The organism is Streptomyces sp. TLI_053 (assembly GCF_900105395.1).
GTDB lineage: Bacteria > Actinomycetota > Actinomycetes > Streptomycetales > Streptomycetaceae > Kitasatospora.
This window is the reverse complement of the sequence record NZ_LT629775.1, coordinates 6,319,573-6,375,989: the sequence shown is the minus strand read 5'-3', so window position 1 is coordinate 6,375,989 and position 56,417 is coordinate 6,319,573. Positions and strand designations below refer to the sequence as shown.

The 56,417-nt window shown below is 73.9% G+C and carries 50 protein-coding genes, 3 tRNA genes and 1 pseudogene (2 of these 54 only partly in view); 21 read left to right on the top strand and 33 right to left on the bottom strand.

Features of this window, described 5'->3' with window-relative positions:
* On the bottom strand, positions 1–985 hold the 5' portion of the coding sequence (locus tag BLU95_RS26395) for a helix-turn-helix transcriptional regulator (RefSeq protein ID WP_093862161.1). It extends 8 nt beyond the left edge of the window; the window shows 985 of its 993 coding nt (coding positions 1–985); its start codon is at positions 983–985; the stop codon falls past the left edge of the window.
* Positions 986–1,086: 101 nt separating this feature from the next.
* Here BLU95_RS26395 and BLU95_RS26390 point away from each other — a divergent pair, with 101 nt between their 5' ends.
* Entirely contained in the window at positions 1,087–1,677 is a 591-nt protein-coding gene (locus tag BLU95_RS26390) for a TIGR03086 family metal-binding protein (protein ID WP_093862160.1), read from the top strand.
* 31 nt (positions 1,678–1,708) lie between these two features.
* On the opposite strand, the gene BLU95_RS26385 is transcribed toward BLU95_RS26390, so the two are convergent.
* The gene (locus tag BLU95_RS26385) at positions 1,709–2,158 is read right to left on the bottom strand and encodes a MerR family transcriptional regulator (protein ID WP_093862159.1); all 450 of its coding nucleotides are present in this window, start codon (positions 2,156–2,158) and stop codon (positions 1,709–1,711) included.
* A 112-nt stretch (positions 2,159–2,270) separates the two neighbouring features.
* On the opposite strand from BLU95_RS26385, the gene BLU95_RS26380 reads away from it, so the two are divergent.
* Positions 2,271–3,104, top strand: coding sequence for a serine hydrolase domain-containing protein (locus BLU95_RS26380; RefSeq protein ID WP_093862158.1), 834 nt, complete (start codon positions 2,271–2,273; stop codon positions 3,102–3,104).
* A gap of 43 nt (positions 3,105–3,147) precedes the next feature.
* Here BLU95_RS26380 and BLU95_RS26375 read toward each other — a convergent pair whose 3' ends face one another.
* Entirely contained in the window at positions 3,148–3,924 is a 777-nt protein-coding gene (locus tag BLU95_RS26375; protein WP_093862157.1) for a pirin family protein, read from the bottom strand.
* A gap of 326 nt (positions 3,925–4,250) precedes the next feature.
* Here BLU95_RS26375 and BLU95_RS26370 point away from each other — a divergent pair.
* The 5 genes and pseudogenes from BLU95_RS26370 to fabF all read left to right on the top strand — a co-directional run bounded on the left by BLU95_RS26370 (position 4,251) and on the right by fabF (position 9,135).
* Positions 4,251–5,335, top strand: a pseudogene (locus BLU95_RS26370) (PucR family transcriptional regulator).
* Positions 5,336–5,425: 90 nt separating this feature from the next.
* On the top strand, positions 5,426–6,373 hold the full coding sequence (locus BLU95_RS26365) for an ACP S-malonyltransferase (RefSeq protein ID WP_093862156.1): 948 nt from the start codon (positions 5,426–5,428) through the stop codon (positions 6,371–6,373).
* Positions 6,370–7,404 (top strand): beta-ketoacyl-ACP synthase III, encoded by a 1,035-nt coding sequence (locus BLU95_RS26360; RefSeq protein WP_093862155.1) that lies wholly within the window; start codon positions 6,370–6,372, stop codon positions 7,402–7,404. The genes BLU95_RS26365 and BLU95_RS26360 overlap by 4 nt, the downstream gene beginning before the upstream one ends.
* Positions 7,405–7,483: 79 nt before the next feature.
* Positions 7,484–7,726: an acyl carrier protein gene (locus tag BLU95_RS26355; protein ID WP_030310143.1), complete on the top strand. Its 243-nt coding sequence runs from the start codon at positions 7,484–7,486 to the stop codon at positions 7,724–7,726.
* A 143-nt stretch (positions 7,727–7,869) separates the two neighbouring features.
* On the top strand, positions 7,870–9,135 hold the full coding sequence (gene fabF, locus BLU95_RS26350) for a beta-ketoacyl-ACP synthase II (protein ID WP_045938512.1): 1,266 nt from the start codon (positions 7,870–7,872) through the stop codon (positions 9,133–9,135).
* A 151-nt stretch (positions 9,136–9,286) separates the two neighbouring features.
* Here fabF and BLU95_RS26345 read toward each other — a convergent pair whose 3' ends face one another.
* A complete protein-coding gene (locus BLU95_RS26345) occupies positions 9,287–9,781 on the bottom strand; it encodes a DUF3145 domain-containing protein (protein ID WP_093862154.1) in 495 nt (164 codons plus the stop codon).
* A gap of 374 nt (positions 9,782–10,155) precedes the next feature.
* Positions 10,156–11,199 carry an NADP-dependent oxidoreductase gene (locus tag BLU95_RS26340; protein WP_093862153.1) on the bottom strand — a complete coding sequence of 348 codons (1,044 nt, stop codon included), beginning with the start codon at positions 11,197–11,199 and terminating at the stop codon, positions 10,156–10,158.
* Between the two features lie 81 nt (positions 11,200–11,280).
* Here BLU95_RS26340 and BLU95_RS26335 point away from each other — a divergent pair, with 81 nt between their 5' ends.
* Together BLU95_RS26335 and BLU95_RS26330 are read left to right on the top strand one after the other, a co-directional pair.
* Positions 11,281–11,754 (top strand): MarR family winged helix-turn-helix transcriptional regulator, encoded by a 474-nt coding sequence (locus tag BLU95_RS26335; protein WP_093862152.1) that lies wholly within the window; start codon positions 11,281–11,283, stop codon positions 11,752–11,754.
* A gap of 149 nt (positions 11,755–11,903) precedes the next feature.
* Positions 11,904–13,502, top strand: coding sequence for an LCP family protein (locus tag BLU95_RS26330; protein ID WP_093862151.1), 1,599 nt, complete (start codon positions 11,904–11,906; stop codon positions 13,500–13,502).
* A gap of 102 nt (positions 13,503–13,604) precedes the next feature.
* Here the strand turns inward: BLU95_RS26330 and BLU95_RS26325 are convergent, their stop codons facing one another.
* The 6 genes from BLU95_RS26325 to BLU95_RS26300 form a co-directional block, all read right to left on the bottom strand.
* A complete protein-coding gene (locus tag BLU95_RS26325; RefSeq protein WP_093862150.1) occupies positions 13,605–14,507 on the bottom strand; it encodes a 1-aminocyclopropane-1-carboxylate deaminase/D-cysteine desulfhydrase in 903 nt (300 codons plus the stop codon).
* Positions 14,508–14,516: 9 nt separating this feature from the next.
* Positions 14,517–15,179 (bottom strand): response regulator, encoded by a 663-nt coding sequence (locus BLU95_RS26320; RefSeq protein WP_286158584.1) that lies wholly within the window; start codon positions 15,177–15,179, stop codon positions 14,517–14,519.
* Between the two features lie 4 nt (positions 15,180–15,183).
* A complete protein-coding gene (locus tag BLU95_RS26315; protein ID WP_093862149.1) occupies positions 15,184–16,467 on the bottom strand; it encodes a sensor histidine kinase in 1,284 nt (427 codons plus the stop codon).
* Positions 16,464–17,213 carry an ABC transporter permease gene (locus tag BLU95_RS26310; RefSeq protein WP_197698620.1) on the bottom strand — a complete coding sequence of 250 codons (750 nt, stop codon included), beginning with the start codon at positions 17,211–17,213 and terminating at the stop codon, positions 16,464–16,466. Before BLU95_RS26310 ends, BLU95_RS26315 begins: the two co-directional genes overlap by 4 nt.
* 116 nt (positions 17,214–17,329) lie before the next feature.
* Positions 17,330–18,232: an ABC transporter ATP-binding protein gene (locus BLU95_RS26305; protein ID WP_093862148.1), complete on the bottom strand. Its 903-nt coding sequence runs from the start codon at positions 18,230–18,232 to the stop codon at positions 17,330–17,332.
* 303 nt (positions 18,233–18,535) lie between these two features.
* Positions 18,536–18,609: transfer RNA gene (locus BLU95_RS26300), tRNA-Ile, on the bottom strand.
* A 286-nt stretch (positions 18,610–18,895) separates the two neighbouring features.
* On the opposite strand from BLU95_RS26300, the gene BLU95_RS26295 reads away from it, so the two are divergent.
* Entirely contained in the window at positions 18,896–19,642 is a 747-nt protein-coding gene (locus tag BLU95_RS26295; RefSeq protein ID WP_231977787.1) for a trypsin-like serine peptidase, read from the top strand.
* Between the two features lie 176 nt (positions 19,643–19,818).
* Here BLU95_RS26295 and BLU95_RS26290 read toward each other — a convergent pair.
* Positions 19,819–19,891, bottom strand: a tRNA-Asn gene (locus BLU95_RS26290).
* A 60-nt stretch (positions 19,892–19,951) separates the two neighbouring features.
* A tRNA-Asn gene (locus tag BLU95_RS26285) sits at positions 19,952–20,024 on the bottom strand.
* Positions 20,025–20,268: 244 nt separating this feature from the next.
* Between BLU95_RS26285 and BLU95_RS26280 the strand changes: the two genes are divergently transcribed.
* From BLU95_RS26280 to BLU95_RS26265, 4 genes are all read left to right on the top strand, one after another.
* Positions 20,269–20,562, top strand: a complete 294-nt coding sequence (locus BLU95_RS26280) for a hypothetical protein (RefSeq protein ID WP_037781098.1) — start codon at positions 20,269–20,271, stop codon at positions 20,560–20,562.
* A 179-nt stretch (positions 20,563–20,741) separates the two neighbouring features.
* Positions 20,742–22,175, top strand: a complete 1,434-nt coding sequence (locus BLU95_RS26275) for an FGGY family carbohydrate kinase (RefSeq protein ID WP_093862146.1) — start codon at positions 20,742–20,744, stop codon at positions 22,173–22,175.
* A 149-nt stretch (positions 22,176–22,324) separates the two neighbouring features.
* Positions 22,325–23,731: a glutamate decarboxylase gene (gene gad / locus BLU95_RS26270; RefSeq protein ID WP_093862145.1), complete on the top strand. Its 1,407-nt coding sequence runs from the start codon at positions 22,325–22,327 to the stop codon at positions 23,729–23,731.
* A gap of 546 nt (positions 23,732–24,277) precedes the next feature.
* The gene (locus BLU95_RS26265) at positions 24,278–25,507 is read left to right on the top strand and encodes a helix-turn-helix domain-containing protein (RefSeq protein ID WP_093862144.1); all 1,230 of its coding nucleotides are present in this window, start codon (positions 24,278–24,280) and stop codon (positions 25,505–25,507) included.
* Between the two features lie 69 nt (positions 25,508–25,576).
* On the opposite strand, the gene BLU95_RS26260 is transcribed toward BLU95_RS26265, so the two are convergent.
* From BLU95_RS26260 to BLU95_RS26240, 5 genes are all read right to left on the bottom strand, one after another.
* A complete protein-coding gene (locus BLU95_RS26260) occupies positions 25,577–26,884 on the bottom strand; it encodes an RNA polymerase sigma factor (protein WP_093862143.1) in 1,308 nt (435 codons plus the stop codon).
* Between the two features lie 206 nt (positions 26,885–27,090).
* Positions 27,091–28,995: a DNA primase gene (dnaG, locus tag BLU95_RS26255; protein ID WP_093862142.1), complete on the bottom strand. Its 1,905-nt coding sequence runs from the start codon at positions 28,993–28,995 to the stop codon at positions 27,091–27,093.
* Between the two features lie 56 nt (positions 28,996–29,051).
* Positions 29,052–30,368, bottom strand: coding sequence for a deoxyguanosinetriphosphate triphosphohydrolase (locus tag BLU95_RS26250; RefSeq protein WP_093862141.1), 1,317 nt, complete (start codon positions 30,366–30,368; stop codon positions 29,052–29,054).
* Between the two features lie 200 nt (positions 30,369–30,568).
* A complete protein-coding gene (locus tag BLU95_RS26245) occupies positions 30,569–31,597 on the bottom strand; it encodes an SGNH/GDSL hydrolase family protein (protein ID WP_107452602.1) in 1,029 nt (342 codons plus the stop codon).
* A gap of 212 nt (positions 31,598–31,809) precedes the next feature.
* A complete protein-coding gene (locus BLU95_RS26240; protein ID WP_093862140.1) occupies positions 31,810–32,754 on the bottom strand; it encodes a PAC2 family protein in 945 nt (314 codons plus the stop codon).
* Positions 32,755–33,456: 702 nt separating this feature from the next.
* Between BLU95_RS26240 and BLU95_RS26235 the strand changes: the two genes are divergently transcribed.
* Entirely contained in the window at positions 33,457–34,185 is a 729-nt protein-coding gene (locus BLU95_RS26235; protein ID WP_093862139.1) for a GNAT family N-acetyltransferase, read from the top strand.
* Positions 34,186–34,188: 3 nt separating this feature from the next.
* Here BLU95_RS26235 and BLU95_RS45615 read toward each other — a convergent pair whose 3' ends face one another.
* Positions 34,189–35,574 carry an ADP-ribosylglycohydrolase family protein gene (locus BLU95_RS45615; RefSeq protein ID WP_093865136.1) on the bottom strand — a complete coding sequence of 462 codons (1,386 nt, stop codon included), beginning with the start codon at positions 35,572–35,574 and terminating at the stop codon, positions 34,189–34,191.
* A 113-nt stretch (positions 35,575–35,687) separates the two neighbouring features.
* On the opposite strand from BLU95_RS45615, the gene BLU95_RS26225 reads away from it, so the two are divergent.
* Positions 35,688–36,782: a hypothetical protein gene (locus tag BLU95_RS26225; RefSeq protein WP_093862138.1), complete on the top strand. Its 1,095-nt coding sequence runs from the start codon at positions 35,688–35,690 to the stop codon at positions 36,780–36,782.
* Positions 36,783–36,841: 59 nt separating this feature from the next.
* On the opposite strand, the gene BLU95_RS26220 is transcribed toward BLU95_RS26225, so the two are convergent.
* The 8 genes from BLU95_RS26220 to BLU95_RS26185 form a co-directional block, all read right to left on the bottom strand.
* Positions 36,842–37,162 (bottom strand): transcriptional regulator, encoded by a 321-nt coding sequence (locus BLU95_RS26220; protein ID WP_093862137.1) that lies wholly within the window; start codon positions 37,160–37,162, stop codon positions 36,842–36,844.
* Positions 37,162–37,632, bottom strand: a complete 471-nt coding sequence (locus BLU95_RS26215; RefSeq protein ID WP_093862136.1) for a hypothetical protein — start codon at positions 37,630–37,632, stop codon at positions 37,162–37,164. Before BLU95_RS26215 ends, BLU95_RS26220 begins: the two co-directional genes overlap by 1 nt.
* A 108-nt stretch (positions 37,633–37,740) precedes the next feature.
* The gene (locus tag BLU95_RS44365; protein ID WP_107452601.1) at positions 37,741–38,343 is read right to left on the bottom strand and encodes a ribonuclease domain-containing protein; all 603 of its coding nucleotides are present in this window, start codon (positions 38,341–38,343) and stop codon (positions 37,741–37,743) included.
* A gap of 296 nt (positions 38,344–38,639) precedes the next feature.
* Entirely contained in the window at positions 38,640–41,348 is a 2,709-nt protein-coding gene (gene ppdK / locus BLU95_RS26205) for a pyruvate, phosphate dikinase (protein ID WP_093862135.1), read from the bottom strand.
* A 563-nt stretch (positions 41,349–41,911) separates the two neighbouring features.
* A complete protein-coding gene (gene dusB, locus BLU95_RS26200; protein ID WP_231978850.1) occupies positions 41,912–43,018 on the bottom strand; it encodes a tRNA dihydrouridine synthase DusB in 1,107 nt (368 codons plus the stop codon).
* A gap of 424 nt (positions 43,019–43,442) precedes the next feature.
* Positions 43,443–44,327, bottom strand: a complete 885-nt coding sequence (locus tag BLU95_RS26195; RefSeq protein WP_159425000.1) for a DUF4097 family beta strand repeat-containing protein — start codon at positions 44,325–44,327, stop codon at positions 43,443–43,445.
* 2 nt (positions 44,328–44,329) lie between these two features.
* Entirely contained in the window at positions 44,330–44,974 is a 645-nt protein-coding gene (locus BLU95_RS26190; protein WP_093862133.1) for a response regulator, read from the bottom strand.
* Positions 44,962–46,191: a sensor histidine kinase gene (locus BLU95_RS26185; RefSeq protein WP_093862132.1), complete on the bottom strand. Its 1,230-nt coding sequence runs from the start codon at positions 46,189–46,191 to the stop codon at positions 44,962–44,964. The genes BLU95_RS26190 and BLU95_RS26185 overlap by 13 nt, the downstream gene beginning before the upstream one ends.
* A gap of 134 nt (positions 46,192–46,325) precedes the next feature.
* On the opposite strand from BLU95_RS26185, the gene BLU95_RS26180 reads away from it, so the two are divergent.
* On the top strand, positions 46,326–46,910 hold the full coding sequence (locus BLU95_RS26180) for a hypothetical protein (RefSeq protein ID WP_093862131.1): 585 nt from the start codon (positions 46,326–46,328) through the stop codon (positions 46,908–46,910).
* Positions 46,911–47,314: 404 nt separating this feature from the next.
* Here BLU95_RS26180 and BLU95_RS26175 read toward each other — a convergent pair whose 3' ends face one another.
* Positions 47,315–48,214: a helix-turn-helix transcriptional regulator gene (locus tag BLU95_RS26175; RefSeq protein WP_093862130.1), complete on the bottom strand. Its 900-nt coding sequence runs from the start codon at positions 48,212–48,214 to the stop codon at positions 47,315–47,317.
* A gap of 94 nt (positions 48,215–48,308) precedes the next feature.
* On the opposite strand from BLU95_RS26175, the gene BLU95_RS26170 reads away from it, so the two are divergent.
* Positions 48,309–49,793 (top strand): MFS transporter, encoded by a 1,485-nt coding sequence (locus BLU95_RS26170; RefSeq protein WP_093862129.1) that lies wholly within the window; start codon positions 48,309–48,311, stop codon positions 49,791–49,793.
* 59 nt (positions 49,794–49,852) lie between these two features.
* On the opposite strand, the gene BLU95_RS26165 is transcribed toward BLU95_RS26170, so the two are convergent.
* The 3 genes from BLU95_RS26165 to BLU95_RS26155 form a co-directional block, all read right to left on the bottom strand.
* Entirely contained in the window at positions 49,853–50,122 is a 270-nt protein-coding gene (locus BLU95_RS26165) for a hypothetical protein (RefSeq protein ID WP_173862127.1), read from the bottom strand.
* Positions 50,119–50,598 carry an RNA polymerase sigma factor gene (locus BLU95_RS26160; protein WP_231977785.1) on the bottom strand — a complete coding sequence of 160 codons (480 nt, stop codon included), beginning with the start codon at positions 50,596–50,598 and terminating at the stop codon, positions 50,119–50,121. The genes BLU95_RS26165 and BLU95_RS26160 overlap by 4 nt, the downstream gene beginning before the upstream one ends.
* Positions 50,599–50,833: 235 nt before the next feature.
* The gene (locus BLU95_RS26155) at positions 50,834–51,280 is read right to left on the bottom strand and encodes a VOC family protein (protein ID WP_093862126.1); all 447 of its coding nucleotides are present in this window, start codon (positions 51,278–51,280) and stop codon (positions 50,834–50,836) included.
* A 256-nt stretch (positions 51,281–51,536) separates the two neighbouring features.
* Between BLU95_RS26155 and ybiA the strand changes: the two genes are divergently transcribed.
* Positions 51,537–52,127, top strand: coding sequence for a riboflavin biosynthesis intermediates N-glycosidase (gene ybiA / locus BLU95_RS26150; protein ID WP_093862125.1), 591 nt, complete (start codon positions 51,537–51,539; stop codon positions 52,125–52,127).
* A gap of 190 nt (positions 52,128–52,317) precedes the next feature.
* On the top strand, positions 52,318–53,598 hold the full coding sequence (locus BLU95_RS45235) for a hypothetical protein (protein WP_159424999.1): 1,281 nt from the start codon (positions 52,318–52,320) through the stop codon (positions 53,596–53,598).
* A 102-nt stretch (positions 53,599–53,700) separates the two neighbouring features.
* Here BLU95_RS45235 and BLU95_RS26140 read toward each other — a convergent pair whose 3' ends face one another.
* Positions 53,701–54,156 carry a hypothetical protein gene (locus tag BLU95_RS26140; protein WP_159424998.1) on the bottom strand — a complete coding sequence of 152 codons (456 nt, stop codon included), beginning with the start codon at positions 54,154–54,156 and terminating at the stop codon, positions 53,701–53,703.
* Positions 54,157–54,527: 371 nt separating this feature from the next.
* Positions 54,528–55,910, bottom strand: a complete 1,383-nt coding sequence (locus tag BLU95_RS26135; RefSeq protein ID WP_093862122.1) for a glycine--tRNA ligase — start codon at positions 55,908–55,910, stop codon at positions 54,528–54,530.
* Positions 55,911–56,101: 191 nt separating this feature from the next.
* Between BLU95_RS26135 and BLU95_RS26130 the strand changes: the two genes are divergently transcribed.
* Positions 56,102–56,417, top strand: partial view of a metal ABC transporter substrate-binding protein gene (locus BLU95_RS26130; protein ID WP_093862121.1) — the start only. The gene runs 743 nt beyond the window's last position; only the first 316 of its 1,059 coding nucleotides appear in the window; it begins with the start codon at positions 56,102–56,104; its stop codon lies beyond the right edge, outside the window.

Below are 56,417 nucleotides of genomic sequence, written 5' to 3'. Positions count from 1 at the left end.
GGTCGGGCCGGCGCGGCTCCTGGTAGAGCCGGACGGCGTCGGCCGCGGTGCGGGCCATCTCCCGGCGGGCGGCGGGCGGGTGGAGCACCTCGGCGTCCGCGCCGAACGCCAGCAGGGCCCGCACGGCCGGCAGCGACTGGAAGCCGAGCGCCAGCTCGACCCACTCCTCGGGCGCGCCGCCCCCGCTCTCCGGCGGCGGCGCGGTGAGCCGGGAGCCGTGGATCCGGACGAACATGTCCAGCCGCCCGCGCCGGACCCGCACCTTCACCGTCAGCTCCTTGGGCAGTCGCTCGACCTGCTCGCGCAGCACCGTCCAGACGTCACCGAGCCCCACCCCCGGCCGTCGCCGCACCGACTCCTCGGCGGTCTCGGCGTACAGCACCCGGTCGGCCCGGAACAGCCTCGGCTCGCCGCGCAGATCGGCCACCAGGTACCAGACGGCGGCCTTGCTGACCAGGCCGTAGGGGTCCACCGTGTACTCCGCCGGGGCGGGCGAGCCGCTGTGCCGGTAGCGCAGCCGCAGCCGCCGGTCGGCGAACACCGCGTACTGCAGTTCGCCGAGGTCGGGCCCGGGCGCGGCGCCGGCCTGGAGCCAGCGCGCCGGGTCGACCAGGATCCGCTCGCTGATCCGCTCGGCGCCGGGCCGGTGCGGGGCGGGCAGCGCGGCCATCACCTTGCGCAGCGCCGAGCCCAGCGCGCCGTCCAGCCCGAGGTCGCTGTGCGCGCCCTGGGCGGACAGCACGAACAGGGCGCGCGCCTCGTCGGCGGTCAGGCCGCTGACATCGGTGCGGTAGCCGGGCAGCAGGCTGATCCCGCCGTGCCGGCCGCGTTCGGTGTAGACGGGCACACCGGCGGTGGAGAGCGCCTCGACATCGCGGTAGATGGTGCGGACCGACACCTCCAGCCGTTCGGCCAGTTCGGTGGCGGGCACCCGGCCGCGGGTCTGGAGCAGCAGCAGGATCGAGAGCAGGCGGTCGGCCTTCATGTCCCGAGGATCCCAGAAAACATGACGGCGCTTGTCAGGTTTTACCGGGAGATTGCCTCCGTACCGCAAAACCTTCCGCACCAGTGGAGTTGAACATCCCCATGGACACCACCCAGGACCCGCGCCCGCTGTACCTGCTCGCCCTCGACCAGCTCGAGAAGCTGATCGCCGAGGCCGCCCCGGAGACCCTGGACCGGCCCACCCCGTGCACCGCGTACGACCTGCGGACCCTGCTCAGCCATGTGGTCGGCGGCATCCACCGGCTCGCCTACATGGGCGAGGGCGGCCGCTGCGAGGACGTCGTGGCCGCGACCGGCGAACTCCCCGACGACGGCTGGCCGGCCGCCCTCGGCCGGGCCCGCGCCCGGGTGACCGCCGCCTGGGCCGAGGACGCCAAGCTCGACCGTCCGGCCTTCGCGCCCTGGGGCGAGGTGCCCGGCCGGGCCGCGGTCGGCGGCTACGTCCTGGAGACCGTCACCCACGCCTGGGACATCGCCCGCGCGCTCGACACCGACCCCCCGCTGGACGAGCGGCTGGACGCACGGCTGGCCGAGGCCGCGCTGGGGATCGCCCTGGCCGTGCTGCCGGCCGAACCGCGCGGCGGCGCCGTGCCGTTCGGCCCGGTCCGGCCCGCCCCGGCCGGCGCCGACGCGTACACCCGGCTCGCCGCGTACCTCGGCCGGGAGGTCTGACGGCGGCGACCGACCCCCGCGCACCGCACGGCTACAGGCACGCGACCCGGCCGTCGTACAGCTCGATCTTGTGGTCGAGCACGGCCAGCGTCGCGTGCAGGTCCGCGATCCGCTGCCGCACCTCCTCCCGGTGGGCGAGCAGCAGATCGCGCCGGTCGGCGGAGGTCCGGTCGCCCTCGCGGGCCAGTTCCACGTACCGCAGCATGTCCGCCACCGGCATCCCGGTCAGCCGCAGCCGCCCCAGGAAGGCCAGCCGGTGCAGGTCGGCGTCGCTGTAGCGGCGCTGCCCCGAGGCCGAGCGGTCGACCGGGTCCAGCAGGCCGATCCGCTCGTACCAGCGCAGGGTGTGCGCGGTCAGCCCGCTGGCCGCCGACACCTCGCCGATGGTGTGCCGCGGCGTCCGGTCCGGCGCCCCGACCGGATCACGGAACACCTCGCCGCAGGTGCGCTGTCCGGCCTCGATCGCCGCCAGTACGGTCATGTCGGTCCCCCCGGTGCTGAACGTGCCGACGCCACCGGCGCCGTGCAGTGCGGTCGGACCAAGCCTGCCATCCCGGCGGGGCGGGCGGCCCGGTCCCGTTAGAGTCGGGCCCATGGAGAGCTTGCGGAAGATCGAGACCTGGCCGGTGCCGCACGCGGCGGCGGCCGTCGTACGGGGCGCGGACGGCGCGCTGCTGGGTGCGCACGGGCCCCAGGAGCACCTGTTCCCGCTGGCGTCGGTGACCAAGCTGCTCACCTCGTACGCCGTGCTGGTCGCGGTCGAGGAGGGCGTCTTCGAGCTGGACGACCCGGCCGGGCCCGAGGGTTCGACCGTCCGGCACCTGCTGGCCCACACCTCCGGGCTGGCCTTCGACGAGCACCGGGTGATGGCCGAGCCCGGCAACCGCCGGCTCTACTCCAACGCCGGCTTCGACGTGCTGGCGCGGACCCTGGAGGAGGCGGCGGGCATCGAGTTCGGCCGCTACGCCGCCGAGGCCGTGTTCCAGCCGCTCGGCATGCACGCCACCCTGATCAACACCGCGCACCGCACCCCGGCCGGGGCCGGCGGCCTGTCCACCGTCGCCGACCTCGCCCGTTTCGCCGCCGAACTGCAGTCGCCCAAGCTGCTCGACCCCGGCACCCTGCGCACGGCGACCCGCGAGGTGGCCTTCCCGGGCACCGGCGGCGTGCTGCCCGGCTTCGGCCACCGCCGGCCGAACGACTGGGGCCTCGGCTTCGAGATCCGCGACGGCAAGACCCCGCACTGGACCGGCACCACCAACTCCCCGGCGACCTTCGGCCACTTCGGCCAGTCCGGCACCTTCCTGTGGGTGGACCCGGAGGCCGGGGTGGCCTGCGTCGCGCTCACCGACCTCGACTTCGGCCCGTGGGCGGCCGAGGTCTGGCCGGTGCTCTCCGACGCCGTCCTCGCCGAACTCCGGGGCTGACGGCTCCGCTCACGGCCGCACCGGCCGTACCGCGGCGGCGCCGTCAGCCGTACGAGACCGGCGAGTGCATCTCCCACAGGAGCAGCTCCGCGCCGGCCTGGCCGGCCGTCGGCGCCGCGAAGGCGTCCCCGGTGATCCGCACGCTGTCGCCGGGCACCATCGACCGGCCGCCGCCCTGCGGCCCGGGGACCGTCCGGTAGCCGAGCGAGCCCGCCGTCAGGTGGGCGTAACGGTAGGCGGCGGCCGGCAGCGCCGGCAGCGGCTGCCACGGCCCGGCGGTCACCAGCCACAGCGCGGCGTCCCCGCGACGCAGCCGCAGCGCCCGCGTGCCGGCGTCCCGCGCCATCCCGGAGGCGAGCAGCGTCAACCCGTCGACCGCCCGCTCCACCCCGCGGAGCCCGTAGACCGGCGGCGCGTCGAAGACGTCCGGCTGGAGCCACATCTGGACGAAGCGGACCGGGCCGTCGGCGCCGCCGGCATTGCGCTCGGTGTGGCTGACGCCGGAGCCCGCGCCCAGGTGCTGGACCATGCCGGGCCGCACCACCCCGCTGTGCCCGTGCGAGTCCCGGTGGGCCAGCGCGCCCTCCAGCACCCAGGTGAGGATCTCGGTGTCCCGGTGCTTGTGCTCGTCGTACCCGGCGCCGGGGGCGAGCTGTTCCTCGTTGCACGCGAGCAGGGCCCCGAAGTGCGTGTTCTTCGGGTCGTAGTGCCCGGAGAAGGAGAACGCGTGCCGGGTCTCGACGCCCTCGGCGGGGGTCGAGAGGTAGCGCTCGGCGGTACGGCGGAGATCGGCCCTGGGACGGGCTGGGGCATCGGTCACGGCCCCACCGTAGTGCCGGGTCCGGCGGGTGTGACCGTCACCACCCCGCCCGTCCGCCGGGGCCTGTGCACGAGCAGTCGCTCCGGTGAGGCAGTCTTGTCCCTGTGCCAGCCGCCTCCGCGAACTCCAAGAGCGATCCGACCGCCCCCGACAGGAACGGGAAGAGCCCGACGTCCGGTGCCGGAAGAGACCGGCCCGGGCGGGCGGCACCGCGCCTGACCGCGCAGGAGCGCCGGCTCGCCGCCGACCGCGCCGAGCGCCGGGCCGCGACCCTCAAGCGGCTGGAGAAGTCCTCCGGCAAGCTCGCCTCCGCCGCGATCGCCAGGATGGACGACCAGCTCGGCTGGTACCGGCGGATGCCGCCGGAGCACCGGTCCTGGATCGGCCTGGTCGCCCAGGCCGGTATCGCCGCCTTCACCGAGTGGTACCGCAAGCCGGACGCCCCGCAGGCGATCTCCACCGATGTCTTCGGCACCGCGCCGCGCGAGCTGACCCGGGCGATCACCCTGCGCCAGACCGTCGAGCTGATCCGCACCACCATCGAGGTGATGGAGGAGGCGATCGAGGAGGTCGCCGCCCCCGGCGACGAGGCCGACATGCGCGAGTCGGTGCTGGTCTACGCCCGGGAGATCGCCTTCGCCACCGCCCAGGTCTACGCCCAGGCGGCCGAGGCCCGGGGGCCTGGGACGCCCGGCTGGAGGCGCTGGTGGTCAACTCGCTGCTCTCCGGCGACGCCGACGAGGGCGTGCTGTCCCGGGCCGCCGCACTCGGCTGGGGCCAGCCCAGCCAGGTCCGGGTGGTGATGGGCTCCGCCCCGGACGGTGACAGCGAACTGGTGGTGGAGGCGATCCGCCGGGCCGCCAGGTACGCCAAGCTGCACGTGCTGACCGGGGTGCTGGGCAAGCGCCTGGTGGTCGTGGTGGGCGGCGACAAGGAGCCGGTGCACGCGGCCCGGGCGCTGATCGGCCAGTTCGCGGCCGGTCCGGTGGTGGTCGGCCCGACCGTGCCTGACCTGCTCTCGGCCACCCGCTCGGCGCACGCCGCCGCCGCCGGCCTGCGGGCCTGCGCGGCCTGGCCGGACGCCCCGCGGCCGGTACTGGCGGACGATCTGCTGCCGGAGCGGGCGCTCGCGGGTGACCAGGCGGCCCGGCGGCAGCTGGTGGAGGAGATCTACACACCGCTGGACGAGGCAGGTTCGGCACTCCTGGAGACCTTGAGTGTCTACCTGGAGCAGGCCTCCTCACTGGAGGGGGCCGCCCGAATGCTCTTCGTCCACCCCAACACGGTGCGCTACCGGCTCCGACGTGTGACCGACGTCACGGGCTACGCTCCCTCCGACGTGCGTTCGGCCTTCACCCTGCGTATCGCACTGGCGCTGGGACGGCTCACGGCCACGGGAGAGTCGGGCTGACCACGCTGTAGGGACCTTACAATCCCGGATGCTTTTCTTCGTTACCGTCGCCTACCCGCCCCCGGGCGCCTGGCGAGAGAGGGTTGAACCGTGCTCGTAATCGTCGCCCCTGGACAGGGTGCCCAGACCCCCGGTTTCCTCAGCCCCTGGCTGGAGCTCGACGGCGTCGCCGACCGCCTCCGCGGTTGGTCGGAGGTCGCCGGGCTCGACCTCGTGCGCGCGGGCACCGAGGCGGACGCCGAGGAGATCAAGGACACCGCCGTCGCGCAGCCGCTGCTGGTCGCCGCCGGCCTGGTGACCGCCCGCGCGCTGTTCCCGGACGAGAAGGCCGCCCGCGGGCTGGTCGGCGCCGTCGCCGGCCACAGCGTCGGCGAGATCACCGCCGCCGCCGGCGCCGGGGTGCTGAGCGCCCACGACGCCCTCACCTTCGTCCGCGAGCGCAGCCTGGCCATGGCCGAGGCCGCCGCCGCCACCGAGACCGGCATGGTCGCCCTGCTCGGCGGCGACGCCGAGGAGGTCGCGGCCAAGCTGGCCGAGCACGGCCTGACCGCGGCCAACAACAACGGCGGCGGCCAGATCGTCGCGGCCGGTACGCTGCCGCAGCTGGACGCGCTGCGCGAGGACCCGCCGGCCGGCTCCCGGCTGGTCGCGCTGAAGGTGGCCGGTGCCTTCCACACCTCCCACATGGCCCCCGGCGTCGAGCGGCTGGCCAAGCTCGCCCCGACCCTGACGGTCGCCGACCCCGAGGTCGCCTACGTCTCCAACCAGGACGGCCAGGTGGTCGCCTCCGGTGCCGAGGTGCTGAGCCGCCTGGTGTCGCAGGTGTCCAACCCGGTCCGCTGGGACCTCTGCATGGAGACGATCCAGCGGCTGGGTGCGACCGCCGTCATCGAGCTCGCCCCGGCGGGCACCCTCACCGGACTGGTCAAGCGCAACCTCAAGGGTGTGGCGACGCTTGCCCTCAAGACCCCCGCCGACCTGGACAAGGCACGCGCCCTGGTCGCGGAGCACGGCGGTCAGGAGCAGGAGCAGGCATGAGCAACACCCCCCAGATCCGCCCCGTCACCGGTGCGCAGTACTCGCGCATCCACGGTGTGGGCGGCTACCGGCCGGTCCGGGTGATCCCGAACGCCGAGGTGCTGACCTGGATCGAGTCCTCGGACGAGTGGATCCGCACCCGCAGCGGGATCGCCGAGCGCCGCTGGGCCGGTCCGGAGGAGTCCGTCGCCGAGATGTCGGTGCAGGCCGCCGGCAAGGCGATCGCCCAGGCCGGGATCGACCCGGCGCGGATCGGCGGCGTCATCGTCGCGACCGTCTCGCACCTCAAGCAGACCCCGGCCGTCGCCACCGAGATCGCCGAGCGGCTCGGCTGCGGCACCGCCCCGGCCTTCGACATCTCGGCCGCCTGCGCCGGCTTCGGCTACGGCCTGGGCCTGGCCGACGGCATGGTGCGCGGCGGCAGCGCCGAGTACGTCCTGGTGATCGGTGTGGAGCGGCTCAGCGACCTGACCGACACCTCGGACCGCTCGACCGCGTTCATCTTCGGCGACGGCGCCGGCGCCGCGATCGTCGGCCCGTCCGACACTCCCGGCATCGGCAAGGTCGTCTGGGGCTCGGACGGCTCGCAGAAGGACGTCATCTCGCAGACCGAGGCCTGGGACACCGCCTTCGCCAAGGAGGACGCCATCAACGGCGCCGGCGCGGAGACCAGGTGGCCGGCCCTGCGGATGGAGGGTCAGACGGTCTTCCGCTGGGCGGTCTGGGAGATGGCGAAGGTGGCCCAGCAGGCGCTGGACGCCGCCGGGATCACCGCCGACCAGCTCGGCGCGTTCATCCCGCACCAGGCCAACATGCGGATCACCGATGCCATGATCAAGGCCCTCAAGCTGCCCGAGTCGGTGCCGGTCGCCCGTGACATCGCGGAGACCGGCAACACCTCGGCGGCGTCCATCCCGCTCGCGATGGAGCGCATGCTGGAGAGCGGCGAGGCTCGCAGCGGGGACCTCGCTCTGATCATCGGGTTCGGGGCGGGTCTCGTGTACGCCGCGGCGGTCGTTACGCTCCCCTAGGCGTTTTCCGCCCGATCCACCACAAACCTGCGTCCGTCCGCCGGGCGGCCGCATTCAACACCGAAGAGGAGCAGCCAGTATGGCTACCAAGGACGAGGTTCTGGAAGGTCTCGCCGAGATCGTCAACGAGATCGCCGGCATCCCGACCGAGGACGTCGAGCTCGACAAGTCCTTCACCGACGACCTGGACGTCGACTCGCTGTCCATGGTCGAGGTCGTCGTGGCCGCCGAGGAGCGCTTCGACGTCAAGATCCCGGACGACGAGGTCAAGAACCTGAAGACCGTCGGCGACGCGGTGAACTACATCCTCACCAACGCCTGAGCCGTCGACTCCGTCGATGCCTGAGATCGGCCGACTCCACCGGGTCGGCCGACCCGCCGGCCGGGACGCCCACCGGGCGCCCGGCCGGGCCCACCTTCGGCCCGCCGCCGACCCCCCGCACGAACGTGAGAGAAGAAGATCCAGTGACCGTTGAAAACCGTACCGTGGTCGTCACGGGTATCGGCGCCTTCACGCCGCTGGGCGGCGACGCCGCCACCACCTGGGAGAACCTGCTCGCCGGGCGCTCCGGGGTGGCTGTCCTGACCGAGGAGTGGGCCGCCGAGCTGCCCGTCCGGATCGCCGCGCGCACCGCCGTCGAGCCGGGCGAGATCCTCCCCCGTCCGCTGGCCCGCAAGCTGGACCGCTCGGCGCAGTTCGCGCTGATCGCCGCCCGCGAGGCCTGGGCCGACGCCGGTTTCGAGACCCCGGCCACCGACGAGTCCTCCAAGCTGGCCCCTGAGCGCCTGGGCGCCGTGATCGCCTCCGGCATCGGTGGCGTCACCACCCTGCTCGACCAGTACGACGTGCTGAAGGAGAAGGGCGCCCGCAAGGTCTCCCCGCACACCGTCCCGATGCTGATGCCCAACTCCCCGGCGGCCAACGTCGGTCTGGAGGTCGGCGCCCGCGCGGGTGTGCACACTCCCGTCTCCGCCTGCGCCTCCGGCGCCGAGGCGATCGGCTACGCGATCGAGATGATCCGCAACGGCCGCGCCGACGTCGTGGTGGCCGGCGGCACCGAGGCGGCGATCCACCCGCTGCCGATCGCCGCGTTCGCCAACATGATGGCGATGTCCAAGAACAACGACGACCCCGAGCGCGCCTCCCGCCCGTACGACAAGGGCCGGGACGGCTTCGTGCTCGGCGAGGGCGCCGGCGTGGTCGTGCTGGAGTCCGTGGAGCACGCCGAGGCCCGCGGTGCCCGCATCTACTGCGAGGCGGTGGGCCAGGGCCTGTCCTCGGACGCCCACCACATCGCCCAGCCCGAGCCGACCGGTGCCGGCGTGGCCCGCGCGCTGGCCGACCTGTTCGAGCGCAACCAGCTCGACAAGGCCGAGATCGTGCACGTCAACGCGCACGCCACCTCGACCCCGCAGGGTGACACCGCCGAGCTGAAGGCGCTCCGCAAGGAGCTGGGCGAGGAGCTCGACCACATCGCGATCTCGGCGACCAAGTCGATGACCGGTCACCTGCTGGGCGGCGCCGGCGGCATCGAGACCGTCGCCACCGTGCAGGCGCTCTACCACCGCCTCGCCCCGCCGACCATCAACGTCGACGAGCTGGACGACGACGTGGACGCGGACATCGTCCGCGGCGAGGCCCGCCCGCTGCCCGAGGGCCGGATCGCGGCGCTGAACAACTCGTTCGGCTTCGGCGGCCACAACGTGGTGCTGGCCTTCCGCTCCCGCTGACCCGGGCGGTCCGCGCCCGGGCCCAGCACCAGGGTCCCGCGCCCGGACCTCCGCACCCGGAACAGGACCCGCACCCGGACCCGCGTCCGACGAGGAGGGGCCGGCGCTCAGTACGAGCGCCGGCCCCTCCTCGTCGTCGTCCCGCGGCGGGTCAGACCACCTGGTGCAGCCAGCGCACCGGGGCGCCCTCGCCGGCGTAGCGGAAGGGCTCCAGTTCGTCGTCCCAGGGCTTGCCGAGCAGCATGGCGATCTCGGCCTCGAGGTCCGCCCCCTCGCTGCGGGCGCGCAGCAGGACGGCCCGCAGCCGGTCCTCGGGGATGAGGATGTCACCGTGGATGCCGGTGACGGCGTGGAAGATGCCGAGCGAGGGCGTGCTGCTGTAGCGCTCGCCCTCGGCCGTGGCACAGGGCTCGCTGGTGACCTCGTACCGCAGCAGCTGCCACCCGCGCAGTGCGGAGGCGAGCTTCGAGGCCGTGCCGGGCTCGCCCTGCCAGGAGAGCTCGGCGCGCCAGTGTCCGGGCGCGGCCGGCTGGCGGATCCAGTCCAGGCTCACCCGCACACCGAGCACCCCCGCGACGGCCCACTCGACGTGCGGGCACAGCGCGCGGGGCGCGGAGTGGACGTACAGGACTCCACGTGTCGTCACCGGGACCTCCAGGCTGTGGACGAGGGTCGCCTTCCCCAGCTGCCTCGCGTTCGTGCCCGTAGTTGATCCACAGTTACCCACGTTAGCCGACATTAAGCCACTAAATTGAGCAAAACGGACAGGCTTTCGCTCAATGCTAGTCGAATCCGCAACGAGGTCCACCCCCCGGTGGGATCTCTCCCCCGAACGGCCCCATCGCCAGGCGGAACCACCGTACCGCGCCTCCCCGCAGCGGTGCTGACGCACTTTCGGATCCGGCCGGAATGCGGTAGTGCGGCCTGATCCCCTCCGCCGGGTACGCAAACCGCCTCGCACCGGCGACAGCCGGTACGAGGCGGGGGCGGAACCGCACGGGAGCGGAACCCGACGGGGAGTCAGCCCTTCAGCCGGACCACCATCTTGCCGGTGTTGGCACCGCGCAGCATGTCCAGGAAGGCCTGGGCGGCGTTCTCGAAGCCGTCCACCGCGGTCTCCTCGGAGCGCAGCTTCCCCTCCTGGAGCCAGCCGCCCACCTCGGCGACGAACTGCGGGCGGAGCGCGTCGTGGTCACCGACCAGGATGCCCTCCAGACGCAGCCGCTTGCCGATGACCTGCATCAGGTTGCGCGGGCCGGGGGCGGCGGCGGTGTCGTTGTAGTGGGCGATCGCACCGCACAGCACGGCCCGGCCGTGCACGCCCAGGGCGTTGATGGCGGCCTCCAGGTGCTCCCCGCCGACGTTGTCGAAGTAGAGGTCGATGCCCTCGGGGGCGACCTTGGCGAGCTGCTCGCCGACCGGGCCGTCCTTGTAGTTGAAGGCGGCGTCGAAGCCGAACTCCCCGGTCAGCCGGTCGACCTTCTCCGCCGAGCCGGCCGAACCGACCACCAGCGAGGCGCCCTTGAGCTTCGCGATCTGGCCGACGATCGAACCGACCGCGCCGGCCGCGCCGGACACGAAGACCCGGTCGCCCTCCTTGAGGGCACCGACCGCGAGCAGGCCCGCGTAGGCGGTCAGGCCGGGCATGCCGAGCACGCCGAGGTAGGCGGAGAGCGGGACGCCCTCGATCTCCGGCACCTTGACCGCGTGCTTGGCCGGCAGGGTGGCGTACTCGCGCCAGCCGAGCCCGTGCAGCACCGCGTCGCCCGGGGCGAAGCCCTCGGCCTCCGAGGCCACGACGTAACCGACGGCGCCGCCGTCCATGGCCGCGCCGAGCTTGAACGGCGGGATGTAGGACTTGGCGTCGTTCATCCGGCCGCGCATGTAGGGGTCGACCGAGAGGTCCGTGTTGCGGACCAGGATCTCGCCCGGACCCGGGGTCCGGACCGGCGCCTCGACCAGGGCGAAGTCGGCCGGGACGGGCCAGCCCTCGGGGCGGGCGGCGAGGTGCCACTCACGGGCGGTGGCGGGGGCTTCCGGAGCGGCGGTGGGCTCGGCGGCCATGATGATCTCCCCACATAAAAGGTTGAGTCGGTGAAGTAACAATGGGCATGAAAGGTTCATGTTGTCAACTGTTCAGGTATGATGGGAACCATGGACACCCAGCACAGCCGGGAAACCGCACCGCAGGCCGACGAGATCACCCGCGAGGTCGTCGATCTCATGGCCAACGTGGTCGCGCTCTTCCATCGCGAGTACGAGGAGGCCGCCGCCGCCCGCTCGCTCACCGGGGCGCAGGCCAAGGTCCTCGCACTGCTGCGGCGCGGCCCGATGCCCATGCGCCAGATCGCCCAGACGCTCAGCTGCGAGCCCTCCAACATCACCGGCATCGTGGACCGGCTGGAGACCCGCGGCTTCGTCACCCGCCAGCCCGACCTCCAGGACCGCCGGGTCAAGCTGGTCGCCGCCACCGAGACCGGGGCGGGCGCCTCCGAGGAGCTCCGCGAGTCGCTGAACTTCGCCCGCGAGCCGCTCGCCGCGCTCGGCCCCGAGGAGCGGACCCAGCTGCGCGACCTGCTCCGCCGGATGCTCACCGGCGCCACCACCACCGGCACGTGAGGAGCATCACAGCTCGGGCCCCCGTTTTGTCCGCCGGTCGGAGGTAACCGAACACTCCCCCGAAACGTCTAACGTTCGAAGACGAGGCACCCGCCCGCCGACCGGCGGCCGGGTGGGATCCCAGAACGGAAAACGGGGGGACGGGAAGGATGAGCGGCAGCTCGCGCCGTCGGCGTGTCGTACGGACCGTCATAGGACTCGCGGCCGTCCTGGTACTGACGGTGGCCGGAGCCGGGGCCTGGTTCTACCACCGGCTGGACACCAACATCAGCACCTTCGACGCCGACGGCGTCGCCACCGAGCGCCCGCCCGCGCCGGTACCCACCGCTCCCGGGGCCTCGGTCCCGGTCAACGTCCTGCTGCTCGGCTCGGACACCCGCAACGACGGGAACGACGACCTCGGCGGCGGCGACGTGGGGGTGGGTCACTCGGACACCGCGATCCTGCTGCACGTCTACGCCGACCGGAAGCACGCCGTCGGCGTCTCCATACCCCGCGACGCCCTGGTCACCGTCCCGTCCTGCCGGCTGCCCAGCGGCGACTGGACGAAGCCGCGGACCAACCAGATGTTCAACGAGGCCTTCACCGTCGGCGAGTCCCCCAAGGGGAACCCGGCCTGCACCCAGAACACCGTCGAGGCGCTCACCGGGCTTCGGATCGACCACACCATCGTGGTCGACTTCAAGGGCGTCGCCGCGATGACCGACGCCATCAACGGTGTCGAGGTCTGCGTCCCGAACGACGTCAACTCGCACAACATCAAGCTCCGCAAGGGCCTGCAGAAGATCGCCGGCCAGCCGGCCGTCGACTACCTCCGCGCCCGCTACGGCTTCGGCGACAACTCCGACATCGGCCGGATGAAGCGCCAGCAGGCCTTCCTCTCCTCGATGATCCGCAAGATCCAGTCCCAGGGCTTCTCGCTGCCGACCCTGCTCCCGCTCGCCGACGCCGCCACCCGCTCGCTGACCGTCGACGAGGGCCTCGGCACCGCGATGAAGCTGGTCGACTTCGCGCAGTCGCTGCAGCAGATCAAGCTGTCGGACATCACCTTCGTCACCACCCCCTGGCGGTTCTCGGTCGTGCAGAAGGGCCGGGTCGACCTGGTCCGCCCCGACGTGGACACCCTGTGGCGACTGCTCCGCGAGGACCGCACCCTGGACGGCCAGAGCACCGGCCTGCTCCCGGAGGCCGACACCGCCGCCCCCTCGGCCGCCGCCACCGACGGCGCCGCGACCCCCGCGCCGGCCGCCACCCCGCTGAGCCCCGAGCAGCTCGCCACCACGATCACCGTGGTCAACGGCGTCGGCACCGACGGACTCGCCGGCGCGGGCTCCGCCGCGATCCGCGCCCAGGGCTTCACCAACGTCTCGCTGGGCGCCACCACCGGCGGCCGGCTGCGCACCGAGATCGCCTACGACCCGCCCTTCAAGGCCGTCGCCGACCAGCTCGCCACGCTCTTCCCCGGTGCCAGGACGACCGTGGAACCGGGCTCCGAGGGCGTCACGGTCACCCTCGGACGCGATTACCGCCCGGCCGCCACCGCGACCGCCACCGCTCCGGCCTACCGGCCGGTGCCCGGCGGCAAGGCCGCCGCCGTGGGGATCGCCGCCGCCACCGACACCCCCACCGGCGCTCCCACCGCACCGCCGGCCGTCACCGGACCGCTGCCCACCGGCGTGCCCAGCGCCATCGCCGAGAACAGCCGCAGCGCCGACGCCGACCCCTGCGCCAACCTCACCTTCGGCTGAGGCCGGCACCGGGGACGAGGCCGGGGGACGAGGCCGGGGGCGGGAGGCCCGGGACCGGCCTTCCCGCCCCTCGCCGCTGCGCCGGGCCCGGCCCGGCCGCCGTCACGGCCCGACCGGGTCGGGCAGCCCGGTGACCACGGCCGTCAGCCGGGTGCCGGGCGGGAAGGCGCCGGCCCCGGCCAGGTCGTGCACGGCGGCCAGCAGCTTGGCCACGTAACGGCGCTCCAGGGCGATCCCGTGCCGCCGCTCGAAGCCGGCCGCGAACTCCTCCAGCTCGGCCGGCACCCGGCCGTACCCGCCGCCGTGGTGGCCGTGGTCGATCCGCCAGCCGTCGAACTCCCGCCCGTACGCCTCCCGGTGCAGCCGGGTCACCTCGGCCTCCAGGTACCCCTCGCCGCCGCGCAGCACCGCCACGCCCAGCGCCCGCGCCCCCCGCGGCAGCCCGGCCGCGATCCCCGCCAGCGTGCCGCCGGTGCCGACCGGGCAGCAGACCACGTCGCGCCCGCCCAGGTCGTCGAGCTCCGCGACGATCTCCGCCGCGCCGGTGACCGCGAGGCCGTTGGAGCCGCCCTCCGGCAGCACCAGACCGGGACCCCACCGCCACCCCGGCCCCTCCCCGGCACGGCCGGCGGCCTCCCGGTACTCGGCCCGGGTCAGGAACACCAGCTCCATCCCGGCCGCCTCCGCGGCCCGCAGCGACCAGTTGCGCGGCCGGCCGGCCAGCTCCTCGCCGCGGACCAGCCCGACGCTCTCCAGCCCGAGCGCCGCGGCCGCCACCGCGACCGCCCGCAGATGGGTGGAGTACGCCCCGCCGAAGGTCACCAGCCGGCGGTGGCCCCCCTCGACGGCGGCCGCCAGGTTCGGCGCGAGCTTGCGCCACTTGTTCCCCGGCACCAGCGGGTGTGCCAGGTCGTCCCGCTTGAGCCGCAGCTCCACCCCGGCCCGGGCGAGCGTCTCGTCGGTGCAGTCCGCCAGCGGGGTCGGCAGCAGCGCGGGTTCGAGCATCCGGCCAGCTTACGGGCGACCGGTGGGGGTGAGCAGGCCCAGGTTGAAGCCGGCGGCGACGGCCGAGGCGCGGTCCTTGACGCCGAGCTTGGCGTAGACGTGGATCAGATGGGTCTTCACGGTGGCCTCGCTGACGAACAGCCGGGCCGCCGCCTCCCGGTTGGTGGATCCGGCGGCGACCAGCTCCAGCACCTCCAGTTCGCGCGGGCTCAGCGGCTCCCGCGCCGGCTCCCGGACCGGCTCCCGGACCTGGCCGAGCAGCTTGGCGGCGACGGTGGGCGCGATCACCGAGGCACCGCGGGCGGCCTCCCTGACGGCGTGGAAGAGGTCCTCCCTGGCGGCGTCCTTCAGCAGGTAGCCGGTGGCGCCGGCCCGGACGGCGGGGAGCACGTCGGCGTCGGTGTCGTAGGTGGTGAGCACCAGGACCCGGCCGGGCAGGCCGCGCTCGGCCAGCTCGCGGATCGCCGTGACACCGTCCATCCGCGGCATCCGCAGGTCCATCAGCACCACGTCCGGCCGCAGCGCGGCGACCAGCACCAGTGCCTCGGCGCCGTCCCCGGCCTCGCCGACCACCTCGAAGCCGGGGGCGGCGGCGAACATGCCGCGCAGCCCGTCCCGGACCACCGGGTGGTCGTCCACCAGCAGCACCCTGATCGTCGTCGCGTCGTCCACGGTCCTACTCCTCCGCACTGATCGCCGGCAGGGTCGCCGACACCGTCGTCCCGGCGCCCGGTTCGGTCTCCAGGTCCAGCCGTCCGGCCAGTCGTGCGACCCGGCGGCGCATCACGTCCAGCCCGTAGCCGCCGCCGGTGGCCCGGGAGGCCGGCTCGGCCCTCGGGTCGAAGCCGACGCCGTCGTCCCGGACGTCCAGGGTGACCAGCCCCGGCATGTACGAGAGGGTCAGCCCGACCCGCGAGGCCCGGGCGTACCGGCCGGCGTTGGCCAGCGACTCCTGGGCGATCCGCAGCAGCGTCACCTCGACCTCGGGGTGCAGCGGGCGGGCGTCCCCGGTGACGGTCAGCGAGGCGGCGGCGCTGTTGCGCCCGCGCCACTGCTCGACCAGCTCGGCGACGGCCTCCGGCAGCGCGGCCCGTTCGAGCTCCAGCGGGCGCAGCGCGTGCACGGCCCGGCGGGCCTGAGTGAGGCTCTCCCGGGCGAGGCCGACGGCGTTGGCCAGGTGCCGGTCGGCGTCCGCCGCGCTGCGCTCCCGGACCTGCTCGGCGGCCTGGAGCTGGGTGACGATGCCGGCCAGGCCCTGGGCCACGGTGTCGTGCATCTCCTGGGCGAACCGGCGGCGCTCGTCGGCGGCCCCGGCCTCGCGGGCCTGGACCAGCAGTTGGGCGTGCAGTCCGGCGTTCTCGGCGAGCATCCCGGACAGCCGCCGGTTGGCCTCGGCGAGTTCGGCGTTGGCCCGTTCGCGCTGGCGGCCCAGCCGGTCGGCGACCTCGCTCAGCGCGAGCAGCACCCCGACCACCACCAGGTTGAAGGCGAGGACGGCCAGGAAGCCGCCGGCCCGCCCCGGACTCGTCGGCAGCGCCCCGCCGCTCTGGGCGAGCGCGGTGGGGACGGCCGCCACCACCGTGCCCAGCACCCTGGCCGGGCCCCGCAGGTACTGGGCGGCGTGCAGGTAGCAGCTGAAGGCGAAGAAGCCGTAGAGCGGGTTGTCCAGCACCAGGACGGTGGTCACCGCGAGCAGTCCGAGGAAGTGGGCGACGGCGAACCGCGCCCCGCCGTCGGGCCGGGTTCGGCGGTCCAGCGCCGAGCGCAGCAGCAGCCAGAGCAGGGCGAGCCCCGCGGCCGGCAGGGTGACCCGGACGGACCGCGCGGTCGGCACCGGCACCAGCAGCACGAGCCCGGTGGCGATCAGCAGCCCGACGTAGCCGAGCAGCCCGGCAGCGCGGTCCAGCCGCCGCTGCCAGGCCCCGAGCGCACCCCCGCCCGCCGGGTCGGCCTTGATCATTCCCACCGGAACAGCCTGGCAGCCGCGGCACCGGCGAGCAGGGCGTACGCGGCGAGTGTGAGCAGGGACACGACGTGCGGGAAGCGGCCGTCCCAGGAGTCCTGCAGGGCCTGCGCGGCGGCCCCGCCGGGGGTGAGGTCGCCGATCCGGTTCAGCACCGCGGGCGCGAACTCGCGGGGCAGCCAGAGTCCGGAGAAGAACATCATCGGGAAGAGCGCCAGCGCGCCGACCGCGTTGCCGGCCTTCGCGGACGGGACGACCGCGGCGAGCAGCAGGCCGACCGAGAGCATCGCGGCGGCGGCGAGCAGGAAGGCCAGCGCGAAGGCCGCCGGCCGCCGCGGCAGCCCCACCCCGAGCACCGGTGCGAGCGCCGTCACCAGCAGCATCGAGACGGTGGCGATGCCCAGGTACAGCGGCAGCAGCGCCCCGAACAGCAGCGCCGGGCGCACCGGGCTCGCCGACATCCGGCGCAGCACGCCGCGCTCGCGGTAGGTGGCCAGCAGCGAGGGCAGGCCGTTGAGGCCGAGCATCATCAGCGCCAGGACGGCCAGGATCGGCGCGTACAGCTGGACCGTGCTCAGGCCGTGTGCGCCCGGCGAGGCCTTGCGCAGGGCCGGGACGGAACCCAGGACGCCGAACAGGGCGACCGGGAAGAGCAGGGTGAAGAAGGCGGTCATCGGGTCGCGCAGGAACAGCCGGGTCTCGGCGACGGCCAGGCTGCGGACGGCGTGGGCGGTGCGGTTCACGGTGGTGGTCCCCTCGGGTGCGGTGGTGGTGGCGGCTCCCGGCCCGGGAGCGGTGCGGCGCGGACGCCGTCGGACGCCGTCGGGCGCGGGCGCCGTCGGGCGCGGGCCTCGTACGGTCAGGACTCGTGCCGGGTGAGCGCCAGGTAGGCCTCGTCCAGGCCGTGCTCGCGGATCCGCAGCCCGGTGACGACGATCCCCTCGCGGGCCAGCAGCCCGGTGACCCGGTCGGCGAAGTCCCCGGTGCCGGTGACCTCGATCCGGCCGCCCCGCTCCTCCACCGAGGTCACCCCGGGCAGGGCCGCCAGCCGGGCCGGGTCCAGCGGCACGGAGGGACGGAAGCCGAGCGTGCCGCCGGCCCCGGAACGGGCGACCAGCTCGGCGGGGGTGCCGGCGGCGACGATCCGCCCGCCGTCGAGCACCGCGGCACGGTCGCACAGCGCCTCGACCTCGTCCATGAAGTGCGAGACCAGCACCACCGTCACGCCGTTGTCGCGGATCCGGCGGACCAGCTCCCAGGTGTCGCGGCGGCCCTGCGGGTCGAGCGCGGTGGTCAGCTCGTCCAGGAACACCACCTCGGGGTCGCCGATCAGCGCGAGCGCGACGAACAGCCGCTGGCGCTCGCCGCCGGAGAGCTTGTCGAAGGGGGTCCGGCTCCGGTCGGCGAGCCCCCACTCGTCCAGCAGCTCCCGCGGGTCCCGGGGGGCCGGGTAGAGCCCGGCGTACAGCTCCAGCGCCTCACCGACCCGCAGCGCCCCCTGCAGCTGGGCCTGCTGGAGCTGGACGCCGATCCGGGGCCGCAGCCGGCGGGCGTCCCGGACCGGGTCCAGGCCGAGGACCCGGACCGTTCCGGCGTCGGCCCGGCGCAGGCCCTCGCAGCACTCCACGGCGGTGGTCTTGCCCGCGCCGTTGGGTCCGATCAGGCCGAACACCTCGCCCCGCTCCACCCGGAACGAGACCTCCTCCAGCACCTGCCTCCGCCCGTACGCCTTGCTCAGCCCCGCCACCTCGATCACGGCCATGGTGCCGCTCCCCCCTCGTTCCGCTCGGCCGGCCGTGTTCCCGGCCTGCTCCGAGCCTCCCGCGCGGGGCCCCGCCGGCGGATCGACCGAACGGTCCCGGCGGCGGGCGGGCGCGGTGGAGGGGGGATCAACCGATCGGTGGACCGGGGAAGGGCGTCCGGGAACCACGCCTCGGACGGAGGGGGTGGCGGGACGGCCGGGCGATGCCCACGAGCGGGTGAATTCCGGCGCGTCGTGGCGTGCGGGCGGGCTTGATCCCCTAGGGTTTTCCCAGCCGGGGGCCGCTCGCGCGGGCGTGAGAGGTGGGGCGGGTGGGACTCGAACCCACGACCAAGGGATTATGAGTCCCCTGCTCTAACCGGCTGAGCTACCGCCCCGGTTCGCAGCGCGCGACGGCAGGCCGGTCGCGGCAGCAGCAGACGGCCCCGAAAGGCCGTCCCGGGCAGCATAGCCGGTCGATCACCCGTGGTGCGCGCCGGGGGCGCACACGGGTGCGCACCGGGGGCGGCCGACCCCGGTCGACGCTCCGGCGGGGCCGGGTGACGGGGGGTCGGGAGTCGGGCGGCGGCAGTGGCGCGGCCGGGCCCGGCCTGATAGATCTTGCTCTCGAACGGCGGACGCATGACCGGCGGCGACCGCCCCCGAGGACCAGACGGAGCACCGATGCCCTCCCGCCCGGTTCGACCCGCGCGCGCGGCCAGGACGCTCGCCCTGTCGGCCCTGCTGCTGGCCGCCGCCATCGCCTGCGGCGGGGGCGAGGAGGGCCGGACGGCCTCGGTCGCGCCGCCGAACCCCGCCTGGGACCGGATCGGCACCCTGTCCGTGCACACCCCGGAGGGCCCCAGGGCGTGCACGGCGAGCGTGGTGAGGAGCCCTCGGCGCAATCTGCTGGTCACCGCCGCGCACTGCGTGCAGAGCCGCCGGATCGGCCTGCTGGACGGGCTGGTGTTCACTCCCGGCTATCGCAACGGGTATTCACCCTACGGGAGTTGGCCGGTGGAGTCGGTCACCGTCGATCCGCACTGGGAGACCGACGACGATCCCGAGTACGACGTGGCGTTCGTCACCGTGCGGCCGGTGAACGGCCGCCAGGTGGAGGACGCCGTCGGCGGCAACCCGCTCGGCACCGACCAGGGCTTCGGCCTGGCCGTCTCGGTCACCGGCTACCCCAACGAGCGGGACGAGCCGATCACCTGCTCGGGCCTGACCGCCTCGCAGAGCCCGACCCAGGAGCGGTTCGACTGCGGCGGCTACACCGACGGCACCAGCGGCAGCCCGTGGCTGACCACCAACGGCCGGGTGATCGGGGTGATCGGCGGCTACCAGGAGGGCGGCGCGACGCCGGAGACCTCGTACAGCGTCACCTTCGACGAGCGGGTCTCCGAGCTGTACCAGCAGGCCCTCGCCTGAGCAGGTCCGCCGAAGGCCGACCCGCGGGGGCCGGCACCGGAACCGGGAACCGGGGCCGCGGCGGGGAGCCGGAGTCCGGCGGAGCGGGGGACCCGGGCGGGCCCGGGCAACACGAAGGCCCCCCGGTCTACCGAGGGGCCTTCGCTCTGAGCAGTCACCGGGCGGACCCGGCGCAGCTCCCGCAATTGGACTCGAACCAATAACCTGCCGATTAACAGTCGGCTGCTCTGCCAATTGAGCTATGCGGGATCGCGGTACGCAACAGCCGTACCACGTACGGGTGATGGACCCGGAGGGCCAACACCTCGGCTCCCCCAATTGGACTCGAACCAATAACCTGCCGATTAACAGTCGGCTGCTCTGCCAATTGAGCTATGGGGGATCGAGCTTCCGCTTCGGCCCCCGGTCTCCCGGGCTCCTCGGCGCTCGCTGCGGGACATACATTAGCGCACTCGGGGGGTGGTCCGCCAATCGCTTTCCCCGGCCGCCACCGGCCGGTCCGCAGGGCGCGCTCCCCGCGCGCTCCGGGCCCCGTCCGTGGATGCTGGGGTCACCGACGGTTCACCGTCCCGACAGACGGGTAGGGCAACGCGGCAATGGCCGCCAGGAGAGGGTGGAATCCGACCATGTGGAAGCTGTCGTTCGGCGTCGGACTCGCAGCGGGCTACGTACTCGGCACGCGGGCCGGTCGCCAGCGGTACGAGCAGATCGCCAGGGTCACCCGGCAGGTCGCCCAGAACCCCAAGGTCCAGGGCGCGACGGACAAGGCCCGCCAGCAGGCCGGCGCGGTCGCCGGGAAGGCCGCCGGGGCCGTGGCCGACAAGGTCGGCGACCGGCTGCCCAACGCGGTCACCGACCGGGTGCCGTACTTCAACCGGCCGAAGGCCGAGGACGACGCCTGGGGCACCTTCCGCCCCTGACCGTCCTGCCCGGCACCCGCCCCGGACCCGCCCCGACCGCCGTGCCGGGGCGGGTCCGGGGAGCCGGGCGGCACCCCGGTGGCGCCCGGCCGCGAGCGGGCGTCCGGACGCGGTACCGAACGGGCAAAACTTGCCCGGCCGGGCCGCGTCCGGACGCCCGCTGAGGCATGATCTCGACTATGGCCATCGTCGCGGGGATAGACAGCTCCACCGGTCGCACCAGGATCGTCGCGTGCGACTCCGCAACCGGCGCCGTCCTGCGTTCCGGCAAGGCCGAGCACCCCGCACCGGAGGACCCGGACACCCGCCCCGGCGAGGCCGATCCGCAGCTCTGGCTGCACTCCCTCGGCGACGCGGCGGCCGGCGGCCTGCTGGAGGGCGTCCGGGCGATCGGCGTCAGCGCGCAGCAGCACGGCATGATCGGTCTGGACGCCGGCGGCGTGCTGGTCCGGCCGGCGATCCTGTGGCACGATCCGCGCGCCGGCGGCGCCGCCGCGGCCCTGGTGGACGAGCTGGGCGGCCCCGCGGCCTGGACCGCGGCGATCGGCGCCGTCCCCGGCCCCACGTACACCGTCGCCAAGCTGCGCTGGCTCGCCGAGTTCGAGCCGGCCAACGCCCGGCGGGTCGCCGAGGTGCTGCTCCCGCACGACTGGCTGGTCTGGCAGCTGCTCGGCCACCCCAGGCGCCGCACCACCGACCGGGGCGACGCCTCCGGCACCGGCTACTGGTCCCCGATCACCGCCGAGTACCGCCAGGACCTGGTCGAACTGGCCCTGGGCCACCAGCTGAAGCTGCCGGACGTGCTCGGCCCCGCCGAACCCGCCGGCCACACCCCCGAGGGCCTGCTGATCTCGGCCGGCACCGGGGACAACATGGCCGCCGCGCTCGGCCTCGGCCTCGGCCCCGGGGACGCGGTGGTCTCGCTCGGCAGCTCCGGGACGATCTTCGCGGTGCACGAGCAGGCCGTGGTGGACGCCACCGGGCTGGTCTCCTCGTTCGCCGACGCCACCGGCCGCCACCTGCCGATGGTCGCCACCCTGAACGCCGCCCAGGTGCTGCGGTCCACCGCGGCCCTGCTCGGCCGCGACCTGGAGGGTCTCAGCGACCTCGCGATGCAGTCCTCCCCCGGCGCGTACGGGCTGGTGCTGCTCCCCTACCTGGACGGCGAGCGGACGCCCGCGCTGCCGCACGCGGCCGGCACCCTGACCGGCCTGCGGGCCGAGTCGATGTCCCCGCAGCACCTGGCCCGGGCCGCCGTCGAGGGCATGCTCTGCAACAGCGCGGACGCCCTGGACGTGCTGCGCGCCCGCGGCGTCGAGGTGAACCGGGTCTTCCTGCTCGGCGCCGCCGGACGGCTGGCGGCGGTGCGGCACGTCGCGCCGCAGCTGTTCGGCGTCCCGGTGGTCGTCCCGCCGCCGGGCGCGCACGCGGCCCGCGGCGCGGCCCGGCAGGCGGCCTGGGCGCTGGCCGGGACGCCCGAGCCGCCGCGCTGGGAGCTGCCGGGGGCCGTCACCGTCGCCCCGGACGCCGACCACGACCCGGCGGTCGGTTCCGCCGTCCGCCAGCAGTACCGGGCCGCGCGCGAGCAGATCCACCCCGAGACGGCCGGCTGAGAGCGCCGGGGCCGGGGGTACCGGGGCGGGGGTACCGGGGCGGGGTGTCCCGGCCTCGCGGACCGCCCCGCAGCGGATGCGGCACCCGGCGACCGGTGGCAGCGTGGAGAGCGATCCCGGCCACCGGACGGAAGGGCGGCGGATTCGCGATGGCACTGCACAAGGGCGCCGGTGACGACCGCCGGCTGACCGTCGGACCGTTCGTCGGCACCGCCGCCGACCCGCTCGGCGGGATGGCGCTGTCGCCCCCGCTGCACCGGCTCTCCGACGGCCCGGTCCCGGCCGACACGGCCTACCAGCTGATCCACGACGAGCTGCTGCTGGACGGCAACGCACGGCTCAACCTGGCGACCTTCGTCACCACCTCGATGGAGGTCCAGGCCACCCGGCTGATGACCGAGTGCCTCGACAAGAACATGATCGACAAGGACGAGTACCCGCAGACCGCCGAACTGGAGCGGCGCTGCGTGTCGATCCTCGCCCACCTGTGGAACGCCCCGGACCCGGACGCCGCCGTCGGCTGCTCCACCACCGGCTCCAGCGAGGCCTGCATGCTGGCCGGACTCGCGCTCAAGCGCCGCTGGATGGCCCGCAACGCCGAGCGCTACGCCGCCGGTGCCCGGCCCAACCTGGTGATGGGCGTCAATGTGCAGGTCTGCTGGGAGAAGTTCTGCACCTTCTGGGAGGTCGAGGCCCGCACTGCGCCGATGGACGGCGAGCGCTTCCACCTCGGCCCCGAGCAGGCGGTGGGGCTCTGCGACGAGAACACCATCGGCGTGGTCGCCGTGCTCGGCTCGACCTTCGACGGCTCCTACGAGCCGGTGGCGGCGATCTGCGCCGCGCTCGACGACCTCCAGCGGCGCACCGGCCTGGACGTGCCGGTGCACGTGGACGGCGCCTCCGGCGCCATGGTCGCGCCGTTCCTGGACGAGGACCTGGCCTGGGACTTCCGGCTGCCCCGGGTCGCCTCCATCAACACCTCCGGCCACAAGTACGGACTGGTCTACCCGGGCGTCGGCTGGGCGCTCTGGCGGGACCACGAGGCGCTGCCCGAGGAACTGGTGTTCCGGGTCAACTACCTGGGCGGCGAGATGCCGACCTTCGCGCTGAACTTCTCCCGGCCCGGGGCCGAGGTGGTCGCGCAGTACTACACCTTCCTGCGGCTGGGCCGGGCCGGCTTCCGGGCCGTCCAGGGCGTCTGCCGGGAGGTGGCCGGATACCTGTCCGGGGAGATCGAGCGCCTCGACGGCTTCCGGCTGATCACCCGGGGCGACGAGCTGCCGGTGTTCGCGTTCACCACCACGGACGAGGTGCCGTTCGACGTGTTCGACGTTTCGCGGCGGCTGCGCGAACGGGGCTGGCAGGTGCCCGCGTACACCTTCCCGGCTAACCGGGAGGACCTCGCGGTCCTGCGGGTGGTCTGCCGCAACGGGTTCTCCCGCGACCTCGCCGACCTGCTGCTCGCGGACCTGGAACGGCTGCTGCCCGAGCTGCGCAGCCAGCCGGTCCCGCTCAAGGAGCTCGGCATTCCCACCACGACGGCCTTCCACCACTGAGTCCCGCGGCGGAGGCTTCCCCGGCGGGCGTCTCCCGGCGGGGCGGGCGGACGGGCCGGTGGGACGGGCCGGTGGGCCGGTGGGACCGACCGTGGGACAGGCCGACGGGACGGCGGAAGGGCGGGCGGACCGGCGGGAACCGCCGGAAGCGGGCGCTCGGGGTCGTGGGCACGGTGGGAAGGGCCGCTCGAGAAAGTCGGAGACGCCCTTCCCACCGTGCTTCCCTGCGGTCCGGGGCAGTATCCCCCCGTGAGACTGTCTCGGACCGGTGGGGGTCAGGGAACGACGGCACCAGGGCCGTAGGGGACGGCACCCGGGCAGTGGGACCGGGGTGGCGGACCGTCCCGGCGGAAAGAACAATGCCCGACCGCCATATGAATGTTCGAGCGTCTCCCGGTGTTGTGAGACACTTCCGTCCGTCTCAGAGCCAGGACCTGGGTCTTGGGACACCGGGCCGTCGAGGGTTGAGACGCGGACACCTCACCGGGGCCCGGACCGGTTCCAGCACCGCCCGCCCGCCCGCCTCGTACGTTTGGAAGAGACCGCATGGGTTCCGCCTGGAAGCAGCTGCCCGACGACCTGTCCGACCCTGCCAGGCGCCTCACGGAGGAGCTGCGGGCCGTCAAGGACGCCACCGGACTCTCGCTCTCCGAGCTGGCCGCCCGGACCCACTACAGCCGGGCGTCCTGGGAACGCTGGCTGAACGGCAAGCGGGTCATCACCGAGCAGGCGCTCGACGCGTTGGTCGGAGCCGTCGACTGCGACGGGCCGAAGCTGCGGGCGCTGTGGGAGCTGACCGCGGCCGAGGGAGCCACCTCGGGCGACACGACGGCGGACGACACGACCGCGGCTGACACGACCGCGGACAACGCCTCGACGGGCGCCGAGGAGGCCGCGGCGAGCGCCGCGGAGCCGGACCGGCCCGAGCGGGCCCGGAGCACCGGCGCGGAGTCCGCCACGGCCGACGGCTCGCCGGCCGGCGGCACCGGGCCGGACAGCCCGGCCCAGGACGCGGACAGCCCGGCCCAGGACGGGACCGGGAGCGCGGCCGCCCCCGGCTCCGTTCCCGCCGTCGAGCCCGACCTCGACCGTGCCGCTGCCACCGACCGACCGGCCGGCCCGGTGCGCCGCCGCTCGGTGACCCTGGTCGCCGCCTCGGTGGTCGTGGTCCTGCTGCTGGCCCTCGCCGGGGTGCGGTACTTCTCCGACGGCGCCGACGAGGACAGCGTCGGCCCGACCGCCGCCACGGTGCTGTCCTCTCCCCCGGTGACGCCCGTCGACTCGGCCTCGCCGAGCGCCTCCGCGCCCGCCGTACCGGCCAACCCCGCTCCGGCGGTCCCGGCCTGCCAGGCCCTCGGCTGCGCGCACAAGGACCCCAAGGCGGCCGGCTGCGGCGGTGACGCCCGCACCCTGCTGACCACCAACATCGGCAAGGTCGTCGTCTACCTCCGGTACAGCCAGAAGTGCCAGGCGGCCTGGGCCGCCATCACCGAGGGTCAGCCCGGCGACCAGGCGACCATCACCACCACCGCCGGTGACTCCGAGACGGCGCTGATCCACTGGGGGTACGACAACTACTCGCAGATGGTGAACGCGGGCGACCCCTCGACCGTCCTCCAGGTCTGCGGCAAGCAGGCCCAGCCCGAGGGCGGCTCCTGCACCGCCAGCATCTCCGACCTGGCCCGGGTGGTCGCCAACACCCCGATCCCGGTCGGCCCGGCCTCGCCGCCGGCGGTCGCCACCGACGCCGCCCCGTCGCCGACCCCGTCCGGCTGACGGTCCGCCCGGCAGCCTCCGGCCGACCGGCCGCGCGGCGCACCCCCGGGTGCGTCGTGCGGCCGACCGCTATTCGAGGTACCCGCGGAGCTGCGCGGCGAAGGCGTGGTCGCGGAGCTTGACCAGGGTCTTCGACTCGATCTGGCGGATCCGCTCCCGGGTCACCCCGAACAGCACGCCGATCTCCTCCAGCGTGCGGGCCCGCCCGTCGTCCAGGCCGTAGCGGAGCTGGACCACCTGCCGCTCGCGCTCGCCGAGGGTGGCCAGCACCGCCTCCAGGTGCTGGCGCAGCAGCAGGAAGGCGGCGGATTCGGCGGGTGAGGCCGCGTCGGCGTCCTCGATGAGGTCGCCGAGCGCGACGTCGTCCTCCTCGCCGACCGGGGTGTGCAGGGAGATGGGCTCCTGGGCGAGGCGGAGCAGCTCCCGGACCCGTTCCTCGGTGAGCTCCAGGGCGGCCGCGATGTCGGCCGGGCCGGGCTCGGTCCCGCGCTCCTGGAGCAGCGAACGCTGCACCCGCACCACCCGGTTGATCAGTTCGACGACGTGCACCGGCACCCGGATCGTCCTGGCCTGGTCGGCCAGGGCGCGGCTCATCGCCTGACGGATCCACCAGGTCGCGTAGGTGGAGAACTTGTAGCCCCGGGTGTAGTCGAACTTCTCGACCGCCCGGATCAGCCCGAGGTTCCCCTCCTGGACCAGGTCGAGCAGGGTGAGGCCGCGGCCGATGTAGCGCTTGGCGACGGAGACCACCAGCCGCAGGTTGGCCTCGATCAGCCGGCGCTTGGCGAGCCGGCCGATCAGCACCAGGGTGCCGAGTTCGGCGGCCAGCCGGTCGGTGGGCGGCGGATCGCGGTGCAGTCGCTCCTCGGCGAACAGGCCGGCCTCGATCCGGCGGGCGAGGTCGACCTCCTCGGCCGCGGTGAGAAGCCGGATCCGGCCGATCTCGCGGAGGTACTGGCGGAGCAGGTCGGCGGCGGGCCCGCTCGGGTCGGCCACCGGGCGCGCCCGGCCGGTCGTCCCCTCGGGGTGGTCCTCGGGCCCGTCCCGGCCGGCTCCCTCGGCGTCGTCGGAAGCCCCGGCGTCGTCGGCGGCCTCGGCGTCACCGTCCTCGGGTTCCTCGGTGTCCTCGGGTTCCTCGGTGTCCCCGGGTTCCTCGGTGTCCCCGGGTTCCTCGGTGTCCCCGGGGCCGCCCGCCCCCTCGGCCCGGGGGTGCCCCGGCGGGTGGCCCTGGGCGGGCACGCGCGCGCCGTCCGCGGGCGGCGCCCCCGCCCGGCCGTGGTCCTCCGGCGGGTCGGCGGTGCCGTCGTACGGCGGAGGCGGGGCGAGCGGATCGGTGGTCGGCTGGGCGGTCGCGGCGGGGCCTCGGTCCACGGGCATCCCCTCTGGGCGGGCGCGACTCTGGCGGACCCGCGCTGTACGGAGGCAGGACGCCCTCCAGTGTGCGGCACGCCACGCTCCGTGGCCGAGACTCGTGCGCGGACTTTCTGAACGGGGGCGGGGGCGCGAACGGGCCCGGGGGGAGCGGGTCTTCGCCAGGTGGGCCCGGTCCGGGGACCGGACGCCCCCCCGGGTCCGGACGAGCCCTAGAGGGCCGCGGAACCGCCGCTGCGCAGGGACTGCCCGTACTGCTGGAGCTGCCACAGCTCGGTCTGCACCGCGTGCAGGTCCTCCGCGGCCGCGCGGTTGCCGAGGCGCTGGAGGTGGGCGCGGACCTCGTCGACCCGCCGGTCCACGGCCAGCAGCCGCAGCTTGACCAGGAACTCCCCCGCGTAGATTGCGTCGACCTTGCGGCGCGAGCGCACCGGCTCCACGGTCAGCTCGGTGACCAGCGAGCGCACCCGGTCGTCCGGGCAGATCTCGCGCACCACACTGGTGAAGTCGGCCAGGGTGGCCCCGTAGGCGGCGCCGCCGGCCTGGCCGATGGCCCGCCGCACGGCGGTGTAGGGCGGGGTGGGGAACTCGTCCTCGGCGTAGTTGTCGAAGGCCGGCGAGACCAGGTCCGGGTGCTGGAGGGCCAGTTTGAGCAGTTCGCGCTCGACGAACTGGGCCGGGTCGCGCGGGTTGAGCACGAAGGCGGGCCGGGCCGGGCGGACCGGCTGCGGCGGCTCGGGGCGGCGCTGGCCGTTGGCCCGGGGGTTCTGCTGGCGCTCGCGGTCCCAGCGGGCCAGCTGGGCCACCCGGCGGACCACGAACGGCTCGTCGAGGATGCCCAGCATGCCGGCCAGCCGGACGGCGTACTCGTGCTGGATGGAGCGGTCCTTGATCCTGGCGACGATCGGTGCCGCCTCCTCCAACGCCGCCGACCGGCCCTCGGGGGTGTCCACCCGGTGCTTGGCGACGGCCGAGCCCAGCGCGAACTCGAAGAGCGGGACGGGGTTGTCGATCAGTTCGCGGACCGCGTCGTCGCCCTTGGCGAGGCGCAGCTCGCACGGGTCCATGCCGCCGGGGCTGACCGCGATGGAGGTCTTGGCCGCGAACTTCTGGTCGTCCTCGAAGGCCCGCAGCGCGGCCTTCTGGCCGGCCGCGTCGCCGTCGAAGGTGAAGACGGTCTCGCCCCGGTACTGCGAGGTGTCCATCAGCAGCCGACGGATGATCTTGATGTGGTCCTCGGCGAAGGCGGTGCCGCAGGTCGCCACGGCGGAGGTGACCCCGGCCAGGTGGCAGGCCATCACATCGGTGTAGCCCTCGACCACCACCGCGCGGCCGGACTTGGCGATCTCCTTCTTCGCCAGGTCGATGCCGTAGAGCACGTGCGACTTCTTGTAGATCGGCGTCTCGGGGGTGTTGAGGTACTTCGGGCCGTTGTCGTCCTCGCGCAGCCGCCGGGCGCCGAAGCCGATCACCTCGCCCGCGATGTCCCGGATCGGCCAGACCAGCCGCCCCCGGAAGCGGTCGATCAGCCCGCCGCGCTGGCCCTGCGAGGCCAGGCCGCCGAGCAGGATCTCCTTGTCCGTGAAGCCCTTGCCGCGCAGGTACCGCACCAGGTGCTCCCAGCCGACCGGGGCGTAGCCGACGCCGAAGGTCCGCGCGGACTCCTCGTCGAAGCCGCGCTCGGCCAGGAAGCGGCGGCCGATCTCGGCCTCGGGCGAGGCCAGCTGCTCCTGGTACCAGGCGGCGGCCACCTTGTGCGCCTCGACCAGCCGGGTGCGCTCGCCCTGCTGGTGCCGGGGGCTGTAGCCGCCCTCCTCGTACCGCAGGGTGATGCCGGCCTGGGCCGCCATCCGCTCGACGGCCTCGGCGAAGGTGAAGTGCTCGATCTTCATCAGGAAGGCGATGGTGTCGCCGTTCTCCTGGCAGCCGAAGCAGTGGAAGACGCCCTTGGCCGGATTGACGTAGAAGGAGGCGGACTTCTCGTCGTGGAAGGGGCAGACGCCCTTGTACTCGCCGCCGCCACCGTTGGTCAGCTGTACGTAGTCGCCGACCACGGCGTCGATCGGCAGCGCGCTCCGCACCGCCTGTACGTCTTCGTCCCTGATCCGCCCGGCCACCCCGGAAGTCTACTGGGGCGGCCGGGTCGTCCGGCGGGTCCGCCCGGCACCGCCCGTCAGGACCCGGCCGGGCCGGTCAGCCGGGCGTGCAGGGCCAGCGCCGAGGCGTCGGTGAGGGTCGCGATCTGGTCGATCACGGTGCGCAGGGCCGCGCGGTCGTCCTCCGCCTCCTCGTACATCGCGGCGAACACCGGGTCCAGCACCTCGGGCGCACGCCGGGTGAGGACCTCGGCCAGCTCGGCGATGACGATCCGCTGCCTGGCCCGCAGCTGGGCCTGCTCGTCGCGCTGCATGACGTACCGGACCGCGACCGCCTTGAGCACCGCGCACTCCAGCCGGACCTCGCGCGGCACCACCAGCTCGGCCCCGTACCTGGTCAGCGGGCCGGGGCCGTAGCGGGCCCGGGTGGCCTGCTCGGCGGCCAGGCAGAACCGGCCGATCAGCTGGCTGGTGAGGTCCTTCAGCCCGGCCCGGGCGCGGGCGGTGCCGTCGTAGGACTCGGGCCACCAGTCCTTGTCGAGCAGCCGGTCCAGGGCCTCCGCCAGCTCCTCCGGCTCGGCGTCCCGGGCGTAGCGCTCGGCGACCTTGAACAGCTCGGACCGCTCGCTCGGGGCACGCAGCGCGACCGGGTCGATGTGGCCGGCCTGCAGGCCGTCCTCGACGTCGTGGGTCGAGTAGGCGACGTCGTCGGACCAGTCCATGACGGTGGCCTCGAAGCACTTGACCCCGGCCGGGGCACCGGCCCGCAACCAGCGGAAGACCGGCAGGTCGTCGGCGTAGACGCCGTACTTGGGCGAGGCCGGGTCGGCGGGGTGGGCGCCGTGCGGCCACGGGTACTTGGTGGCGGCGTCCAGGGCGGCGCGGCTCAGGTTGAGGCCGACGCTGCGGCCCGGCCAGGGGGCCAGCCGGGCCGGCGACCCGTCCTGCGGGGCGAAGCGCTTGGGCTCCAGGCGGGTCAGGATCCGGAGCGACTGGGCGTTGCCCTCGAATCCGCCGCAGGTCTCGGCGGCCTGGTCGAGCGCTTCCTCGCCGGTGTGGCCGAACGGCGGGTGGCCGATGTCGTGGGCCAGGCACGCCGTCTCGACGAGGTCCGGGTCGCAGCCGAGCGCCGCGCCCAACTCCCGGCCGACCTGGGCGCATTCCAGCGAGTGGGTCAGCCGGGTGCGGGGGAAGTCGCTGCGCATCGGGGCGACCACCTGGGTGGTGCCGGCCAGCCGGCGCAGCGCGGCGGAGTGGAGCACCCGGGCGCGGTCGCGCTGGAACGCCGTCCGGCCGGGGCGTTTGTCCGGTTCGGGCACCCAGCGGGCCTCGGCGGCGCGGTCGTACGGGGTCGGGGTCGTGGCGGCGGTGAGGCGGTGCGCGGTGTCGTCCATATGCCCCTCACCGTACGCCGCGGCTGTGACACCGGAAGTGTGCCGCGCGCGACCGCGCGCGGGCCGGGGCGTGAACCCTTGGGCGCCCGCCGTTCGGCCCGTTCGCCGGGCCCTGCGGCGGCCGACGGGGGCGGGCCGGACCGGGGCGGCCGACGGGGGCGGGCCGGGCGGACCGCCCCCGGGTGGGTGGCGGGCCCCGGTCAGCCCCGCAGGGCCTTGAGGACGGCCGCGGCCGCGCCCTCCTGGCCCTTGGCGTTGGGGTGGATCGCCGCCAGGCCGTGGGTGGGGAACGGCGGCTCCACCCATCGGGCGGCCTCGCCCGCGCACATGTCGTGGCCGGACGAGGGCCCGGTGAGGTCCACGAAGACCGCTCCGGCCGCCTCCGCCCGGCGCTTGAGCATCGCGTTGAGCTGCTGCTCCTTCTCCACCAGGAAGCCGAGGTCCCCGCCCGCGACGGTCGCCCCCAGCACCGGGACGCAGCTCGCCGGGTCGGCGGGCAGCAGCGCCGGGTAGCCGACCACGTAGACCCTGGCCTTCGGGGACCGCCGCTTGACCTCCTCGAGGGTCTCGCCGAGCCGCTCGCCGGCGCTGTCCACCTTGCGCTGCACCTGGTCCCCGCCGTCCGCGGCCGCGTAGGAGTCCCGGCACGGCGCCGCCGCGCGGTCCGAGCCGACCAGCCCCTTGAGCGCGTCCACCAGGTTCTCCTTGGCGCACTGGCCGACGACCTCCATGAACCCGGCGTCGTTGCCGCCGATCCCGAGGGTCACCAGCCGGGTGGCCGGGGTGAGCGCGTCCAGCTGCGGCGGGTTGACGCCGCCGTCGGTGCTCTGGGCGCCGGTGAGGTCGCCGGTCCGGGCGCCGCTGCAGCTCACGTCGCGGAACCGCTCGCCCGCCAGGCCGAGCGCCCGGGCCACCAGCGAGGGGTAGTTGACCGCCGAACGGGAGCAGCCCCTGGGTTCGCCCACCTGGGGGCTGATCTTCAGACCCGCCGTGTAGGAGTCGCCGAGCGCCACGTACGGCCCGGTGGGCGTCGGGGTCGGCGTCGGGGTCGGGGTCGGTGACGCCGCGGCCCCGGTGGCGGCGGCGCGCGGCGGAGCCGAGCCGCCCGCGGCGGCCGCCGCGACGGTCTCCGAACCGGACGAACCGGAACATCCGGCGACCAGCACGGCGGCGAGGCCCGCGCTCAACACGCCGCCGAGCGTGCCGATCGGGCGTACGGACAGTGACACGGGAACCCCCCGGTAGGAGCCGCTGGCATTCTCCCTACGACGGCCCGTCCCCCGGGCACCGCAGTCACCAACGGACGGGCGGGCGGGATCGCTCCCGTCCGGAGCCGGAAATTTCGGCGGTGCGGGACGCCCCGACAGCCCGACAGCGGGCGGCCCCGGGTGACGGCGTCCGTCACCCGGGGCCGCGTCGTCGCACGGAGCCGCCCGGCCGGTTACTCCGGCCCGCGCTCGTGCTCGGCCAGGAACTGCTCGAAGCGGCGGCCCAGCTCGTCCGCGGACGGCAGGTCCACCGGCTCGGCCAGCAGGCTCTCCCGCCCCTGCGAACCGGCCACCGCGTCGTACTGGCCCTCCATCCCCCGGATCGCCGAGCGGAGGTCGCCGTCGCCCTGCGCCAGCTGCTCCTCGATGTCGGCGTACACCTCGTCCACCCGCTCGCGCAGCAGCGTGCCGGGCAGCACCAGCCCGGTCGCCGACTGGACGGCCTCCAGGATCAGCACCGCGGCCGCCGGGTACGCCGAGCGCGCCACGTAGTGCGGCACGTGGGCGGCGAAGCCCAGCACGTCGTGCCCGGCCTCGGCCAGCCGGTACTCCAGCAGCGCCTGGGCACTGCCCGGGACCTGCGCCTGCTCGAACCACTGCGGGTAGCCGGCCGCGAGGTCCAGCCGGTTGCCGTGCGGGGTCAGACCGACCGGGCGGGTGTGCGGCACGCCCATCGGGATGCCGTGGAAGTCGAGGGCCAGCCGGACGTCGAAGCGCTCGACCAGCTGCCGGACGGCGGCGGCGAAACGCTCCCACTCGACGTCCGGCTCCGGCCCGGTGAGCAGCAGGAACGGGGAACCGGCCGCGTCGTGGAGCAGCTGGAGCAGGATCTCCGGCGGCTCGTAGGACGACCAGTGCTCGCGGTCGAAGACCATCGCGGGGCGGCGGGCCCGGTAGTCCACCAGGCGGTCGTGGTCGAAGCGGGCGACGACCTGGGGCTCGCCCGTCTCCAGCAGGTGGTCGACCACCTGGGCGCCCGCCTCGCCGGCGTCCATGAAGCCCTCGAAGTGGTGGAGCAGCACCAGGCCGGCACCGGTGTCCGCCAGCGCGGCCCTCGCCGCGGCCACCGCGGCCACACCCTGCTGGTCCAGCTCGTACAGCGCCTGGGGATCACGCACCGCTCACCCACACCCCGTTTCTTTCCTCGTCGCGGTTCACCGCGCACGCCCCCGCGCGGCCGCCCGCGCTGGGACTCCTGCCCGGCTCTCCTCGTCCAGCGTGCGGAGTGCCGCCGGAATTCCCGCCGGGCCGGGCCCGTTTCCCGGCGCCGCCCGTCGCGCGCCCCCGCGAGGCCGACCGGACCATGATCGCACCCGCCCCGGAAGTCCCTGGTCAGGAGGGTGCGAACGGTCGTCGCGACAGGCCCCGGACCAGCCCCGACGGCCATTCGTGTGCCGCGAAGTGACGCATTGCCTTCTGGCGGGTATCGTCCTCTCGCTGCCTCGCATCGTCGCGTCGTCGTCACGTCGTCCGTAACGCCGTCGATCACGACCCGGACCGGTGCTCGGCCAGTCACCCACGACGCATCTTGCCTTCACCTGGCCGCCTGCTTCCCTTCGCGCTCTCGTTTCCTCTTCGGCCATCTCGCGGACGCACACTGTCCCCTCGCTCATCCCGCCGGACCGGTCCGTCGACCCGTGTCCGTTCCGGCACCGCGCTGCCCGACTCCGGGCCGTCGCTCCCCGCCCCGCTCGACCGGCCTCCGGCGTGCGCGGGCCTCGGTGGGCACACTCCGGAGCGGGGCGAACCGTCCACTGCTGACCCTCGCCGCACCCCGGCACGGGCCAGCGCCCTCCGACCGCCGAAGGACCGAAGGTTCCGTGCCCGTACCTGTCATCCTCACCGGCCGCACCGTGCGGCTGGAGCCCCTCGCCGCGCACCATGCCGAGGCCATCGCCCAGGCCGGCGCCGAGGACCGTACGACTTACGCCTTCACCCCCGTCCCGCACGGCCTGGAAGCTGCCCGGGAGTACATCGCGCGCGCCCTGGCGGACCAGGCCTCCGGCCGGTCGCTGCCGTTCGCGACGGTGAACCAGGCCGACGGCCGAGTGGTGGGTTCCACCCGGTTCCTGGAACTCGACTACTGGCAGGGCCCGCTCGTCTGGCCGCCGGTCCCCGGCGTGCCGTTCGGCGACCCGGCCACGGCCGTCCCGGACGCCGCCGAGATCGGCAACACCTGGCTGTCCCCGCGGGCCCAGGGCACCGGCATCAACACCGAGGCGAAGCTGCTGATGCTGCGGCACGCCTTCGAGGTGTGGGGCGTGCAGCGGATCTCGCTGCGCGCCGACGCCCGCAACATGCGGTCGCGGGCCGCGATCGAGCGGCTGGGCGCGACCGCCGAGGGCGTCCGCCGGGCGCACTCGCGCGGGCTGGACGGGGTGGTCAGGTCCACCGCCTTCTACTCGATCCTGGACAGCGAGTGGCCCGCCGTGCGGGACATCGTCGAGCTGCGGATCGCCGCCGCGACCTCGCCGAGCGCCCCGGACCCGGCGATCAACCAGGAGTGCCTTAGACACGGCGGCGGTGCGGGGCATCTGATCACGGCCTGAGGCTCACGGCCCGAGGTCTCCGCCCGGGCTTCGCCCTGGGGATCCGGTGGTCCGGGCGCTCCGGTGGTTCGGTGCCGGAGGGTTCGTTGCCCGAGTGTCCGGACCCCGCGCGGGGTCCGGACACTCGGGCCGGGGTCGTTCCGCGACCGGCGCGCCGGTGACGGCGGCCCGCAGCAGACGGTCCAGCAGACCGGTGCCCCGGCCCTCGTCCGGTCCGGGCGCCCGGTCGGGGCAGGCCTCGACCACGGCCGACACCGGGCGCAGGCCGGCCCGGTCCCGCACCAGTGCCAGCTCCCACTGCGGGTGGCCGTCCGGACCGCAGAGCCGGAGCGTGCCCTCGCGGGTGTGCACCGCCAGGCGGCGGCCCCCGAGCAGCGGCCCGGGCCCGGTGCGCAGCCGCTGCCACTGCTCGTCCGTCCACAGCACGTCCGGCACCGGGCACGGCCGCGGCACCAGCATCTCCGCGCGGCCCCGGCCGGCGGACACGCTGCCCGGGTCGGCGAAGGCCCAGGCCGGCAACGGCTCCCGGGCGGCCAGCCAGGCGGCGGGGATGCCGGCCGTGCCGGTGTGCGCGGCGACCACGCCACCGGTGATCGCGGCCACGGTGTCCGCGTCCCCGCCGGCGGCCACCGCCGTCCACACCGCCGCCGGGTAGTCGGCGAGGTGCCGGGCCGCGCACCACAGCGCGTAGGGCACGGTGTCGGCGGCGCTGGTCCGGCTGCCGTTGCCGAGCACCCGCGCGACCACCGTGAGGTCCGGCTCGGCGAGCAGGGCGACCGCCTCGGCCAGACCGTCGTGGACGGCCCCGCGCGGGGTCAGCCGGCGGACCTGCGTCAGGAAGGCGTCCGGCGCCGTCCGGGTGCCGCGGGCCCGCACCGCGCAGGCGGCGGCCACCGCGACGGCGACCGCGCCGTCCACCGCCTGCGGGTGGGTGTGGGTGATCAGCGCCGTCTCGACGGCCGGGCGCACCGCCTCCGCCGGGTCGGCCGCGTACGCCGCCCCGAGCGGGGCGACCCGCATCGCGGCACCGTTGCCGTACGACCTCTGGCCGTCGAACAGCGCCGAGGCCAGCTCCCGGGCGTCACCGCCCTCCCGGACCAGCCGCAGCAGCCGGTTGGCGGCCGGACCGTAGCCCCGGTCGAAGTCGTGCCGGCGGGCGAAAGCACGGGTGAGGTCGAACACGTCGATCGCGCCGCGCTCGGTGTGCGCGGCGTGCACCGAGCACGCCATCTCGGTGTCGTCCGTCCACGGCCAGGGGCCGGGCGGGGTGGTGCGGGCGGCGAGGTGGGCCCGCACGGTGGCGGGGACGAAGAACTGCGCGCCGAGGGCGTCGCCGACGGAGAGGCCCTCGAGCGCGTCGAGCGCGGGGCCGGGGTGAGGAATCGTCATCTTGGTCACCAAGCCCACCGTCCGACCGGTCCGGCGTCAAGCCGGTTTGACCGAGCATTCCCCGGGCGGGCGATGTTTCGCATACCTCCGATCCGGGCGGGAAACACCCCGGCATGACCCTCGCCGCCCCTCCCACCATTCCGGTCGCTGCCCCGCCCGGCGCTCCGCCCGCCGCCGTTCCGCGTCCGTCCGGCGCCGCTCGGGCACGGGCCGCCCCCGGGCCGGTCGTCGACCCGCTGCGGCTGCTCGGCGGCGACCAGCAGCACATCGTCACCCGCGCCCAACTGCGCGCGCTCGGAGTGCCGTCCGGAACGATCGCGCACCGGCTTCGGCCCGACGGCCCGTGGCAGCGGGTGCTGCCACGGGTGATCTGCCTGCAGACCGGCCGACTGACCGCGCATCAGCGACTGCGGGCCGCGCTCGCCTACGCCGGCCCCAAGGGCCGGCCCGCGCCGCAGGCCGGGCAAGTACTGCTCACCGGGGCGGCGGTACTCGCCGACGCGGGCCTCCCCTCCGCCGGGCACCCGGCCGACCTCGCCGAAGTGGACGTCCTGATTCCCGGTCGGCGACGGGTCGCCGACCGGGGGTTCGTCCGGATCCACCGCGCGAGCGGGGCGATGCCGGCCGGTTTCGAACGCGACGACGGGCTCTGGAGCACCTCGGTCGCCCGGGCGCTGGCCGACCTCGCGCCCCGGGAGAGCGGACGGCGCCGGTTCCGCGCCCTCTGCGCCGAGGCCGTCCAGCGGCGGCACTGCGAACTCGGCGAACTGCTGGACCAGTTGCTCGCCCGGCCGGACGCCCGCGACCTGGCCGGACTGGCCCGGGTGGTGGAGGAGCTGACGGCCGGAGTGCGGTCGGTGGTCGAGGGCGAGGCCCGGGACGCGGTGCGCGCTGCCGGGCTCCCCGAACCGCTCTGGAACCCGGTGCTCCTCCTGGACGGGCGTTTCCTCGCCGTGCCGGACGCGTACTGGCCGCAGTCCTGCGTCGCCCTGGAGATCGACTCCCGGGCCTGGCACCTGCGCCCGGCCGACCACGAGCGGAGCCTGACCCGGGCCAATCGGCTGACCGCCGCCGGCCTCCCGGTCGTCCGCACCACCCCCGTCCAGCTGCGCCGCGACCCGGGGCCGGTGCTGCACGAGCTGGCCGTGCTGCTCTCGGCCGGTCCGCACGGGCCGCACGGCCGGGTCAGCTGGCGGCGGGCCCGGTGAGGGGGTGGTGGCCGGGCGGCTCGGCAGCCGTGCGGCTCTGCGGCGTGCGCCCCGGGAGCTCACGGTTGCCGGTTCTCCGCCTCCCGTCCGGCCGTCTCGGCCGCCGCCACCAGTTGCTGCAGGACGCCCAGGTGCTCGGCGAGCGCCCGGCGGCCGGCCCGGGTGGCGGCCAGCCAGGTGCGCGGGCGCTTGCCGACGTAGCCCTTCTTCACCGACAGGTAGCCGGCCTCCTCCAGCGCACCGGCCGCCTTGCTGAGCACCGAGTCGGAGACCTGGCAGTAGTCCCTGACGGCGGAGAACTCGGCCTCGATGCAGCCGCCGAGGAACGCCACCACGGTGAGCCGGGTGGGGTGCTGGAGCAGCGGGTCGAGCCCGGCCATCAGACCTCCTCCGCCTCGCGGCGGATCCGGGCGTTCACACGCGCCGTCGTCAGCCAGAACAGCACCCCCGCCGTGACACCGGCGCTGCCGAACGTCCCCCGGGGATCGGCGCCCAGCAGTCGGACGACGGCGGCCACCACGAGGGCTCCGGCGAAGACCAGCACCACCCAGCGCGTCATCGGTCCGCCCAAGCCGGGCGTCCAGCCCCTCGCCACACCGCCCCGACGGGTCACCACGGCTCCCAGGGCACCACTGACCGCCGCGAAGACCGCGCCCAGCACACCGCCCAGCCAGCTCAGGTCGGCCCACAGCGCGTAGCCGATCCCGAGGCCGTAGAGCGAGAAGCCGACCGCGAAGGTGGCGCCGTACCAGGCCGGCACCGGCTGCGGCGCCCGGGCGGCGGCGCGTGCCCGGGCCGCGAGGCCCAGCGCCTCGGTCGCGGACAGCTCGACGGGCACGGAATCGGTCATGAAGTCCCCCGGTGGTGATCGCGGTGATCGTTGATCTTCGTTCCACTATGGCACGTACTTTCCGTCATGGAAAGTACTTTCAGCTCGGGGTCGGCGGCTCCCCGGTCGTCAGCAGCGGGAGTCGATCTCCTGGAAGGTGGCGTAGTGGTCAGCGGTCCAGTACTGCTCGCCGGAGCCACCGGTGACCACCCGGCGGGCGCCCCGGTCGCCGGAGCCGGGAGTGACGACGGTGAACTCGTGGTAGTAGCCCGAGGTCTTGCGCGGGAGGCGGCTCTCCCGGTTCTCGAAGACGATGCCGTCCGAGCGGTAGGGGTAGGGGCCGCCCTTGGCGATCAGTCCGAGGGTGTCGCGGGCCTGGTCCGGGAGCCCGGTGCGGCAGACGTCGGCCAGCGCCGGGTCGGTCGGAACCCATCCGGTGCCGGCGGCCGTCGCCGGCGGGGTGGCCGGGGCCGAGGACCGGGGTGCGCTGGGCTTCGGCGCCACCGGAGCGCTCGAGGCCGCGGCCGGGCCGGTGCCGGTGGGGTCGGTGCCGATGGGGCCCGTGGCGGTGGGGCCGGTGCCGATGGGGCCCGTGGCGGTGGGGCCCGTGGCGGTCGCGGCGGCTCGGGGCGCACTGCTGCCGGTGTCGTCCGAGAGCAGGTAGCCGACCGCGGCGGCGAGCACGCAGATCAGCACGGCGAGGGCGGTCCACAGGCGGTTTCTGCTGGTCATGGGCCCAGCTTGGCAGTCGGCGGGCCGGGTCCCGGCCAGCCACACGCGTGGCCGGTACCACAACGGGGGCGGGGCCCTTCGGGGTGACGGCCCACCGGAGGCCGGGTCCGGGCGAGGCGGGCGGGCCGGAGAAGCACGCGGCCGGGGCGGGTACGGACGCCATTGTCCGCTCCCGCCCCGGCCGCTTCACGTACGCCGGTTCTCCTGCGCCGAGCTCCGGTGTACGCCCCTCCCCGATGGAGGGGACACGGTCAGCGATTCGGCCGTGCCGAGGGGCTCATGACGAGCCCCCGGCCTCAGCGCGAGTCGCTGCCCGCAGTCTCGATGGCGGCGCGACCGGCCTCCAGACGCGCCACCGGGATCCGGAAGGGGGAGCAGGAGACGTAGTCCAGCCCGACCTCGTGGAAGAAGTGCACCGACTCCGGGTCGCCGCCGTGCTCGCCGCAGACGCCGAGCTTGAGGTCGGGGCGGGTGGCCCGACCGGCCTGGACGGCGTGCTTCACGAGCGCGCCGACACCGTCGCGGTCGATGGTCTCGAACGGCGAGACCCCGAAGATGCCCTTCTCCAGGTAGGCGGTGAAGAAGGAGGCCTCGACGTCGTCGCGGGAGAAGCCCCAGACCGTCTGGGTGAGGTCGTTGGTGCCGAAGGAGAAGAACTCGGCGGCCTCGGCGATCTGGCCGGCCGTCACGGCGGCGCGCGGCAGCTCGATCATGGTGCCGAGCTTGATGTCCAGCCGGACACCGGTGGACTGGGAGACCTCGGCGAGCACGCGCTCGCACTCGTCGCGGACCAGCTCCAGCTCCTGGACGGTGCCGACCAGCGGGATCATGACCTCGGGACGCGGGTCCGCCCCGGCCAGCTTGCGCTCGGCGGCGGCCTCGGCGATGGCCCGGACCTGCATGCCGAACAGGCCGGGGATGACCAGGCCGAGGCGCACACCGCGCAGGCCGAGCATCGGGTTCTGCTCGTGCAGCTTGTGCACCGCCTGGAGCAGACGCAGGTCGTTCTCGTTCGGGTCCTTGCGGGCCTCGGCGAGGGCGACGCGCACCGACAGCTCGGTGATGTCGGGCAGGAACTCGTGCAGCGGCGGGTCGAGCAGGCGGACGGTGACGGGCAGTCCGTCCATCGCCTGGAACAGCTCCAGGAAGTCGCCCTTCTGCAGCGGCAGCAGGGTGGAGAGCGCGGCCTCGCGGTCCTTGTCGTTGTCCGCGAGGATCAGGTGCTCGACCTCCTTGCGGCGCTCCTCACCGAGGAACATGTGCTCGGTGCGGCACAGGCCGATGCCCTGGGCGCCGTAACGACGGGCGCGCGAGCCGTCCTCGGAGTTGTCGGCGTTGGCGCGCACCGCGAGGCGGCGGCGGCCGTCGGCGTGGGACATCAGCCGGTGCACGGCCTGGACCAGACCGCCCTGGACGTCGGCGCCGGCGTGCAGGGTGCCCTCGAAGTACTCCACCACCGCGGAGGGGAGCACGGGCACCTCGCCGAGGTACACCTTGCCGGTGGCGCCGTCGATCGAGACGATGTCACCTTCCTCCAGCTCCAGGCCGTCGGCGGTGGTCATCCGGCGGCGCTTGGTGTCGACCTCCAGCTCCTCGGCACCGCAGACACAGGTCTTGCCCATGCCGCGGGCGACGACGGCCGCGTGCGAGGTCTTGCCGCCGCGCGAGGTGAGGATGCCCTCGGCGGCGATCATGCCGTCCAGGTCGTCCGGGTTGGTCTCGCGACGGACCAGGATGACCTTCTCGCCGGAGCGCGACCACTTCACCGCGGTGTAGGAGTCGAAGACGATCTTGCCGATCGCGGCGCCGGGCGAGGCGGCGAGGCCCCGGGCGATCTGCTTGGACTCGGCATTGGGGGCGAAGCGCGGGAACATCAGCTGGGAGAGCTGGCCGCCGGTGACCCGCATCAGGGCCTCGTCCAGGTCGATCAGACCCTGGTCGACCAGCTGGACGGCGATCCGGAAGGCGGCCGCGGCGGTGCGCTTGCCGACCCGGGTCTGCAGCATCCAGAGCTTGCCGCGCTCGATGGTGAACTCGATGTCGCAGAGGTCCCGGTAGTGGGTCTCGAGCGTCTGCATGATCGCCATCAGCTCGTCGTACGACTTCTTGTCGAGCTTCTCCAGCTCGGACAGCGGCAGGGTGTTGCGGATGCCGGCGACGACGTCCTCGCCCTGGGCGTTGGACAGGTAGTCGCCGTAGACGCCCTGGGCACCGGTGGAGGGGTCACGGGTGAAGGCGACGCCGGTGCCGGAGTCCTCGCCGAGGTTGCCGAACACCATGCTGCACACGTTGACCGCGGTGCCCAGGTCGTTCGGAATGCGCTCCTGGCGGCGGTAGAGCCGGGCGCGGTCGCCGTTCCAGGAGTGGAAGACGGCGTGGATGGCGAGGTCCATCTGCTCGCGCGGGTCCTGCGGGAAGGCCCGGCCGGTCTCGCGCTCGACGATGCCCTTGAACACCTCGACCAGCTGCTTGAGGTCCGCGGCGTCGAGGTCGAGGTCGCTGGCGGTGCCCTTGGCGTGCTTGGCCTCGTCCAGAGCCTCCTCGAACAGCTCGCCGTCGACGCCCAGCACGGTCTTGCCGAACATCTGGACCAGGCGACGGTAGGAGTCCCAGGCGAAGCGCTCGTTGCCGGACTGCGCGACCAGGCCGACCACCGAGGTGTCCGAGAGGCCGATGTTCAGGACGGTGTCCATCATGCCGGGCATGGAGAACTTGGCGCCCGAACGCACCGAGACGAGCAGCGGGTTGTCGGCCTGGCCGAGCTGCTTGCCCATCTCCTGCTCGAGCGCGTCCAGGTGGGCGCTGATCTCCTCGTGCAGCGAGGTGGGCTCGGTGCCGGTCTCCAGGAAGACCTTGCAGGCCTCGGTGGTGATCGTGAACCCCGGGGGGACCGGAAGACCCAGGTTGGTCATCTCGGCCAGGTTCGCGCCCTTGCCGCCAAGAAGATCCTTGAGGTCCTTGTTTCCTTCAGTGAAGGAGTAAACAAACTTCTGCTGGGACGCCACGGGTCGGTCTCCTCGCGCACGGTTGCCCTGACGCCGGAGAACATACCCATTTCGAAGGCGCTTCTGCGCCGCCAATAGGCCGTACGTGGTCAGGAGCAGCAGGTAACCCGCTAGATCGAATGCATAGAACGGCGTTCACCTCTGGAGGTGAAATCGTCCGGATGACGCTAGCGAGCGTTCAAGTCTTGAAGGCGCGGAAACCGGAAGATCACATATCCGGAACACACGGTAGCCACCGGCGGTCCGGCCTGACGGCCCGGCTTGATTTCCTGCACCCTCAGTGCCGATCCACCGCCGCCCCCCTTCGGGAAGCGATCCACCGTCGACTTGTTCATTTCGTCCTGTCGGACCCCGGGGGCACACAGGGTATGTGGCAAGCGTCACGGACACATCTCACCGATCGAGCGTAGGCCGACCCCGCCCATCGTCGCACTGTGTCCAGAAACGTGCTCGTTCCGTGACATTCGAATGCCAAAAAGGAGCCCTCTTGTCCAGAGTGGCCAAGAGGGCTGGGACGGGGTGGCCATCGGCCCAAGGGGGCCGATTTCACCACCCCGTACAGTTCACCCGCCAGAGGTGTCCGATTCGGCGCCTTCGCCCGGTCGGGCGCAGTCGTACGGATCGTCCAACCAGCCTTCGGGCAGGACCACGCGGTTGTTGCCGCTGGTCCGCCCCCGCGGGCCGTCGGCACCGGCCGGCCAGCTCTGCGACTGCTCCACCAGGGCCAGGGTTTCGGCCAATTCGGCCAACGAGGACGAGTTCGCCAGCTTCACCCGCAGTTCCGAGCCCACCGAGAAGCCCTTGGTGTACCAGGCGACGTGCTTGCGGAAGTCGATCACGCCGCGGGCCTCGTCGCCCAGCCACTCACCGAGCAGCTGCGCGTGGCGGACCATCGCCCGTGCGACGTCGGCGAAGGTCGGACGCGCGTAGTCCACCTCGCCCTCGAAGATCGCCACCAGGTCCCGGAACAACCACGGCCGGCCCAGGCAGCCACGGCCCACCACCACGCCGTCGCAGCCGGTCTCGCGCATCATCCGCACCGCGTCGTCGGCCGACCAGATGTCCCCGTTGCCGAGCACCGGGATCCCCGCCGGGACGGCCTCGCGCAGCCTGGCGATCGCCGACCAGTCGGCGGTACCGCCGTAGTGCTGGGCGGCGGTGCGTCCGTGCAGGGCGATCGCGGAGACACCCTCCTCGGCACCGATCCGGCCGGCGTCCAGATAGGTGAGGTGGTCGTCGTCGATGCCCTTGCGCATCTTCATGGTGACCGGCAGGCCGCCGGCGTTGGACACGGCCTCGCGGAGGATCTCCCGCAGCAGGTTGCGCTTGTACGGGAGCGCCGAGCCGCCGCCCTTGCGGGTCACCTTGGGGACGGGGCAGCCGAAGTTGAGGTCGATGTGGTCGGCGAGGTTCTCGTCCGCGATCATCCGGGCCGCCTTGCCGACGGTCACCGGGTCCACGCCGTACAGCTGGATCGAGCGCGGCTTCTCGCTCGGGTCGAACTTGATCAGCTGCATGGTCTTCGCGTTGCGCTCGACCAGGGCCCGGGTGGTGATCATCTCCGACACGTAGAGGCCCTTGCCTCCGCTCTGCTCGCGGCAGAGGGTGCGGAACGGCGCGTTGGTGATACCGGCCATCGGCGCCAGGACCACAGGCGGCCAGACCCGCATCGGGCCGACGGTCAGCGGCGCGAACTCGGCGCCGGCCGCGGAGGCGGTCGGAGCGACGGCCGAGGCGGAGGCCGTCGGGGCGGCGGCTGGGCCGGCGGCGGTCGGGGCATTGGTGGACACAGCGCCGATGAGGCCGGTCACCGCAGTGCCGGTCGTGCCGGTCGTGCCGGTGGCGCTGGTCGCGGTGCTCGGCTCGGTGGGTGCGGGCGGGACTGTCATGCGCGGCTGACCTCGGGGACGGCGATTCGGGGACTCTCCATTGTCCCCCACCCGCCGTGCCTGCCCCGGGGGGCCACCGGGCCGGGCTCACCTCCGGCCCTGCCCCGCCGCCGGCCGGTCCCGCCCTGCCGGTCACGGCCCGACCTGTCACCGTCCGACCTGTCACCGTCCGCCCTGTCACCGTCCGCCCCGGTCCGGTCGGCTCTCACTGGTTGCCGTCGGTGTCACCGCCCCTCGGGAAGACCGAGACCGAACCGGAGCTGACCGAGATCCTCACCTTGTGCGGGCTGGAGCGGTCGGCCAGCGCCGGATCGATCCTGCCGTGGGGGGCCGAGCCGCCCTCGAAGTCGTACTGGGATCCTGGCGGCAGGGCCAGGACCACCGATCCCGAGGTGACGCCGATGTCCACGGCCGAGGGCTCCGAGACGAACCGCAGGTCCACCGAACCCGAGGTCGCGGCCGCGTTGGCCCGCGGGGAAGTGAGACGCTGACCGTGCACGGACCCGGAGGTGGTGCGCACGGTGAGCGGACCGGACACATCGGCCAACCGGACCGCCCCCGAGGTGGAGACGAGATCGATCGGCCCCCTCACCCCGGCGATGTCGATGCCGCCGCTGGACTGTCGGCCGGTCACCGCGACCCCGGGCGGCATCTCCAGCTCGATCACCGCTCCGCAGCCGATGTCGCTGAAGGGCATGACCTGGTTGCAGTACATCCGGACGTCGAGCTCGTCCTGGTCGAACAGCGCCGAGACCACCGGCATCCGGACCTTCCAGTTCAGGATCTGCCGGACCACCACCTGGCCCTCCCGTCCGGGCCTGATCCGGACGGTGGCCCGGCCGGTGTCCAGCCGCAGCTTGGTCACCGCGACGCCGTAGGTCCGCTCCGAACGGGTCTCCTGCCGCACCGCCGTCGCCCAGGTCTGTACGGCGCCCGTCAGTATCACGACGACGAGCACCACGGTCCCGAGCACCCGCCAGCCCCGGTGGCCGCCACGCACGGGCCCAGGTACCGGTTCCGCCCGGCGTTCCGCCGCCGTCCCCTCGTCGCGGGCCGGGCCGGTGCCCGTCCTGCGACCGGTACCCGGCATCCTCATGCCACCTCCAGGAAGCGCAGCACCGCCATCACCCGGCGGTGGCTGTCGTCCGCCTGCGGCAGGTCGAGCTTGGCGAAGATCGAGTTGATGTGCTTGGCCACCGCGCTGTCGCTGACCACCAGGGAGCCGGCGATGGCCGCGTTCGACCGGCCCTCCGCCATCAGGGCGAGCACGTCCCGCTCGCGCGGGGTCAGCCGCTCCAGCGGATCGCGGTGGCGCCGCACCAGCAGCTGGGCCACCACCTCCGGGTCCAGTGCCGTCCCGCCCTCGGCGACCCGCTGGAGGGCGTCCACGAACTCGTCGACATTGGCCACCCGCTGCTTGAGCAGGTAGCCGACCCCGCTGGTGTTGCTGGTCAGCAGGTCCGCGGCGTAGCGCTCCTCGACGAACTGGGAGAGCAGCAGCACCGCCACCTCCGGCCACTGCCGACGGATCACCAGTGCGGCCCGCACCCCCTCGTCGGAGTAGCCGGGCGGCATTCGGACGTCCGCCACCACCACCCGCGGACGGTGCTCCTCCACCGCGACGAGCAGCGCCTCGGCGTCCCCGACGGCGGCGGCCACCTCGAAGCCCACGGCCTCCAGGACCTTGACCAGACCGACCCTGAGCAGGACCGAGTCCTCGGCGATCACAGCGCGCACGGCAACTCCACGGTAATGGTGGTCGGGCCCCCGACGGGGCTGAGCAGGGACAGGGATCCGTCGACCGAGGCGGTGCGCTGCCGAAGGCCGGTCAGGCCGGTGCCCCGGGCCGCGTCCGCCCCGCCCACGCCGTCGTCGCTGACGACCAGGCGCAGCCGGCCGCCGACCGTCCGCACCGACACGTCCACCCGGGAGGCCCGGGCGTGCTTGGCCACATTGGTCAGCGCCTCGGAGACGGTGAAGTAGGCGACGGCCTCGACCGTCGGTGCTATCCGCTCGGACAGGTCGACGTCGAGCCGGACCGGCAGCGGGATCCTGGCCGCGATGCCGGAGAGCGCCGCGTCCAGCCCGCGGTCCTCCAGTACGGCCGGGTGCAGGCCGCGGACGAGGTCCCGCAGCTCGTCGATGGCCGCCTGGGCCTCGTCGTGCGCCTCGACTATCACCTGCATCGCCTCGGGCGGGACGTCCTTGAGGGTGCGCCGGGCCAGGCCGAGGTTCATCGCCAGGGAGGTGAGCCGTTGCTGGGCCCCGTCGTGGAGGTCGCGCTCGATCCGGCGGCGCTCGGCGTCGACCGCGTCCACCAGGCCGGCCCGGCTCTCCACCACCTCCTCGATCCGGTGCTCCAGCACGGCCGTCCGGCCCGGCCCGAGCATGCGCACCGCGAGCGCCTCGTCCAGGGCGGCCAGCAGCCGGACCGCCCTGGGCAGGACCGCCAGCACCAGCACGCCGCCGACGGTGAGCGCGATGTCCAGCTCGACCCACTGGTCCGCGACCGGTGAGGTCGGCGGCATCATCCAGGCCCAGCCGAGGACCGTCGAGGCCACCACGGCCCCGCCCCACGCCCACAGCACGGCCAGCGCGCCGAGCGCGACCAGCGGACCGACCACCAGGTGGTAGCCGACCTGGCGCCAGCTCACGGCGGTGCGCAGCTTGGTCACCGCACCGGCGGAGGTGCCGGCGGGCCGGAGCAGCCGCGGGGCGTCCACCCCGCGCAACTCCCGCAGCCGGGCGCGCTGCGCGGTGGAGAGCAGACGGATGCCGAACAGGATCACGCCCGCGAGGAACAGCGACACCTTGGGAACGGTGACGGCCAGCCAGACAGGAAGGGAGAGCGGGATTCCGGCAGCGAGGAACCGGGCGTCCCGCCAGAACGCCGCAGGCCACGGGGACCGGGCGGCGCTCCCGAGGAGCGCACGGCGCGGCTTCGTGGAGAGCATGGCGGACAGCCTAGAGTGCCGTGATCGACCGTCACCATGAAGGTCGCTGCCGAGAAATGGTGAAGCTGGGTACACCCCCGATTCGGATCGGTGCACTACCGACAGCGCCGCCCGGGACGGTCAGTCTTGAGGGCATGACGAGCTACGCATCGCACTCCGCCGATCTGCCGCACGGGCGTCCGACCCTCGGCGCCACCGCCGCGGCCGCCGCGGCCGGCCGGGCAGAGGGCCGGCTCCCGGTCGGACCCGCCGGCCTGCGGGGGCCGGCCCACCCGGCCGCCGGGCCGTGGTCGGTGCGCAGTGTCCGGGCCGGCCGGACTCGCGGCCGCGCGGCCCTGGAGGTCTACGAGCACGACGAGCTGGTGGACGTCCTGGTCGCGGCCCGCCTCGCCGGCGGTCTGCTGCGCGGTGCCCGCGCCTGGGCCGCGGCCGGCCCGGGCGGGCGCCGCCGTCCCCGGCACGGTCTCGCCTGGGGGCGGCTGCCGCGGGGCGGGGCGGTCCCGGTCGTCGGGTTCACCGGCGGGCGGCTGCTGCGGCTGCCCGGCCGGCCGGCCCCGGTCGTCCACGCGGCCGAGGTGGTCACCGTCAGCGGGGAGTTCTGGCTCGCCTGGGGCGAGGGCGTGTTCGGCGGCGTACTGGTCGAGGCGCGCGGTGCCGCCCCCGAGCGGTCGCCGCTGGTCCGGGCCCGTGTCGGCGGCGGCACCGGGGGTACCCGATGAGCACCGGCGTCCTCGGCCTCGCCCCGGCCCGCGCGTCGCGCGCCGCCCGGGCCGGCCGCCGCCTGCTCGGCCCGAGCGCCGAGTGGGTGCCCGCGCTCGCCGCGTTCCTGCTGCTGCCCTGGACGGCTCTGCTCGTGGCCGCGGGCGACACCGGGTGGGCCGCCCTCGACCTGTGCGAACTGGCCGCCCTGCTCCGGCTCGACGCCGGGCTGCGCCGCCGCGGCGCGGCCGCCGCAGGACCGGCCGCGGTGGTGGCCCTGCTGCTCGTGGGCGACGCCCTGGTCGACATCGCCACCGCGCTGCCGGGCCAGGAGACGCTCGCCGCGCTGGTCATGGCGGGCTGTGTCGAGCTCCCGCTGGCGGCGCTCTGCCTGGCCCTCGGCCTGGCCCGCACCGGGCTGCCGTCAGCCGAGCGGTACCCCCGCGCCCGCCACGGCCGACGGCAACCGGGTGGGAAGCCGCGACAGCAGCGCGGCCGTCTCCTCGTCCTTCGGGGTGTAGACGACCATCCGCGGCCCCTGGACCGGACCGAGCCAGAAGCTGGTGTAGTCGAGCCGCAACAGCCCCACCTCCGGTACCAGGAAGCGCTTCAGGCCGTTGCCCGGCCGCAGGACGTCGTGCCGCTGCCAGGCCGCGTCGAACACCGGCGAGGCCTTGCGCAGCCGGCAGAGCAGCGCCCGCCAGGCGGGCTCGGCCCCGTGGTCGCCCATCCCGGACCGGAACCGGGCGACCATGACGTCCCGCTCCTCCTCGTGGTCCACCAGCACGTCCCGGAAGCGCGAGGGGGTGAAGGCCAGCCACATCAGATTGCGGTCCTCGGGCGGCAGTGCTGCCAGGTCGCCGACGATCCCGGTGTACTGCGCGTTGTGGGCCAGCACGTCGTAGCGGGAGTTGATCACCGCGGCCGGGTAGGGGGCCATCCGGTCCAGCGTCATCCGGACCGCAGGCGTGACGGTCGGGCACTCCCGCACCGGCGCCGGATCCTCCGCGCCGGCCAGGGTGAACAGATGGGCCCGCTCACTGGGGTCGAGCAGCAGGGCGCGCGCCACCGCGTCCAGTACCTGCACGGACACCTGGATCTCGCGCCCCTGCTCCAGCCACGTGTACCAGGTGACCCCGACGGCGGCGATCTGCGCCACTTCCTCACGGCGCAGCCCCGGCGTCCGCCGCCGACCGGTCGGCGGCAGCCCCACCTGCTCGGGGGTGATCCGCTCCCGGCGACTGCGCAGGAACGCCGCCAGCTGTTGCCGCCGATCGTCGGCGGGCACTTTCCCGGTGGTTGCCGTGACGGCGGTCAGACTCATTCCACCAGCATGCGGCACGACTCATCCTGTTGCCAGGTACTTCTTATACCTGGATAAGCACACTCTGGTACCAGGTTGCGGCACGGCGCATCGTATGACCGTGACCCAGCAACTGACCGCCACCAGGCCCCTCGTCCCCACCGCCTCAGCCGCCTCCTCCGACGGCACCGCCCCTTCCTCTCTTTCCTCTCCTTCCTCTCCCTCCCTCGGCACAGCCGGACTGGTCACCGTCCTGCTCGGGGCCTTCCTCCCGATGCTTGACTTCTTCATAGTGAACGTCGCTCTGCCGACCATCGACCACGACCTCGCCGCCGGACCCGCCGTCCTGGAGCTGGTCGCGGCCGGGTACGGCATCGCCTTCGCCGTCCTGCTCGTCCTCGGCGGACGACTCGGCGACCTCTTCGGCCGGCGCCGCCTCTTCGTGGTCGGGGCGGCCGCCTTCGCCGTGACCTCGCTCGCCTGCGGACTCGCCCCCGGGGCGTGGAGCCTGGTCGCCGCCCGGGCCGCCCAGGGCGCGTCGGCCGCCCTGCTGATCCCCCAGGTCCTCGGCACCATCACCGCCGCCACCCACGGCGCCCGGCGCGGGCGCGCCCTCTCGGTGTACGGCGCGGTCGGCGGCATCTCGGTGGTCATCGGGCAGGTGCTCGGCGGGATGCTGGTCGCCGCCGACCTCTTCGGCACCGGCTGGCGCTCGGTCTTCCTGCTGAACGTCCCCTTCGCCCTGCTCGCCCTCGTCCTGGCGCTGCGCTTCGTCCCGGAGAGCCGCGCACCGCAGGGCGCCAAGGTCGACATCGCCGGCACGGTCCTGCTCACGGCCGCCCTGCTCGCCCTGCTGGTGCCGCTGATGGAGGGCCGCGCCGCCGGCTGGCCGCTGTGGTCCTGGCTGCTGCTCGCGCTGTTCCCCGTGTTCGCCACCGCCTTCGCCCTGGTCGAGCGCCGGGCCGAGCGCCTCGGCGGCGCCCCGCTGGTGCCGCCCACCCTGCTGCGCATCCCCGAGATGAGGAGGGGCCTCGGCATCGCCCTCCCCTACTTCGGCGGCTTCGGCGGCTTCATGTTCGTCATCGCCGTCGCCCTCCAGCAGGGCCTGCACCTCGGCCCGGTCGCGGCGGGCTGGGCACTGGTCCCGATGGCCGTCGGCTACTTCACCGCCTCGCTGTCCGGCCCGCGCCTGATCGGCCGGTTCGGCAGCCGGGTCCTGACCGCCGGCGCCGCCGTCCAGGCCCTCGGCCTCGTGACCCTGGCCGCCACGGTGCTCACCGACTGGAACGGATTCTCCCCGCTGCGGATGGCCCCCGGCGTCGCGCTCGCCGGCATCGGCCAGGGCCTGATCGGCACCCCGCTGTTCCGCGTCGTCCTCTCCAAGGTCCCCGCCGCGCGGGCCGGTGTGGGCAGCGGTGTCCTCGCCACCGGTCAGCAGGCCAGCCTCGCCCTGGGCGTCGCCACCCTCGGCACCCTCTACCTGAGCCTCTCCCCCACGCTGGGCATGGACCGCGCGCTGGCCCTCTGCCTCGGCGTCCAGCTCCTGGGGTCCTTCACCGTCCTCTACCTGACGACCCGCCTCCCCCGCTCCATCGGCTGACGGCCGGTCCTGGGTCCCCTTCCGTCGTGGCCACCCGCCCCGGGTGGCCACGACCGGGCCTACTCCGCCCCGGCGGGGCGCAGCTCGCACCGCCCGTCGACACACTCACGCCGCAGCCGCCCCCGCGACACCGCCTCCAGCAGTCCGATCACCCAGCAGGTCGGACACCCGCGCAGGGCGACCAGCCCGAGCGGCACCAGGAGCAGCGCCACCGGACCGGCGAACGGCAGCAGCACGAACGCCCCCACCAGCGCGCCGAACCCGACCCCACCCCGCAGCAGGTGCCCCGCCACCGTCCGGCCGGCGTAACCCGAAGCGCCGGCCTTCACCACTCCCCTCCCACCGCGGCCGCCCGGACCGCCGCCCGCGCCCGGTGCAACCGCGACTTCATGGCCGCGGTGCTCAGCCCCAACGCATCGGCGACCGTCCGCCCGCCGAGCCCCTGGACGTCCCGCATGACCAGCACCCGTCGCTGATCCTCCGGCAACGCCGCGATCGCCTCCGCCACCCGCCCGGCCTCCAGCCGTCCCAGCACCTCGTCCTCGGCCGACCGGTACGGGGTCACCCCGATCGCCGGACGCTCCCCCAGCGCCGAACGCGCTCGCCGCAGGCACTCGTTCCGCACGATGCGGAACATCCACGAGGCCAGCGCCCCGGTCGCCCGCAGCATCCCGATCTTGCGATAGAGGATGATCAGCGCCTCCTGCGCCGCGTCCTCGGCGTCCTCCGGCGTGGCGCAGAGCGACCGCGCGAACCGCCGCACATGCGGATGCGCTCCCGAGACCAGCGCGGCGATCGCCTCCACATCACCGTCCTGAGCCGCGGCAACCACCGAACTCCCCGGCCACTCCCGCACCTCAGCCACGCCGCCGCCCCCACTTCCGCAGCACCGTCACGCTGCACGCCCCGACCAGCAGCACACCGACCGCCACAGCCGCCCAGACCATCGTCACAACCTCCTCGTCCGCCCCGGTCCTCACCGGAGCCGTCCATAAGAGGCGGCGACCCCCGGAAAGGATTCACCCCGGCGCGGGTGGAGGTCACTCCGCGGCCGGGTCGCCGATCCCGCCGCCGTCGCCGAGTTCGGTGAACAGGGTGAGCTGGAGGCCTCCGGGCGCTTCGAGGCGGGAGTTGAGGGAGTTCCAGGGAGTGCGGACGGGTTCGGCGATCACCTCGGCGCCGGCGGCGGCGAGTTCGGCGGTGGTGGTGGCGGAGTCGTCGACCTGGAAGGCGACCCGGAGGTGGCCGGCGACACGTCGACCGACCTCGACCTCGTCGATGAAGTCGGCCTGGCCCGGATCGGCGATCTCCAGGGTCGCGCGACCGGCCTCCAGGATGGTGACCCGCCCGCCGGGCGAAGCGAAGGCGGCGCGTTCGGGAAGGCCGAGGACATCTCGGTAGAAGTGCAGCGCCTGCTCGTAATCGGCTGCCGTGACCACCAGGCGGAGCTCACGCACGGCGGGGGAGGTCTCGGACGGCTGGGACATTTCGGCTCCTCTGGCGGAAGGCGGAAGGTGACGACCCCACCGACAACTGCGCCGGGGCCCCCTTCATTTCAGGCCTGCGACCTCGCTGCCGATCAGACACGCCGCCCGGCCCGACATCCGACGGACAGGAGGACCCCGAGGAACCCACGAACCCGAGGAACCCACGAACCCGAGGAACCCACGAACGCGAGGGGCCCGAAGAGGCCGACTGTAAACCCGCTCGCCCCACCGAACCCCTTCGTGTCAGCATGACGATATGAGCGACGAACGCACGACCGACCCCGCCGACACCCGTGACCGCGCCGCCCTGACCGCGGCCGTGGCGGCCGGCGCCCGGGCCAAGTGGCTGATGTTCTGGGGACACCAGCCGCAGCAGGACGGGTCGTTCGGCCCCGGCGTGCTGAGCCAGTGGTGGCCCGACCACCCGTTCGCCGTCGACGGCGTCGAGTACCGCACCGCCGAGCACTGGATGATGGCGGGCAAGGCCCGGATGTTCGACGACAGCAGGACGCTCGCCCTGATCCTGGCCGCGCCGAGCGCCGGCGAGGCCAAGAAGCTGGGCCGCCAGGTCCGCGGCTTCGACGACGCCGTCTGGCGTGCGGGCCGCTTCGAACTGGTGGTCACGGGCAACGTCGCCAAGTTCGGCGGCCACGCCGGACTCCGCGACTATCTGCTGTCGACCTCCCGGCGGGTCCTGGTGGAGGCCAGCCCGCTCGACCGGATCTGGGGCATCGGCCTCGGCGCGGAGAACGAGCGCGCCGAGCGACCCGCCGAATGGCGCGGCGAGAACCTGCTCGGCTTCGCCCTCATGGAGGCCCGCGCCCGGCTCGCCGCGACCGAGCACTGAGCCGGACCGGCGTCTCCGACCGGGAGGCGCACGGGTAGCAAGCGCACGCCGGGTCGCTCACGATCCGTGCGCCCCGTGCGCCCCCGGACACCACTCGCAAGACTGTGGACGCACTGCCGTAACTCCAGCGCCGCATTCCAACGCCAGGATGACTGGCCGTCAGGGCCAAGTTGGACAGGTTGCGGTGATCATGCGTACACGGCACACGGAACAGCCCCTCGTCCCGGACACGGGCATCGGTGCGAGCGAGCAGGACGCTCTCGAACTCAGGTCCCAGTTGGACGAATTACTGCGCGCCAGACAGTACGCGGTGCAACGCGAGCGACGGCTCGACGAAGCCGTCCGATCGTTGCCCGACCGGCAGCGGGTGGACGGTGAACTACTGCGGCAGCTGACCCAGGCACGGACGCTGCGCGAGGGGCTGGGCGCACGCTGCCTGGAACTGAGCGACCGGCTGAAGGCCCTGGAGGAGCACCTGCGGCAGCCGTCACCGAGGGCCGGGGGCGGGGAACGGCCCGGGACCGGCGCGCACACCCCGGACGGCATACCGGACGCCGTCCACGGCGATGTCCACCACGACGCCCGGCAGCACGTCCGCCACGACGCCCGCCGAGCCCCGGTCGACGACAGCCCCCACCGCACGCCCGCCGGCCCCGCACCCTCGCCCTCACCCGAGCCCGAGCCCGGGCCCGGGCCCTCACCGGCGCCGGCACCCCTGCGCCACCGCACCCCCGGTGAACTCGCCGCCCTCGCCGAGCGCATCGCCGGCCTGTACCGGAAGACGTCACCGGCCGAGGCCGCCGACATCCTCGGCCAGGCCGCCGAGCACCTCACCCCGGAGGACACCGCCGCGCTGGCCGCCCGGCTCGCCCACCGGGGACCGGCCGGCGCCTCCCTCCCCCTCGCCCGCAGCGCCGTCCACGGCAGCCCCCACCACGCCGCCGCCACCCTCGCAGAGCTGCGCCGGGCCGGGCTGGCCGAGGAGGCCGGGGAACTGTTCAACGCGCTGCGCTCCTGCCCCGCCGCCGACCTGCCGGCCCTGCTGGACGGGTTGGAGCGGGCCGGGCAGCACGCCGACGGCGCCACCCTGCTCTGGGAATGGGGCTCCGCCCCGACCGCCGAGCTGGCCGCCCTCGCCACCGCCCTCCACCAGGCGGACCGCGCCACCGACGCCCGGACCCTGCTGCGTCAGGCCGCAGGACGTCCCACCGGCGACCTCACCGCGCTGGCCACCACGCTCCCCGCGCCGCTGCCCGCCCTGTTGCTGGGCGAGCTGGCGACACTGCGCCCGCCCGCCGAACTGGTCCGGCTGGCCGGCGCGCTGGCCGGTCGGACCGACCTCTACGAGGCGCTGCTCACGCCTCTGCTCGCGGACCCCGGGCAGCACCGCACCACCCTCGCCGCGCTCCGTACCGCCGGTCTCCCCACCACCCCGACCACCCGTCCCCGCTCCCGCTGGGGCCGCCGCTGAGTCCCGGGCCCACCACCGCTCAGCCCCACACCCACCAGGCGCCGAGTCGCGGGCCGTCCCGAGCCGGCCCTGTGTCCGCTGTCCGCCCCTCCCGGCGCCCCCTCACGAGGCCGGGGCGGACTCCCCCTGCGGGGGAAGGGCCACGGGGGCCGGCGTCGGCATGACCCCGGCCGAGCGCAGCGCCCCGGCGAGCGCCTCGAACTTGGCGGAGAGACCCCGGTCGCGCAGCTCGTCGCCGTGAACCTCGGCCAGGGCCCGGTTCAGCCGCAGCCGGATCTCCGGCAGGTTCCGCTCCCAGCTCGCCACATGCATGGCGAGGGCTTCGTCGAGGAAGCGCACGGGAGAGCTGCGGCGTACCCGGTCGAGCGGCGACCGGATCATGGACCGTCGGCCCTGGAGGACACGCTCGAAGCACCACAGCATCGTGAAGTAGGCCGCGAGCACCTCGGGTCCGTACGGCTGCTGCCCACGACGGAAGGCCACCAGGACGTAGCGGGCCAGGGCCACTTCACCGCTCGTCAGGTCGAGGTGGAGGGTCCGGGCCAGCTCGAAGTCCACCTGCCGAGTCTGTCCCCGGTAGACCGCCCAGGCTCCCGCGACCGATGCCAGGGCACCGACACCCGACGCGATCGTCCACGGATCCGCCATCCCAACCTCCCCGTAGCCGGGGCCGGTCCGACGGCCCGGAGCGGAGACTAGCCGATCATCACCTCGACCGGACCCCGAAGCGGAAACCCGGGAAGCGGACACCCAGAACACGGAGACCCAGGAAGCGGCACCCCAGGAGACAGCAGCGCAGGAGACACCAGCGCAGCAAGCAGCGCCGCAGACAACGGCGCCCCCACACAACGCCGGACCCCCGCCCGCCCCGGGGAACCGGGGCGAACGGGGGTCCGCACGGAAGACCGCGGGCGCCGGGCCCGCCGACGTCAGCAGCCGATGAGTCGCGCCGCCAGGTAGGACTTCACCTGGTCGAGCGAGACGCGCTCCTGCGCCATGGTGTCGCGCTCGCGCACGGTCACCGCGTTGTCCTCCAGGGTGTCGAAGTCGACCGTCACGCAGAACGGCGTGCCGATCTCGTCCTGGCGGCGGTAGCGCTTGCCGATGGCACCGGCGTCGTCGAACTCGACGTTCCAGGCGGTGCGCAGGTCGGCGGCCAGGCCGCGGGCCTTCGGCGAGAGGTCGGCGTTGCGCGACAGCGGCAGCACCGCGACCTTGACCGGGGCCAGCCGCGGGTCGAGCCGCATGCCGACGCGCTTCTCCATGACGCCCTTGGCGTTCGGCGCCTCGTCCTCGAAGTAGGCGTCGATCAGGAAGGCCAGCATGGCGCGGTTGAGGCCGGCCGCCGGCTCGATGACGTACGGGAAGTACCGCTCGCCGGACTCCTGGTCGAAGTACTTGAGGTCCTGGCCGGAGGCCTCGCTGTGAACCGTCAGGTCGTAGTCGGTGCGGTTGGCGATGCCCTCCAGCTCGGAGAACTCGGTGCCGCCGAAGTTGAAGCGGTACTCGATGTCCACCGTGCGCTTGGCGTAGTGGGAGAGCTTCTCCTTCGGGTGCTCGAACAGGCGCATGTTGTCGGTGCGCAGGCCGAGGCCGACGTACCAGTCCCAGCGCTGCTGGAGCCAGTACTCGTGCCACTGCTCGTCCTCGCCCGGCTTGACGAAGAACTCCATCTCCATCTGCTCGAACTCACGGGTCCGGAAGATGAAGTTGCCGGGGGTGATCTCGTTGCGGAAGCTCTTGCCGACCTGGGCGATGCCGAACGGCGGCTTCTTGCGCGAGGTGGTCTGGACGGCCTTGAAGTTGGTGAAGATGCCCTGGGCGGTCTCCGGGCGCAGGTAGGCCAGGCCGCTCGCCTCCTCGGTGACACCGAGGTGGGTCTTCAGCATGCCCGAGAAGTCCTTGGGCTCGGTGAACTGGCCCTTGACGCCGCAGTCCGGGCAGTTCACGTCCTGGAGGCCGTTCGGCGGCGGGAAGCCGTGCTTGGCCTCGTACTTCTCCTCCAGGTGGTCGGCCCGGTGGCGCTTGTGGCAGGAGAGGCACTCGGTCAGCGGGTCGTTGAAGGTCTTGACGTGGCCGGACGCCTCCCAGACCTCACGGGCCAGGATCACCGACGAGTCGAGTCCCACGACGTCCTCACGGGCCTGCACCATCGCGCGCCACCACTGGCGCTTGATGTTCTCCTTGAGTTCGACGCCCAGCGGACCGTAGTCCCAGGCGGCACGGGTGCCGCCGTAGATCTCGCTGCAGGGGTAGACGAAGCCACGGCGCTTGCTCAGGCTGACGATCGTCTCGATCTTGTCGGCTGCCACAGTGCTCTCTTCAGTACGTACGGCACGGTCAGGGCACGGCTGGTTGCGCGTACCCGAATACCTCAGGTTACCGGCCATATGGGTACGGGATTCAAATCGGTATCTCCGGCACCGGCCCACTCACCGTCACCACCCGTTCACCCGTCCGAGTGATTTGACAATCATTTCCATCTAATCTGAGAATGGTTGTCATGATGATCCGACGACGTACTCGCGGCGCCATAGCCCTGACCGCCACCGCCCTCACCGCCGGCCTCACCCTGACGGCCTGCGGCAGCAGTGGCGGCACCCAGGGCGCGGAGGGCAAGCTGAACGTCGTCGCGTCCTTCTACCCGATGGAGTTCCTCGCCGACCGGATCGGCGGCGAGCACGTGAAGGTCACCGACCTCACCGCCGCCGGCGTCGAGCCGCACGACCTCGAACTCACCGCCAAGCAGGTCGGAACGGTCAAGAAGGCCGACGCGATCGTCTACCTCAAGGGCCTGCAGCCCACCGTCGACAAGGCGG

Excerpts from the sequence above, each read along its gene's own strand:
- BLU95_RS26390 (WP_093862160.1), top strand. The coding sequence starts at position 1,087 with ATGGACACCACCCAGGACCCGCGCCCGCTGTACCTGCTCGCCCTCGAC.
- BLU95_RS26385 (WP_093862159.1), bottom strand. The coding sequence starts at position 2,158 with ATGACCGTACTGGCGGCGATCGAGGCCGGACAGCGCACCTGCGGCGAG.
- BLU95_RS26380 (WP_093862158.1), top strand. The coding sequence starts at position 2,271 with ATGGAGAGCTTGCGGAAGATCGAGACCTGGCCGGTGCCGCACGCGGCG.
- BLU95_RS26360 (WP_093862155.1), top strand. The coding sequence starts at position 6,370 with ATGAGCAACACCCCCCAGATCCGCCCCGTCACCGGTGCGCAGTACTCG.
- BLU95_RS26355 (WP_030310143.1), top strand. The coding sequence starts at position 7,484 with ATGGCTACCAAGGACGAGGTTCTGGAAGGTCTCGCCGAGATCGTCAAC.
- BLU95_RS26340 (WP_093862153.1), bottom strand. The coding sequence starts at position 11,199 with ATGGCCGCCGAGCCCACCGCCGCTCCGGAAGCCCCCGCCACCGCCCGT.
- BLU95_RS26335 (WP_093862152.1), top strand. The coding sequence starts at position 11,281 with ATGGGAACCATGGACACCCAGCACAGCCGGGAAACCGCACCGCAGGCC.
- BLU95_RS26330 (WP_093862151.1), top strand. The coding sequence starts at position 11,904 with ATGAGCGGCAGCTCGCGCCGTCGGCGTGTCGTACGGACCGTCATAGGA.
- BLU95_RS26325 (WP_093862150.1), bottom strand. The coding sequence starts at position 14,507 with ATGCTCGAACCCGCGCTGCTGCCGACCCCGCTGGCGGACTGCACCGAC.
- BLU95_RS26315 (WP_093862149.1), bottom strand. The coding sequence starts at position 16,467 with ATGATCAAGGCCGACCCGGCGGGCGGGGGTGCGCTCGGGGCCTGGCAG.
- BLU95_RS26305 (WP_093862148.1), bottom strand. The coding sequence starts at position 18,232 with ATGGCCGTGATCGAGGTGGCGGGGCTGAGCAAGGCGTACGGGCGGAGG.
- BLU95_RS26295 (WP_231977787.1), top strand. The coding sequence starts at position 18,896 with ATGCCCTCCCGCCCGGTTCGACCCGCGCGCGCGGCCAGGACGCTCGCC.
- BLU95_RS26280 (WP_037781098.1), top strand. The coding sequence starts at position 20,269 with ATGTGGAAGCTGTCGTTCGGCGTCGGACTCGCAGCGGGCTACGTACTC.
- BLU95_RS26275 (WP_093862146.1), top strand. The coding sequence starts at position 20,742 with ATGGCCATCGTCGCGGGGATAGACAGCTCCACCGGTCGCACCAGGATC.
- gad (WP_093862145.1), top strand. The coding sequence starts at position 22,325 with ATGGCACTGCACAAGGGCGCCGGTGACGACCGCCGGCTGACCGTCGGA.
- BLU95_RS26265 (WP_093862144.1), top strand. The coding sequence starts at position 24,278 with ATGGGTTCCGCCTGGAAGCAGCTGCCCGACGACCTGTCCGACCCTGCC.
- BLU95_RS26260 (WP_093862143.1), bottom strand. The coding sequence starts at position 26,884 with ATGCCCGTGGACCGAGGCCCCGCCGCGACCGCCCAGCCGACCACCGAT.
- BLU95_RS26250 (WP_093862141.1), bottom strand. The coding sequence starts at position 30,368 with ATGGACGACACCGCGCACCGCCTCACCGCCGCCACGACCCCGACCCCG.
- BLU95_RS45615 (WP_093865136.1), bottom strand. The coding sequence starts at position 35,574 with ATGACGATTCCTCACCCCGGCCCCGCGCTCGACGCGCTCGAGGGCCTC.
- BLU95_RS26225 (WP_093862138.1), top strand. The coding sequence starts at position 35,688 with ATGACCCTCGCCGCCCCTCCCACCATTCCGGTCGCTGCCCCGCCCGGC.
- BLU95_RS26220 (WP_093862137.1), bottom strand. The coding sequence starts at position 37,162 with ATGGCCGGGCTCGACCCGCTGCTCCAGCACCCCACCCGGCTCACCGTG.
- BLU95_RS26215 (WP_093862136.1), bottom strand. The coding sequence starts at position 37,632 with ATGACCGATTCCGTGCCCGTCGAGCTGTCCGCGACCGAGGCGCTGGGC.
- BLU95_RS44365 (WP_107452601.1), bottom strand. The coding sequence starts at position 38,343 with ATGACCAGCAGAAACCGCCTGTGGACCGCCCTCGCCGTGCTGATCTGC.
- dusB (WP_231978850.1), bottom strand. The coding sequence starts at position 43,018 with ATGCGGGTCTGGCCGCCTGTGGTCCTGGCGCCGATGGCCGGTATCACC.
- BLU95_RS26195 (WP_159425000.1), bottom strand. The coding sequence starts at position 44,327 with ATGCCGGGTACCGGTCGCAGGACGGGCACCGGCCCGGCCCGCGACGAG.
- BLU95_RS26185 (WP_093862132.1), bottom strand. The coding sequence starts at position 46,191 with ATGCTCTCCACGAAGCCGCGCCGTGCGCTCCTCGGGAGCGCCGCCCGG.
- BLU95_RS26180 (WP_093862131.1), top strand. The coding sequence starts at position 46,326 with ATGACGAGCTACGCATCGCACTCCGCCGATCTGCCGCACGGGCGTCCG.
- BLU95_RS26175 (WP_093862130.1), bottom strand. The coding sequence starts at position 48,214 with ATGAGTCTGACCGCCGTCACGGCAACCACCGGGAAAGTGCCCGCCGAC.
- BLU95_RS26170 (WP_093862129.1), top strand. The coding sequence starts at position 48,309 with ATGACCGTGACCCAGCAACTGACCGCCACCAGGCCCCTCGTCCCCACC.
- BLU95_RS26155 (WP_093862126.1), bottom strand. The coding sequence starts at position 51,280 with ATGTCCCAGCCGTCCGAGACCTCCCCCGCCGTGCGTGAGCTCCGCCTG.
- ybiA (WP_093862125.1), top strand. The coding sequence starts at position 51,537 with ATGAGCGACGAACGCACGACCGACCCCGCCGACACCCGTGACCGCGCC.
- BLU95_RS45235 (WP_159424999.1), top strand. The coding sequence starts at position 52,318 with ATGCGTACACGGCACACGGAACAGCCCCTCGTCCCGGACACGGGCATC.